We start from the raw sequence: 56,925 nt of genomic DNA on the forward strand, positions 1-56,925 counted from the left end.
TCCACACGATGTTCCAGGGCCCGAAGTCGTTGTGGCAGACGACTTCGCCCGGGCCGCCGGTGCCGGTGCGGCCACCGGACCACACGGGCGGCTGCGCGGGCGACCAACCGGCCACCGCCTGGTGGTAGTCGCGTAGCAGGTGCGCGGCGGCGCGCAGGCCCTTCTCTTCCACCACCTTCGCCCAGCCGGCCGGCCCCGACTCACCCGCGATGTAGCTGACCACCTCCGTCGCCGGTGCGGTGCCGGTGGCAGGGAGGATGCCGACCACTCGCGGGGAGTACGGGAAGTCCACGGCGGCGAGGTGGTCGAGCAGTGCGTGGATCGCGGGAGTCCAGGGCTGGACGGGACGGTGAACGGTGCCGCCCACCCGGACAACCGGCCGGTCGGCACGGTCCTGCAGAACCTCGGTGTCGAGGTCCTGCTCGTGGGGATCCGGCACCGCGTTCGACCTCCCGGCGTCAACCTGCGCTTGCGCCCCAGTCGACCGGCCACGAGCTCGTTCCGCAAGACAATATTCACCTGCCGTTCGCTCGCCGCTCGCTCGCCGCTCGCTCGCCGCCGGATCGCACCTGTTCGGTTCGTTCGAATCGGATTCCGCGTTCAGCCCGCGGCGGAACGACGGGACTCCCGGCGTACGGCCCGAATAGGGTCGACGACATGCAGACGATCGAACTGGTGCCGGGCCTGCACATGTTTCCCTTCGAGGTGGGCCAGGCCTATCTGTGGGTGGACGACGACGGACTCACCCTGGTGGACACCGGCGTGGCAGGCTCGGCGCCGACGATCCAGGACGGCGTACACCGCCTCGGCTACGACCGCCGCGACATCAAGAACATCGTCCTCACCCACTTCCACGAGGACCACGTGGGTTCGGCGGCCGAGATCGTGGGCTGGAACGGCGCGACCGTGATGGCACACCAGTTGGACGCACCGGTCGTCCGTGGCGAGCAGGCGGCGCCGGCGCCGGTCGTCACCGACGAGGAACGCCCTTACTACGAACGCGTCGTGCCCTACGTGCCGGCGGCTCTTCCGGTGCGAGTCGACCGCGAGCTCGTCGACGGTGATCGCATCGACCTCGGCGGAGGTGCGGCGGTGATCGGGATGCCAGGCCATACCGACGGCAGCATCGCGCTGCACCTGCCGCGCCACCGGGTGCTGTTCACCGGCGACGCGATCGCGAGCATCCAGGACATGCCGATTCTGGGCGTGTTCAACGTCGACCGGGCAAGGGCCGTCGAATCGTTCCGGCGAGTCGTCCAGCTGGACGTCGACGTGGCGTGTTTCGGCCACGGTGCTCCGTTGGTGGGAGACGCCGCCCCGGCCCTGCGCGCGGCGGCGGAGGGGGTGACGGCCTGACGCCCCACCGGGGCAGTCCCACCGTGTGTTCGCCGGGCGGCGCGGGGCACGGTCACCAGGTAGCGTTTCCGACGGTGGGCTTGGTGAGAACGTTCTCCGGCGGTGCGGCGAAAGGGCGAACACATGGTGCGTAAGGCGGTCATCCCGGTCGCGGGGCTGGGAACCCGGCTGTTGCCGTTGACGAAGGCGCTGCCGAAGGAGATGCTGCCGATCCTCGACAAACCCGTTCTGCAGCACACGATCGAGGAGCTCGTCGCCTCGGGCATCGACGACATCATCATCGTCACCTCCGTCCGCAAGGCGTTGATCCAGCAGCATTTCGCGCCCGACGAGGACCTCGACATGCGGCTGCGCGCCGACGGCAAGGACGATCTCGCCGAGGCGCTGGAGGAACTCGCGTCGCTGGCCCGGATCACGTTCCTCTACCAGCACGGTCCCTATGGCAACGGAACGCCGGTGCTGAACGCCGCCCGCATCGTCGGCGACGAACCCTTCATGGTGTTGTGGGCCGACGACGTGTTCACCTCGGCCGTGCCGCGCGCCCAGCAGTTGGTGGCGGCGTACGAACGCACCCGCGCACCCGTTCTCGGGCTGATGCCGATGGAGCCCAGCGAGTCCCAGCGCTACGGCGTACCGGTGGTGGAGGACGACCTCGGCGCCGGTCTGCTGCGCATCTCCGGCATCATCGAGAAGCCCTCCCCGGACGCGGCGCCGTCGGCGTTCGCCTCGATCGGCGGGTACGTCGTGACGCCGGGCATCGTGGCCGAACTCGAACGCCAGCTCAACCGGCATCGGCACAACCCCGAGGGGGAGGTCTACCTCTCCCACGCCATCCACGAGCACGCCCGCGAGTACCCAGTTTTCGGGCAGGTCATCGACGGCACCTGGTGGGACACCGGCAACCCGCTCGGCTACCTTCGGGCGCAGTTCGCGGCAGCACTCGCCCACCCCGAATACGGCCCGGAGCTTCGCAAGCTGGCCGGCGGTTCCCAGTAGAAGCTCGGCGGGCACGCGAAACGCCTTTGACAGGTTGGGCGGGGTGGACCAGCCTGGCCGCGTGAACGAGCCCAACGCGCCCGACAAGGTGGACGAGCCGAGCCGGCCGAGCGTCGACGACCTTCCCGAGCACGTACGCCGGAACCGGCAGGTGTGGGACGCCCGGCACAGCGAGTGGTTCGGCGCCCTGGCACGCGAACAGTGGGCGGCAGAGCCGCACTGGGGCGTGTGGCGGATTCCGCAGACGGACCTGCCGGTTTTACCGGACGATCTGGCCGGCAAGGACCTGATCGAGCTCGGGTGCGGGACCGGCTACGTCAGTGCGTGGGCGGCCCGGGCCGGCGCCCGTCCGGTCGGGGTGGACAACTCCGAGCGCCAGTTGGCGACCGCCAGGGCGATGCAGCGGGAGTTCGGGCTGGAGTTCCCGCTGATTCACGGAAACGCAGAGGACGTCGACCTCCCCGGCGCGAGCTTCGACGTGGCCATCAGTGAGCACGGTGCGATCGGCTGGTGCGACCCGTACCGTTGGATCCCCGAGGCGGCCCGGCTCCTGCGTCCTGGCGGCGAGCTGATCTTCGTCCGCAACTCGACCCTGCTCACCCTCTGCGTACCCGACGAGGGTCCGGCCGGGCGCACCCTGCTGCGCCCGCAGTTCGGCCTGTGCCGGTTGGAGGACGGGTCCGGCGATGCGGAGGGTGCCGATGGCGCCGACGGCGGTGGTGTCAACTTCCACTTGCCACACGGCCCGATGGTGCGGCTGCTCCGGGAATCGGGGTTCGTCCTGGAGGACCTGATCGAGGTTCAGGCGCCCGAGAACGCCACCACCGAGTACGACTACGTCGACCACGAGTGGGCGCGCCAGTGGCCGAGTGCAGAGGTGTGGAAGGCCCGCCGGGTCTGAGCCCGAACCGGTCGGCGATCAGTCGGGGAGATCGAGGGTGAGCTGGCAGCCGCGAACGCCCGCGAGCGTTCGCGGCCGGCAGCTACCACCAAACTCGCCTGCCGCCGACCGGCTTGCCGATCCGGCCGAGGATCAAGAAGATGACCCCGATTACCAGCAGGATGATCCCGATGGTCCACAAGATCGAAATCTTGAGGATCGCGCCGAGGATCAACAGGATGACGCCGAGAACGATCACGGCATCCCCCTTCCCTCACAGGCCGGGCATCCAGCCAGCTCCCTGACCGGGTGCCGCGATTAGATACGACCATTGTCCTCAGTTCCTGCCCACCGTGCGAGCATCACGCGAGTTCTGCCGGACATTGCGTCCAGACCGATACCTGGCCTTCCGGGCACAGGCACTCAACTGAGTGCAGATCGCCTCGTCAGGGGACGCGTGCGCGGAAACCGGAGCCCTCGTCGCGGCGGGCTTCGGCCGGACCGCAGGTCGTACGCGGACTCCGCCCAACGACCGATGGCCGGCCGGGGCGCCGGGCTGCCAGGCTCTGGGGCAGGCGGGCCCGGGCCGGTCCCGCGGTCGCCACGAACGACTTGCCACGAACGACGACGGAGGTCCGCATGGACGTCGCGAGCGCGCTCGCCCGGATCGAAAGCAGCCTGGTCGACGTTCCGGCAGGGAAGGTGGTCATCGGGTCCGACCTCGACACCGTGCGGGCCGAACTCGCCGCACCCGACCTGGCCGGCGTGGAACCGGCCTGGCTGCTGAAGGAGGTGCCGCGCCGGACGGTGGAGGTGCCGGCGTTCCGCATCATGCGGCACCTGCTGACGGTCGCGCAGGTACGCGCACTTGAACCGGAGACGTCGATCCCGCCCGTCCTCGAGGGCGGGCCGGACCATCCGGCGACCGTCGGAGCCGAGCAGACGTTCGCGTTGTGCGAGGCGCTGTCGATACTCCTGGGCACACCGGTGCGGCTGCCGACCGAGGAGGAGTGGGTACGCGCCGCCCGCGGCGACGACCTGCGGACCTATCCGTGGGGCGACGAATGGTCGCCCGACCGCGCCAACCTGGTGTACGCGGGCAGGGGGACCACCAGCCCGGTCGGGGAGTTCCCGCTCGGGGCGAGCGCGTTCGGGTTGCTGGACATGGTGGGGAACGCTGACGAGCTGACGAGTACGCGGTACGCGGCGTTCCCGGGCGCGCCCGCGGAGGTGCCGGAGCGGGAGGACTGGGCCTTCTCGCCGTACATCACCAAGGGCGGGAGCTACCTGCACGCGCGTGACCTGGCTCGCTGCGACCGCCGGCACGGCATCTACAGCCCGGGCGAGCCGCTGGGCATCAGGCTGGTGGTGCGCTGAACCGCCAGTGTCCTCGATGCCCGGGCCGAGATCAGGTTGCCGGTGCCCCGTCGGCGAGGGCGGCGAAGCGGTCCAGGATGTTCGGCCACTCGGTGAACTTCGAGCGTTCGGCGGCGTTGTCGGCGTTCCACCCACCGTGCTGGAAGCGCATCCGGCAGCCACCGTCGTGCGGGGTGAACTCCACGGTGATCTCGCTGGGGTGACCTGACGGCTGCGCGAGAGTCGAGGTGTACGCGAGCCTGTGGCCCGGCTCCCACACCGTCACCCGGCCCCAGTCGTACTCCTCGCCGTCACGGTGCGACTCGAACACCCGGCCGCCCACCTGAGGTTCCATCGTGACGCCGGTCAGCGTCTCGGCGTTCATCGTGTAGCTCGGATGCCACCACGCGGCCAGGTCGCCGGTGTAGACCTCGAAGGCGCGTTCGGGCCCGCACCGCAGGACGTACTCGTGCACGATCGGATCGAGTTCCATTTGCGAAGTATTGCCGAGAGGTCAGGAAGGTGCGCCGACCCGCACCGGCGCCGTCCCCACCGCACGACTGACGGGCGGACTTTCGCCGGCCGGTCACTCGATGTCAAGCCGGCCTTGATTGCCGTCGTCCTCCCTGGTGTGCAGCAGATGAAGCGCCAGCCACCCGATCCAGCCCATCCCCACCACCAGCGTGAGCCGCTGGAACAGTCCGCCGACGGGCGCCAGCGCGGTCTGCTGGGAGAAGCCCGCACTGGTGAGGAAGAACAGGGCCAGGAACAGCACGGCCGTCGCCACCGAGTACGCCGCCTCACCCCGGTGGCCTGTGCGCGCGAACCGGTAGCCGACCACGCAGCAGGCCACCGGCAGACCGAGGAAGACCAGCGCCGAGAACGTGTCGTGCAGGGTTCCGGTGGTCGTCTGCGGGGCGGGCACCGCAGTGCCGGGTGGGTAGTCGCCCACCGGGTCCGTGGCGAAGATCCCGGCGCCGAGCAGCCCCACCGCGACCGCGCCGAGCAGGCCGGGGCCCCAGCGACCGGCACCATATGCCTGCCGCAGCGCCGGCCGGGATCCGACCGCGAAGGCGAGCAGGAGGCAGCCGGTGACGAGGAAGTTCGCACGTTGGGTCCAGCCGTACTCCCCGAGCGCCAGCGAACTCACCGGGTGCCGCAGCGCGCTGTAACCGGCGCGGGTCGCGCCCTCGACGAGGAACGCCACGACGAACACGATCGGCCCGGCGACCCCACATGTCAGCAGTGCGCGCCTGCGACCGGACGCGGACGGCTTTGCGGCTGGGTGAGGCCGGAGGTTTGCCTCGGACATGGGTCCATTGTGGCGGGGACCCCGGTCGTCACGGGGATTTCGGGTTGGCGGGGGAGCCCGGTTCTCGAAGAGAGCTCTGGCTCTGGGAGGGGCCTCGGTTCTCGGGAGGCGCCTCTGCTCTGGGAAGATCTCAGTCGGGTAGCCACGGCCGATGCGCGTGCAAGCCGAGACGGTCCGGTGCGGAGAGCTTCCACAACCAGCCGATCGGGCGCAGCGCGAGGCGGCTCGCCACCCGCTGGGAGGAGAGGTTGTCCGACGAGGTGCTGTAGAACGGCAGCCGTCCCGCGTCCCTGACCAGCCTCGCCCAGTGCGCGGTGACCGTGGCGGCGAGCCCGCGGCCCCGCGCGTCCGGGTGGGTCCACACCCCGGCCTCGGCGCCCCTGGCGTCGGCCACCGGGGTGTGCGCGACGGCGAGGACCCGGGAGGCGCGGGTCGCGATCGCCCACGGGCCGAGCCGCCCGGCGATCAGGTCGGCCCACTCGTCGCCGGACCAGGTGTCGGGGTTCGCCGCGCGCAGGCCGTCTCTGGTCTCTGCCTCGTCGTCGGACCGCACGATCCGTACGCTCGCCGCGTCGTTGTCGCCACCCTTGTTGTCGTTGTCGCCCTCGTCGCCGGCGAACTGAGCGTCGTACGTACGCCCGTCGGTGTTCGGCAGCCCTTCGCGCGGGACCAGGTAGCTCGGCCCGCCCGAGGTCAGGACCGGCCCGAGCGCGCTGACGATGCGTTCCCGGCAGTACGCGAGAACCTCCGGTGGCCGGTCGGGCTCGGCGTACCTGTGCCGGCGTTCGGCGGCGGCCTCGAGCGCATCGGCCATGGCGTCGGCCACGTCGTCGGGCACGTCCTCCCCGACCGCCAGCAGCTGGCCGTCCTCGGCGACGCCGAGGACCACGTGGTGTGCCTGCCTCAGCCGTCCGCGGGCATCACGGTCCCAGAGAACGCCCACTTCCGTGGCGAGCAGGTCGACGGATCGGGTTGCCGGCATGGAGGCAGACCCTACCGACGTCGGTGAGGGCTCCGACAGTGCTTTCCGTCCGGCCCGCTCGGCTCGGAGAAGGTGGGGCGTCAAAGGGAAGTTGACAACGCCGGCCGGCCACGGCGCGTGTTCCGTTGTGCAGCGGCCGGCCGCGTCGTCCCGCCGGGTACGGACCCCGGCGCGCAGTCGCCCGGTGCTGCCTGCAGGACGGTGGTGGGCACAACGAGTTCACGGCGCGGGCGGCGGGAAACCTGTTGTGGACCGTCGATCCCGGTGGCACCTTCGGCGCATGTCGGATACCAAGGACCTGGGCACCGAGGAACAACTGCGACGGGTACTCACGGTGGAGCGCTATCCGCGTTCGTCCACCTACGACCAGCTCTGGGTCGTCGACAACCTGATGGGGCCGCACCCGCTGTGGGCCGCGGAGGCGTTGACACAGGTGATGCTGCTTCGGCCGGGCATGCGGGTGCTGGACCTGGGCTGCGGCACAGCGCTCACCTCGATCTTCCTGGCACGTGAGTACGACGTGCAGGTGTGGGCGGTGGACCTGTGGGTCGAGCCCACGGAGAACTGGGAACGCATCCAGCAGGCAGGCGTGGCCGGCCGCGTGCATCCGGTCCACGCCGACGCGCGCACTCTGCCGTTCGCGGACGGCTTCTTCGACGCGATCGTCAGCCTTGACGCATACCACTACTTCGGGACCGACGCGCTCTACCTTCCGTACTGCGTGGAGTTCCTCCGGCCGGGCGGCTCGCTCGGCATCGTCGCGCCGGGCCTTCGCCGCGACCCGGGGCCGGACCTCCCGGCGTACCTCGCCGAGCGCTGGGGACCCGACATGTGCACCTGGCTGGGCCCGGACTGGTGGCGCCGGCACTGGGAGCGGACCGGTCTGGTCGAGGTCGACGTCGCCGACATGGTGCCCGGCGGCTGGGAGGACTGGCTGCGCTGGCTGGATGCCTGTGAGCTGGTTGGACGAGGACACGAGCCGGACGCTCGGATGCTGCGAGCCGACGGAGGTGACCTGCTCGGCTTCACCCGCGTACTGGCCCACCGCGTGCGGTAGGAGCTCGAGGGCCCAGCGGGTGTCGGCGACCGCTCGGTCAGCTGTCATGTGCGGAGCACTCTTCGCTTCGGATCCGACCACTCGGGCGGTACGTATTCGGGGTGGCCGTGGGTGCCCATGCGGACTTGCCAGCCTTTGTGGTGGATGGTGGTGTGGTGGTGGCGGCACAGGAGTACGCCGTTGGCGAGGTCTGTCGGGCCGCCGTGGTCCCAGGCGGTCATGTGGTGGGTGACGCAGCGTGGTTCGGGGATCTGGCAGCCGGGGAAGTTGCAGTGGTGTCCGTCGCGGATGGCCAGTGCGCGGCGTTGGTGTTCTTTGAAGAAGCGGTCGGAGCGGCCGAGGTCGAGCACCTGCCCGTCGCCGCCGAGGACGACTGGGATGAGGTCGGCCTCGCAGGCGAGCCGGCGCACGGTCGCGACCGAGATCGGTTTGCCGTCGACGCCGAGGTAGCGGGCTGACCCGCCACCTCCACACGTCGGGCACCCGTCATGCGGGTCGACGGCAGCCTCCGGCTCCGCCGCACCCTCGGGGGCGGCGTCAGCTTCCGGCCCGGCTGCCGGGTCGGCGGTACCTTCCGGATCCGGTCCGGTAGCCGGCTCCGGTCCGCTTGCCGGAACCCTTCCCGTAGTGGCCCCCGATTCGGGATCGGTGTGTGGTTGTGGGTGGTGGCCGGGTTCTCGCGGTGGTGGTATCCCGTCCGCGAGCGCGCCGGTGCCGGACGATGGTCGTTTCTCCTTACCTACTTGGCCTTCCTCCTGACCTCCGGCTTCCGTTGATGTCGGCTCTTCGGTGTTGGCGGGCTTCTTGGTGCTCTGTTTGGCGTGCTTGGGGTCGGTGCAGGGGCAGGTGCACGGCCTGGGACGGACGACAGTTGCGGTGTCGTCGACCGTCCCCGCACCCGTGCCCTTCAGGAGGGTGTCGAGTGGGATGGTGACCGCGACCTGTGGTGGTCTGCCGCCACGGACGGGCGCCTGCGCCGCAGCGGCCAGCATGCCGATGAGTTCGGCGAACGCGTCGCCTCGGCGCTGGTCGATCGGCCGCCTGTCTGGGTCTGCCCCCTTGACGGGTTCGGCGAGGGGTTCGATCAGTTTGCGGAGCAGTTCCATCTCCCACGCCGGGAGGCTGATGTGTACCGACTCCGACTGCGGAACCCCGTTCGGGGAGTAGCGCAGGGAGCGTTTCTGTTCTGCTGTGCGGTCCTTCCTGGCAAGTTCCTCGCCCAGTTGCCGGTAGTACTCCTCCGGCGCGATCCGTTCCAGAAGCTTCGTACCCAGCACCCGCAGCTCGTCGGGGTTGTGGAACCGGGCCTTGCCGATCAGGAACCCCTCCGCCTCGACCCGTTCCTCCGGACCCACGTAGTCGGGGAGCTTCTTGACCGCATCGGCGATGACCTGCGCCTGCCGCACCGACACGTTCCCGGCGGCGAGCGCGTCCCCGGTCGACGGGACCGCTTTGTCCAGGTCGCGCGCGAGGCCGACGGTGGCAGAGGACTCGTGCTTGCTCATCCGCAGAGCCGTCCGAAGATAGACGGTGGCGTTCGGCGCCCCGGTGAGCTTGCCGACGTCACAGGCCTCGGCCTGGCGGACGACCTTCAGCTGGGCCGCCTGCAGCCGGGCGATCTCCCGGCCCAGTACCTCCAGCGCCTGCCCGGCCTGCTCGGCCGTCAACGACACCACAGACGTCGACAACACCACGTCGTTGCCGGCGGTGACCATGCCCAAGGCATCCAGCAACGGATGCGGCGGCCTACCGCCACCCCCAACACCGGAAGACACCTGGAAGCTCGAAGACATGTTCGAACCCTACCGGCAACCACCGACAAGGAATCCGTTGTCCACAAGGGAAATCGAGTCGACCCTAGGTGGGCCCAGGCTCATGAACCCGCCCTGGTCACCCGCGGTACAGAGGAGTGCTGAACGCCAGCTATGCCAGCTCGACGGTGACCGTGCGTAGTCGCCACGCGGGGACCGTTGACACCCGGTGAGCCTGGGCAACGACTGCGCGGGCTCCCGACGTACGCACCAGTAGAGTGCGGGGCGCCGCGGCACCCGGTCGCGGCGCAGACGAGGGGACGCATGCATGTCGCGGTACGGACGCATCCTGATCAAACTCAGCGGCCAGGCCGTGGCGGGCGCGCACAACTCCGGGTTCAGTGCGGACGCGCTCGACCACCTCGCACGGGAGGTCCTGCGCGCGCGTGACCTCGGCCTCCAGGTCGCCATCGTCGTCGGCGGCGGCAACGTCTTCCGCGGGAGCTCCGCCGACGAGTGGGGCATCGACCGGGTGGAGGCCGACAGCATCGGCATGCTGAGCACGCTGATCAACGCGATTCTCCTGCGGGGCAAGATCACCGCTCTGAGCGACTACGACGTACGCGTGATGACCGCCATCCCGATCAACTCCGTCGCCGAGCCGTACATCCGGCTTCGTGCACTCAACCACCTGGCCAAGGGAAAGATCGTCGTACTTGCCTGTGGCATCGGCCAGCCCTACGTCACCACCGACTACCCGTCCGTCCAGCGTGCCGCCGAGATCGACGCGGACGCGATCCTGGTGGCCAAGCACGGTGCCGACGGGGTGTACGAGAGCGACCCGAACGTCAACAGGGACGCCCGTCGCTACCGTTCGATCAGCTACGACCGGGTGCTGGCGCAGGGCCTGCGGGTGATGGACCAGGCCGCCTTCATCCTCGCCCGTGACCAGAAGCTTCCCCTGCACGTGTTCGACATCGACCGGGCCGGTGTGATGGCCGGGATCTGCAAGGGCGAGGAGCACGGCACGTACATCTCCGGTGACGTCGAAACCGAGTGGGCGTAGGGCTGTCGGGATTCGACGCGGGCCTCGGGTGTGCGGGTCCCCAGCCGACGCCACGCCGCATTCCTCGTCGGGCAACACCCGGCGAGGAATGCGGCCGGCGCCACCCTGGCCCGTTCCGCTCTGATGTCGCCGCAGGGCGACCAGTCGAAGGAAGCCGCCCGGCGCGTCCTCCCGTACCTCCTCGATCTCGAACGCCGGAGAGTCGGCGAGCTCCTCCCGCAGCGACTCGGGCGTGGACCAGTGCACGTAACCGCGTTCACCGCAGAACGTGTCCAGCGGTTCGAGTGACCGGAACCTGGCCGCGGCCCGCTGGTGCTGTGGGTCGGAAGCCAGTGCGTCACGTGCTTCCTGTTCGTTCGGTACGACTAGCTCACCGGCAGCAGGGAGCACCGGGCCACAGGACACGTCCTACCTCGTCAAGGAACTCTTGACGACCGCCCCGTGAGGGAACGTAACAGTCAACCTTGCCGGCCACAGCCGCGTCGAATCCGGCGTTCGTGCCCCTCCATGCTGTTCCGCCTTTCGCTAGCGGGCGATGTGGGCTGCTGCCTGCCGGGCGGCGATCCAGGCACCGGCGGCAGCGACGAGCCGGACGGCGTTCAGGCGATACCAGGTCCGCAGCAACTCCTCGCGTTCTGCGGCCGGGACCTGCTCGGCGGTGAAGAACAACCTGAGGTTGAGGTGTACGAGAACAGCTGTCACCGCGGCGCCGGAGACTGAGCAGGAGGCTGCGACGACAAGCCACCGGCGCCCTTCGGGACAATCGTCCCAACCCGACCAGAGCGCGGCGAGCGCGACCGGGAACGTTGCTGGAAGGACGGGAACGTAGTAGCGCAGCGGGCTCCCGGGAGCAAGCGGCGAACGCGCATGGCCGCATCCGGCCTCGGCGGCCAGCCGGTCCGGAATCCTGACCACGGCTTCGTACACGTTCCCGAAGAACCAATGAGCATGCCCGAACTGGGCGAGCGTCATCAGTCGCGCCGTGAGCTGTTGCCTGCGCATCGCACCATCGTAGGGAACTCATAGAGTCTGGCCGTGGCCATCGAGATCAGGGAATCGACATCCGCCGACATCGCCGAGCTGGCGAAGCTGCGCTGGCGAGATCACTTCGAGCGCCGGCTGGAGCCTGACGAGGGCCTCGGCGATTACGTCCGTGGCTTCACGGCGTGGTGGGAACGGCGCGACGACTTCCTGGCGGCGGTCGCCGTCGACGGGCAGCGAGTCGTCGGGATGGGGTTCCTCGCGCTGGCCGGTCGGGTGCCCGTCCCGGGCGCGATGGACCGGCGTACCGGCGACATCCAGTCGGTGTACGTCCAGCCGGAGTTCCGCAACCAGGGCGTCGGTTCGATGGTCGTACGCACACTTGTCGACCTGGGCCGCGAGCGCGGCTGCAGCCGGGTCACCGTCCACTCCGGCAGTCGCGCGGTCCCGGTCTACGAACGCGCCGGCTTCCAGCACCACCCGCAGCTGATGGTGCACCCGCTCACCGACTGACCCGCCTGCCCGACGGGCGAACGAACCCGGCCGGCCCGCGAGGGCTGGTCACGTCGGCAACCTCCGGCGTATCGTCTGCTGCCCATGGAGCGTGCCATCCCGATCCTGCCGGCGGACGACCTGCACACTGCCCGTGACTTCTACGTCGACGGGCTGGGGTTCACCGTCACGTTCGAGGTGTCCGACGACGGTACGACCGGCCTGCTTGGGCTGGAACGCGGAACGCTCCGCCTCACGATCGACGCCCCGATGTCCGGCCACGGCCGGGAGGCCTGTGTCTCCCTGGAGGTCGACGACGCCGACGCCTACTACGAGGAGTGGGGCCGACGGGTCCGGATCGGCGGCCCGCCGCAGAACGAGTCCTGGGGTGCCCGAACGTTCAACGTGATCGACCCGGCCGGCAACACCCTTTTCGTGATGGGCCCGACGCGGCAAAGCGATTCGGGTTAGCCGTCGCCGCGGCCGGCGAAGAGCAACGCACCAGGCAGGCTCCCGTCGGGGTCGATCAGGAGTTCGGCCGAGACCGCGAACCCGGCGTCCCGCAGCCAACCCGCCACCTGCTCCGGTCGACGCCGGTGTACGTGGACCCTCATCGGGTGGCCGCCGTAGCCTTCCGTCTTCAACCTCGACCCGTCGCCGACGTGGAAGCCGAGCAGCAGCGGCCCGCCGGGTCGTAGCACACGCCGGAAGTGTCCGAGCACGGTCGGCACCGCCTCGTCGGGGACGTGGATCAACGACCAGAACGCCACCAGGCCGGCGACCGAGGAGTCGGCGAGGGGAAGGTCGGTCATCGAGCCCACCGCGAACCGCAGGCCGGGATGGTCGCGGCGGGCCACGTCGACCATCGCCGGCGACAGGTCGACACCGAACGCGTCGACGCCCAGCGTGTGCAGGTGGGCGGTCACGTGTCCCGGCCCGCAGCCCACGTCCGCGACCGGGCCGTCACCGGCGGCGGCACCACGCACGAGTTCGGCGAACACCCCCAGACCGGCCCTCAGGTACGGCTCGCCGGCCAGGGCGGTGCGTACCCGCTCGGCATAGCTGACCGCCACGGTGTCGTAGGAAGTACGGGTGTCGGCCAGCCAGTCCACGGTCACAACGGCCGCCCCGGCGGGGCGGCGTCCTGGTGCAGAGTCACGGGCCTGCCGCGCAGGACGGGGTGGCGTACGAGCCGGTCCACGAGGTCGGCGGGCCCGCCGACGCAGGTCCAGTCGTCGTCCCACATCGTCGACACCAGCCAGGAGTGGTCCGCGGGAAACATCAGGTTGGGCAACGAGCCCCGCCAGAACGACGCGGTTCTCTCGTGCCGCCAGGTCGCCGCCTGCTCCGGCCCGGCCTCCACCAGCACGTACGGCCAGCCCGTGTACAAGGTCACCTTGCGTACGTCGGGGAAAACGATGTCGTCGGCGCCGGTGTCGAGGTAACCCAGCCACCATGGCTGGTCCGGCGACTGCCGGCGCAACAGCGAGACCAGGGCGCGGTCGCGTACCTCCTGCTCCTCGGCGTCCTCCGGCAGCAGCACGGTGGCGTACGCCTCGAACACCGGCGGGATGGCGGCAGTGATGGTTCGGCTCACAAAGGTGCCGCGCGCGATCCACGCGACGTCGGCGCCGGTTCCGATCCGCCAGGTGCGTCCGTCCCGCTCTCTGGTGACCACCGCACCAGGCTAGTGCGCCGTCCGAGGTCCACGATGCGGCGATCCGCGGCACCAGGAACTACCTGACGGACCAGCACCAGCTCGGCGTGCACAGGCACCGTGCGCGCTCGCGCCCAGGTGAGGCTCCCGCTCCCCGCCGTGTTGCCGATCTGGGAGCCGGGGTAGAGGTCACGTCGGAACGGGGGATGACCAGTGCGACGTCAAGGAGCGGCGGCTCGCTGGGGGCTGCTGGCCGCGCTGATCGCCGTAGTGACCGCCGCGGTGACCGGTTGCCGGAACCTCCCGCGGGCCGACAGGGAGTGCTGGTGAGCTCAGGGGTCCCAGGTGGTCCCACGCTGCAAGGGCGTCTGTACGAACATCTGGCGTCCCCTGGTGGTCGGGTCGGCGTGCGTCAGGTCCAAGGTCCCCGGAGTGCCGGAAACCTTCGGCACCCTGCCGCTGCCCGGCGGGCTGCACCAGCTCACCACGAACGGACACCGCATCTGCACGTTCGTGGTCAACAGGCTGCCCGGCCAGACCGGCGGCCAGCACTTCCTGACCGGCAGCGCCAGCGGCGACGTCTACACCTGGTCGGTGGTCGTGGTCCCGCCGACCGCCCCGGCAACGATCCAGCTACTGCCCTGAGCAGGGAGTCGCAACGATGAACAGAGCGCGGTCCCTGCAAGGACGATCCGCACCGCGCCGGAGCCGGAGCGTCGTACGCCTCGCCACAGGCACGGTCATGGCCTCGGTGACCGCGGCGGCGCTGCTCACCGGCTGCCAGGGAGATCCGCCACCCAAGCGCGGCGAACCGGCCGGATGGGTCCCGAGCGCACTGCCCGCGTACACCGCCTCGGTCCAGCCCGCGGCGGTGAAGACTCGTGAGGTCAAGGGTTACAGCCGCATCCTGACCACCAGCGGCGGCCTCAGCATCTACGTCAACAACAGCCCGCCGAACCCGGCGAACCCCGTCTGCACCGGCTCGTGCACGTCCGTGTGGCATCCGGTACTCGTGAACCTCGGCGGCCTGGTCGATCCGGGCACGCTGGGCGTCCGGATCGCCACCATCGACCTTCCCGGCCTGGGGCACCAGCTCACTGTGAACGGACACCGTGCCTACACCTTCGTCGCCGACCGGCCTGGGGACTTGCGGGGCGACCGGTTCATCACCGGATCCTCCAGCGGGAGGACCTACACCTGGCGCGCCGTACGAGTCCCCCAGGGAGCACCCCGCGAGGTCGTCTTCAAGCCCCGGAAGTGAACGCCGGTCCTTCCGGGGCCAACCCGATCGACGCCCGCTCGTTCGATTCAGGCTGCCCGGTCGGTGGTCTCGTCGGGCGTCGGCTGGACGGCCTGCAGGGGACGAACGCTGGTGGCGATGAGGACAGCCAGGCCGAGGAGTACGGCAACGACCACCAGGGCACGCAGCACGGTGATCTGGTGGCCCAGGAAGCCGATGGCGGGTGGGCCGGCGAGGAACGCGCAGTAGCCGATCGAGGCGATGACGCTGACCCGGGCGGCGGCCCGGCGCGGGTCGTCCCCGCCGGCGCTCATGCCGACCGGGAAGCCGAGGGAGGCGCCGAGGCCCCACAGCAGGGCGCCGACGTAGGCCAGGCCGGGCACGGGCGCGAAGACGAACACGGCCACGCCGACGATGCCGACCAGGGCGATGGTGCGGACCACGCGGACGCGGCCGTACCGGTCCAGCAGCCCGGGCCCGAACCAGCGGCCGGCGGTCATGGCGGAGAGGAAGCCGGCGAAGGCAAGCGTCCCCAGCGCGGCCGACACGTGGTGGCCGTCGATCGCGGCGACGCTGATCCAGTCGTTGCCGACGCCCTCGGCGAAGGCGAAGGTGAGAACGAAGAGCCCGATGAGCAGGGTACGCGGCTCACGCCACGCGGTCAGCGCGCCGCCACGCTGCGACTGCTCGGTCCCGCCGTGACCGGTCCCGTCGTGCTCGGTCCCGTCGTCGTCGGGGACGAACCGCCGCGTGAACCACACCACGGGCATCACCACCAGCACCGCGACCGCGGCCAGGTGCACGGCCACCTCCACGTGCAGCGCCACCATGGCCGCACCGACCAGTGCGCCGGCGACGGTGCCGAGGCTGAACCCGGCGTGGAAGCGGGACATGATCGACTTGCCCAGGTGGCGTTCCACGACCGTGCCCTGGACGTTCATCGCCACGTCCCACGCGCCGTTGGCGAAGCCGAGCAGGAACAACCCGATCACCACCGGCACGACGCCGATGAACGACCCGAGTGCCGCCGTGGTCAGGCCGACGCCGAGCAGGATGGCCATCGCCATGACGGTGCGGGCCGAGCCGATCCGGGTGACGACCGGACCGGACAACGGCAGTGCCAGCAGCGAACCAGCGGCGATCGCGAGCAGCACCAGGCCGAGCGCGGCCGAGTCCAGCTCGAGGCGGTCGCGGACCTGTGGGATCCGGGAGGCCCAGCTGGCGAACGCGAAGCCCGAGCCGATGAACGCGGCATAGGTCGCCGCCGTGGCGGCGCGGACCCTTGACGGCGTCGGTGCGGCGATGGTCGATGTCATGGCGTCCTTCGGGCCGGCGGGAAGCAGGACGAAACGGGCGAGGAACGGCACCGGTCCGCGCGCGTACGAGCGAGCGTAGAACACCGCGCCGACGTCGCCACCGGCTGCGTTCACCGGAGGCCTCGTCCCCCGCAGCGCCTCCGACGGTCGGGTCCGGGCAAAGCGGGCGACAGGGGATGGCTCTGCTCGGTCCCCGGCCGGTCAGCACCTGCTCACCTCGGCGCAGCACGCCGACGAGATCCCGGCCGTACGCCAGCTTGGTGAGCATCGGAAGTCGTCAGGGCCCGGGTGTCGAGCATGGGGCACCGGCTCCGTCCCTGGTACACCGGTGGCCACGACGGGCCGCGCGAAGGAGAAGGAGAACCACCATGGCGATCCAGCGGATGGACCACGTGAGCGTCGTCGTCGACGATCTCGAGGCTGCCAAGGCGTTCTTCCTCGAACTCGGTATGGAAGTCGAGGGCGAGGCGCCGATCGAGGGACCTTCGGTGGACCGGCTCAACGGGCTCGACGGCGTACGAGTCGACATCGCGATGATGCGGACCCCGGACGGTCACGGCAAGCTCGAGTTGACGAAGTTCCACAGCCCGCCGGTGGTCACCCCCGAGCCGAAGAACGCGCTGGGAAACACGCTGGGTCTACGGAGCGTCATGTTCGCCGTCGACGATCTCGACGCCACGGTCGCCGGCCTGCGAGCCCACGGCGCCGAACTCGTCGGTGAGGTGGTGCAGTACGACGACAGCTACCGGCTCTGCTACGTCCGCGGCCCCGAGGGGATCATCGTCGCGTTGGCCGAGGAGCTCGGCTGACAGCGGCCACAGGCGTACGAAGAGATCCTCGAAAATCTCCGCGCGGGGGTGTCGGATCGATGTCGAGGCGTTCGTAGCAGGGGTGAAGCGGTCGACTCGGTGACCGCGCTCGACAGAGGAGACACCCGTGAAGCCCACCGCCCGCCAGATGCACCAACTCGTGGAACCGATCCATCTGGTCGCGTACTTCTGTCAGGAGCCGACCGACGCGCTCATGGCGCTCGGTCTTCGGAACTACTGGGACGGGTACTTTGCCGCGAGGTCCGCGCCGCTCGGCCGGGCCCCGGCCGAGGTGGTGCACGCGGTCTTCTACAACTTCGCCGACGGCGAGGTGGCCCGGCACATCCCCCGCGTCTGGAGCAAGACCACTCCCGAGGCGGCCCTCGCCGCTCGTGAGCAGGGCTGCGTCGCGGCGCTGAGGCGGATCCTCGGTGACCTCGCCGACGGCCCCGGCGTCGCGCGAGCTGCCGACCTCGCCACCAGGGCCGCGGCGAGTGCCCCGACGGTTGGCCGGCCTCTGTACGCCGGCCTCCGGGCGCTTCCCGTACCCGAGGAACCCGTCGCCCGCCTCTGGCACGCGGCCACCCTGCTCCGCGAGCACCGCGGGGACGGTCACAACGCCGCGCTGGTCGCGGCGGGCATCGGCGGTACGGAGGCTCACGTGCTCGGCGCGCTGTCCGAAGGCATGCCCGCGGAGAAGTTCGGCAGGGTCCACCACCTCCCCGCGGCCCAGCTCGCCGCGGTCGTGGACGGGATGCGTGCCCGCGGCCTCGTCGACGAGTCCGGCTGGCTGAGCGACGCGGGCCAGGCGACGAAGGAGCGGATCGAGGCGCTCACCGACGACCTCGCCGCACCGCCGTACGACATCCTCCAGCCGAGCGAACTCGACCAGCTCGTCGCGGACCTCGAACCCATCGCCACCGCCCTCGATGCCGCCGGCTCCCACTAGATCCCGCCACGTCCGGTGAACGGCGACGCGGCGCCAGGTGCCGTGACACAGGAGACTGGCGAGTTGCGGGGGCGACTGGTGACAGGTGAAGGTACGGACATGGCCGACCACGAGCAGGAGGTCCCCCTCTTCGGTGCCGGACTTCAGGACCGGAAGCTTGTCCGTGTCGGGGACACCGTGCGGCGTCCGGCGGGCGGATGGACCAACTCTGTGCACGATCTCTTGCGAGACCTCCGCGCGAGGGGGTACGACCTGGCACCAGAGCCGCTCGGCCTCGACTCCGCGGGCCGTGAAGTCCTCGGCTACGTCGAGGGCCGCGACCCGGGCTGGCCGTTCGTCCCCGAGATCCTGACGGAGGAAGGTGCCAGGCAACTAGGCCGGCTGACCTCCCGTCTGCGGTCTGTGCTGGCGACCTACTCGTGCCCTGTCGACGCGCGATGGCAGTTCGCGGAGGGCGCGCCGAGGTCCGGAGAGACGATGCAGCATGGCGACCTGGGCCCGTGGAACCTGCTGTGGGGGGATGGGCCCGAGGTCGTCGGAGTGCTGGACTGGGACTTCGCGGGCCCCGGCGACCCCTGGTACGACACCGGTCATCTGGCGTGGTTCACCGTGCCGTTCATGGACGACGATCGAGCCCGGGCCCGTGGATTTCCCGAGCCGCCCGATCGTCGGTCGCGCCTGGCCGCGTTCGCCGGCGGGGCCGGAATCTCCGCTGCAGAGCTGGTCGGGGTCACGGTTCGTGCGCAGGAGGAGTACGAGCGCCGTGTGCTCACGCGGGGATCCTACTCATGCGAAGGTCCGTGGAAGACCCTGCTGGAGATGGGCTTTCACAAGAACGCCCGCTCCGACCGGGCCTGGACGGTGCGCCACTTCGCGTGAGCAATCAGCGGTTGTCGCCGCTGCCGCCCAGCACGCCACGCTCCTGGCGGCTGGTCAGCTTGGCCAGGTTGCCCGTCGCGATGTCGTCCAGGGACAGGTCGAGGTAGTCGGCGAGCACCGCGACGTACCACAGCACGTCACCGAGTTCCTGGGCGATCTGGACCCGGTCGATCCGCGACTCGTCACTGTCGAGGTCGCGGACCCACTTCTTGAACTTCTCGGCGATCTCGCCCGACTCGCCGACCAACCCGAGCACCAGGTGGAGCAGTTCGTTCTTCTTGTCCCGCGGGGCAGCGGTGCGCAGGGCGCCGCGCTGGTACTCGTCCAGTTCCATGGCGGACCAGTATGGTCGAGCGCTCCCTGGCAGCAGCCCGGCGTCCGCCCTGGGTGATGTCTGAACGCGTCCGCGGCCTGCTCGAGCTCGCGAGCCAGGTCGTCGTTGCGCTGCGGAGAGGAGGAGCGTCATGAACGGACACGAGAAGCGCTCTTGTGGTCCGGGCGTCGACCGCAGGTGGAGAGTGTCAGGCGCGGAACGGTTCTACTCGGCAGTTCGGCGGACTTCAGGAACGCAAGAGGGTCTTTGCGGGTCTCGAACGGCCAGACCATCTCGGTCGAGATGGACTCGCGATTCTCCACCACTGGAACGGCGTTCCGACCCAACGAGATTCCGTTGACAACACAGAGCGGAGCCTTCTGGACATGGCCTTGGAAGCACGCATACTCCGCGGATGCGATTGATCGGCAGAGTGCGTGCCGGTAGCGAGTACCTAGCGGAGGCCGGCCAGCAGGTGGGCGTCGAGGAAGCCCCGCTCGGAGGCCGGGTCGTGAACGAGCCGGGCGACCGTGACGAGCCCTGCTCCGGCCAGCAGTTCGGCGAACCGATCCACGGGCCAGCTGTAGGCAGGTGTCACCTTGTGGTCGAACCGGACCGGCTTCGGACCGTCGGTCGCGAAGAACGAGACCAGGACCAGTCCCCCTGGCGCCAGGACGCGCACCTGCTCGGCGAGCAATGCGGGCAGTTCGTCGGGCGGTGTGTGGATCATCGAGTAGTAGGCCAGCACGCCGCCGAGTGCGCCGTCCTCGACCGGTAGGGCCTCCATGCGCGCCTCGTCGAACCGCAGGGCCGGATAGGTCCGCCGGGCGTGACCGACCATTCCCGGGGAGATGTCGAGCCCGAAGGCGTCAAGCCCCAGGTCCTGCAGCAGAGCCGTCAGATGCCCGGGACCGCATCCGACGTCTGCGACCCGCCGGTTCCCCGTCCCGCGCACCAACTCGGCGAAGCTGCCAATCATGGCCCGAGCGAACGGCCGCGTCTCCAGCCGGTCGGCGAACAACGACGCGTAGAGCTCGACGACCCCGTCGTAGGCCGCCCGGGTCTCGTCCTGGTGGTGCGCCACGGACGAGAAGCTAACACCAGTGCATCCTCGCGGCTTCTGGCCGGCCCGCGGTGGCCGATCTGCTTCGTCGTCACTGCCACGACGTGATGGCGGCTTCCACAAAACCTGTGGGCGGACCACGACGGCCGCTGCTACTTTCCCGGAGGCCGTGCGAGAGACCGAGGAGGTGGTACCCGTGAACGTATCGACATGGGTGCTCCCCTCTTGGGTCACGGTCGGGCGACAGGTCGTCCGGGAGCGCCGCTGACGAGCACTCCCGAAAGGCACGACCATGGAGTTCACTTCCGAACATCGCCTCGACGACGGCGTCCTCGAACGCGATTTCACCCTCGGCGAGATCCCCGGCGTCCTGTGGACCCCTGGATCCGCGCCGAACCCGGCCCCGTTGATCCTGACCGGCCACAACGGCAGCCTGCACAAGCGGGAGCCGCGGCTGGTGGCTCGGGCCCGGCACTAACGGGGCCCGGTTCTTCGACCGGCATCTGAAGTGAGCCCGGGTCGGAGGCTCACACACGCCGCCAGGACGGCTCGAACGCCCGTTGACTGTCCGAGATCATCCGGAGCCGGGCCGAGTAGCAGCAGCACCTGTTGCTCGGGGACTGGCGTGCGAGGAGGGTGGGGCGGTCGGCTGCGGCTCTGAACACATTGCCGTACTGGATCGCTGACCGGATCGCCGACTGGGTGGTTATCCTCTCCGAGGTGACGCCGATCCAATGGCCAGTACACACCGAGCGGCTGACGCTACGGGCCTACATGCCAAGCGATCTTGACGCCTTGTGGGCCTACGAACAGCTTCCGCAGGTCCAGCACTGGCTCGGCTGGGTACCACGCTCACGCGACGAGCTCCGTGATGCCATGGACTCCAAGCCGAGCAACAACACTCACGTCATGGTACTTCGCAACTCCACGATCATCGGCCACATCATGATCATGCCGCGCGACAGCTGGGCACAGATGGACGTTGCGGAGCGCGCCAAAGGTCTCGAGGCCGAACTCGGCTGGATGTTCAACCCAGCGCACGGCGGCAAGGGCTATGCGACTGAAGCGGTCAGCGCAGCGATCAGTATCTGCTTTGACGTGCTCAACGTGCGGCGCATCCACGCGGGATGCTTCGCTGACAACGCCGCATCCTGGCGTCTCATGGAACGCCTGGGGCTGCGCCGTGAAGAACACAGCCGCGCCGCGGCGCTGCACCGCGATGGCACCTGGCACGACGGCTTCACCTACGCGCTACTCCGCGAAGAATGGCCCACTCCCCCTGCTCTCAGGCTGGAATTGCGTTCTTCACGGCTTCCTCATGCACCTCGTCCTCATCGAGGACGGTGACGGAACCGTCTTCGCCCGCACAACATCCAGCGTGAGATCGACAAAGGAGACCCCGGTGGAAGCGACGACGGGCGGCATGGAGATGTTGACTCGCTCTGGCTCGATGTTCTGGACCGCTCAATCCAAACCGGGTTGACAGCGGACGGGCCCGACGGTTCGGATGGGCGCTCGTGAGTCCCCGCAAGATCCGCGCCGGCCAGGCCGACATCGACACGCCGCTCGTCCGTTCGCTGGTGGCCGCTCAGTTCCCGCGGTGGGCCGCGTTGCCGCTGGAGCCGGTCGACTCCAGTGGATTGGCGAACGCGATCTACCGCCTCGGTACCGACCTGTCCGTACGGTTGCCGCTCCGGCCCTCGATAACCGACGAAGTCCAACGGGAGCAGGAGAAACTCGCGACACTCGCGCCGTTCCTGCCTGTGGCCATCCCTTCTGTCGAGGCGATCGGCTCACCCACCGACGCGTTCCCGGGCAAGTGGTCCGTCCACCGCTGGCTCGCCGGTACGCACCCCTCCCCCGAGGCCCTGGTGGATCCGCGTGGGCTGGCGACGGACCTCGCGGCGTTCGTCGACGCGTTCCGGCGGATCGACCTGACGGACCGGCCGCCGGCGTATCCGGGTGAGCGCCGGACGCGCGCTCCGATGGTCTCGATGGACTCCTCGACACGGACGGCGATCGGCGAGCTGGATGGCCTGATCGACACTCGCGCAGCACTGGCGTCGTGGGAGGAGTCGCTCGCGGCGCCATACGACGGGCGCGAGGTGTGGGTGCACTCGGACCTGACACCGAGCAACCTGCTCGTGTCGGCGGAGGGCAGGCTGACCGCGGTGCTCGACTTCGAGACGTGCGGTGTCGGCGATCCGGCGTGCGATCTGTTCCCCGTATGGAACCTGCTGCCCGCGAACCTCCGCGACGAGTTCTGTGCGGCGCTGGACGTGGACGACGCGACGTGGCTCCGCGGACGCGGGCGCGCGCTGTCCCAGGCGCTGATCGTGTTGGCGGACCACAAGGACACCAACCCGGCGATATCGAACTACGCGCGGCGCGTCATCCGCGAGGTGCTCGCAGCGCCTCGATGATGTCTCCGCGCTGGCGCGCGGCGTCGGTGGGTCTGGAAACAACGTGCCAGACCTTCGTTCGGCAGTGATGCTGCAACGGGTCGCGTGACACGGGAGGAATCCTGCAGCAGGGAACCGATATGTTGCCCATTGGTGAGGCGGCGGTCGGGATGAAGCTGAGCGCGCGGCACTTGCGTCGGTTGGTTGCCGAGCGGCGCATCGCCTTCCACAAGCTGGGTCGCGCTGTCCGCCTGGATGCGCTGACGTGCAGGCGTACATCGAGGCTGGACGGGTCGGACCGATCGCCGAGTCCGACGTCTGGCGTGGTCTGGGCGGGGTGGCGTGATGACGACCAGGGCAGGGCGCCGCCGTTTCGGCAGGGTTCGGAAAGCGTGAGTCCGGCCGTTGGCAGGCTCGTTATCCGGGACCAGACGGGCTCCTCCGGTCTGCGCCGCAGACGTCCGCGCGGAAGTCGGACGCGGAACGCTTCTTGGCGCTGGTGGAGTCAAGCCCGGACGATGACGGCTCGGCTGAGGATGTCGAGCACGCGAGCTAATGGCCCCGCTGACGGCCCGTGACGCGATCATGGTGGCTGACGGCGAAGGCCCAGGCGTCCCGATCATGGGGTTGGCCTGGGCCTTTGTGGTGGAGCGGGTGACGGGAATCGAACCCGCACTATCAGCTTGGGAAGCTGATGTTCTGCCATTGAACTACACCCGCAGCGCGCCGCCGGTCAGACGACACCCGCCGCCACGAAGGCGACGAGCGCTCAGAATACTACCCATCCCCGGCGCGCCGCCGACGGCATGTCCTCTCGCCCGGCCGGGTTCGGTAGGTTGCCTGCGTGCTGCTCTCCGACCGTGACATCCGAGTCGAGCTCGACAAGGGCCGGGTGGTCCTCGACCCGTTCGAGCCCGAGTTCGTCCAGCCGTCCAGTGTGGACGTCCGGATGGACCGCTACTTCCGGGTGTTCGAGAACCACCGCTACCCGCACATCGACCCGGCCGAGGAGCAGCCCGACCTCACCCGCCTGGTCGAGTGCGAGAAGGGCGAGTCGTTCATCCTGCACCCGGGCGAGTTCGTACTGGCCTCGACGTACGAAGTGATCACGCTTCCCGACGACATCGCCGCCCGGCTGGAGGGCAAGTCCAGCCTCGGCCGGCTCGGCCTGCTCACCCACTCCACGGCGGGCTGGATCGACCCCGGCTTCTCCGGGCACGTGACCCTCGAGCTGTCCAACGTCGCCACCCTGCCGATCAAGCTCTGGCCCGGGATGAAGATCGGGCAGCTGTGCTTCTTCCGGCTCAGCTCGCCGGCGGAGCAGCCGTACGGCTCCGAACGCTACGGGTCCCGCTACCAGGACCAGCGCGGCCCGACTCCGTCCAGGTCGTACCGGAATTTCCACCGCGCCGACATCTGAGCCTGGCGGACGGCCCGTCAGCTAGGGCTTCAGTCCCCTACTCCGCCGGTCCTCGCGGCCACATTCTGCGAGAAAGGGACCGTACGCCGTCCTCCGGCCGGGTGCGCCCCGGGCCGCCGACGAGCCGTCCGGGAGGACCCGGGTCCGGGGCCGTCGAAGCCGGAGGTTGCGATGCCCGGCGCCACTCGCGCGAAGACGAAGCGCCCAACGCAGGCACAGCTGGCAACGGCACTGGACCGGATGCTGCCGGCGGCCCGCATGGTCGAGATCGACACGGTGGACCTCGGCCTGTCGCCTGAGGACGCCTGGGAAGTGATCCGGCACGGCGACCTCTTCGCCCACTCCCGGATGGTCCGCGCCCTGTCCACGCTGCGGCGGGTGCCCGACCGCCTGGGAACGCCCATGCGACCCGGCGTTCAGGTGCTCGTTGAGGACAGCCCGCACGAGATGGTGGTCGGCGCGGTCGGCAAGGTGTGGCGGGCACGGATCGCGTTGGTCGAGGTGCCGTCGGCGACGGCGTTCGTGGAATTCGACCGGCCGGGGTTCGTCAAGGCCGCGTGGGCGTTGCGGCTGGTCCCGCTGGGTGAGCGCGCGACCCGGGTGACGTTGGAGGTACGGGCGGACGCGACCGACGCGGCCACCTGGCGGCGGTTCCGGCGTCACCTGCGGGTCTTCGGCCCCGGGTCACGGCTGCTGCGCCGGCGGATGATGGCCGGGCTCGGCCGGGCACACGGGCCGAAGGAGGAGGCGCGTACGGACGGATTGGTCCCCGACGAACTGCGTGCCGACGAACTGCTTGCCGAGGGGACGCGTGCCGGCGAGGCGGGCATGCCGGACAGCCGTACGGCGGAGGGACGGACGGCGGGCGAAGTCGCTGAGGCCGGCCGTGGGCGGCGCCGCGCGAAGGCGGCGGTGGGCGCGGCAGGCACGGCCGCAGGCGGACTCGCCCGCCGGCTGGCCCGCACCCGGCCTCGACCCGCGAAACCCCGGCGGCCCCCCGATGCTGCCCGCGCGCTGCCCGGCGACGAACTCATCCCGGACGCCGACGGCCAGCTCACCCAGGAGGTGATCGTCGACGCCCGGCCGACGACGATCTGGCCGTGGCTGGTGCAGATGGGCACCGGCCGGGCCGGGTTCTACAGCCTTGACCTTCTCGGGAACGCCGGCCGGCGCAGCGCCCGCGAACTCCACCCGGAGTTCCAGGACCTGCGGGTCGGTGACCTGGTTCCGGCGACACCCGACGGCGGGGCGGGGTTCGAGGTACTCGTCCTGCATCCTGCCCGGGTCCTCGTCCTCGGCGGCCTCGTGGACCGGCTGAGCAACACGCAGTTGCCGTTCGCCGCCACCCGGCCGGCGCGGTTCTGGCAGGCGACGTGGTCGTTCGTCCTCGAACCCCTCGACGGCGATGCCACCCGGCTGACCGCGCGGCTGCGGATGGCGTTCGGTGCGCGTAGCAGGCTGCACAGCCGCTGGATCAGCCCGCTGCACCACCTGGCCCAGAGTCACCAGCTCCGCGGGCTCGCCGCCCGCGCGGAGGGACGCCTGCCCCGCGACGACTGGCGCGATGTCGCCGCCGGCCTGGGCGGAGCCGCCCGGATGGCGGCCGAGGCGGTGACGCCGTTCCTGCGCAGCCGGCGGCGTACCTGGGGCCTGCCCGCAGACGACCCGGCGGCCGGGCGCGACCGCACGTACCCCGGGGACCACCTGATCCCGAACCCACGGTGGGGCTTCACCCATGCGATCGAGATCAACGCGCCGGTGGAACGGGTGTGGCCGTGGGTGCAGCAGGTCGGGGCCGACCGGGCCGGCTTCTACAGCTACCAGTGGCTGGAGAACCTCGTCGGCTGCCGGATCCGCAACGCCGAGACGCTGCACCCGGAGTGGACCGCGGAGGAGGGCGGCGAGCTCCTCGTTCATCCCCAGGTGATGCCGCTGCGGGTGGTGACGGTCTCGCCGGGCCGGTCGTTCGTGGCGTACGTGGACGACGAGGCGGCCCGCGAGGAGGGCCGGCCATGGGCACGTGCCACCTGGCTGCTTGCCGTCGAACCGCTGAACGCCCGCCGGACGAGGTTCCTCAGCCGGTTCCGTGCGGATTCCTCCGACGACCTGGTCACCCGGTTGACGTTCGGGCCGAGTCTGCTGGAGCCGATCAGCGTGGTGATGGACCGGGCGATGCTACGAGGTGTGAAGGAGCGGGCAGAGCGGCAGCCCGGCCCGCTCGTGCCGCGCCCGCGCCCCGGCGACGGCTGACCGTTCGTACTGCCGGCGGTACGTACTGCTGTCGGTTCGTCACGGCTGACGCTTGGTACGGCTGACGCTTGGTACGGCTGACGGTTCGACTGCCCGATCCTGGCCGTGGTCGGGACCCCGAGGTGGCGGCCCCGGCCGATCTGGGCCACAGTGGCACCGTGTTGCAGCCGGAAACCGACACCGTGTCCCAGCCGCTGGTCGGCCCCGCCACGTCGCCCCATCTGCAGGTGATGTCGTTCAACCTGCGCAACGCGGTCGGCGACGGATCCGATCCGTGGTCCGAACGCCAAGCCGCCAACCGCGCCCTGCTCCGGAGCGAGCTGCCGACGGTGATCGGCACTCAGGAAGGCCTCTACCAGCAGCTACGCGACGTGGCCGAGGCCCTGCCCGCCGAGTACGAATGGATCGGTACCGGGCGGGAGGGCGGCAGCCGCGGCGAGTTCATGGCCGTGTTCTTCGACGCTGCCCGGCTCGAGCCCTGTGAGTTCGACCACTTCTGGCTCTCCGACCAGCCCAACGTGGTGGGCTCGGCGTCCTGGGGCAACGATGTGGTCCGGATGGCGACCTGGGTGCGCTTCCGCGACCGGGCGACGGGCGTGATGTTCGTGGTCCTCAACACCCACCTGGACCACGCCGTGGACGAGGCCCAGCGGCGCGGTGCCGAACTCGTCGCCGAACGGCTGGGCGAGTTCGACGCCGACCTGCCGGTGCTGGTCACCGGCGACTTCAACGTCGCGGCCGAGGCGTCCGAGCCGTACGAAACGCTGGTCGGGAAGGCCGGGCTGGTGGATACCTGGAACGCCGCGGACGAGCGGCTGTCCCCGGCGTACGCGACGTTCCACGGCTACCGGCCGCCGGAGGTGGGTGGCCACCGCATCGACTGGATCCTCGCGCGCCCTGGCGTGCGGGTCCCGGTCGCGGCGATCAACACCTTCACCCTCGACGGCCGGTGGGCCTCCGACCACTGGCCGGTCCAGGCCCTGGTCGAACTGCCGCGCGCTTGAGCCGACCGCGCGGTTGCCGGCTGAGCTAGCCGGACGGCCGGGCCAGGCGTTGCGCCGGCAGCCCCATCCGTCGTTGCGTACGGGAACTCGCCATCGGCTCCAACCGGTCGGCGAGCCCGCGTAGGACCCGGGCGAACCACGGGCGCATCGTGCGTCTGCCCGCCGCGCGGAAGGGCGTGGCGTGGTGCCCGGCTGCGAGGGAGCGGAGTTCGGCCTGGCGCTGCTGTGCGAGTTCGTACGTCGGGAACGTGGTCATGGTGGTCTCTCCGTTTCGGGGTTCGTGCCGGCGCGGGTGCCGACTGCGCCGGCCCGCGGTGATCAGGTGATGGGCAGCGCAGGGCGTCGTGCTGCGCCCGGATGGATGCGGTCGGCCAGCCGGTGCAGGAGGCCGGCCACCTCGCGCCGGGCCGGGCCGGGGGCGTGCCCCCCGGCCAGGCGCAGGCGCGTCGCGAGCTGGTCGGTACGGCGTTCGGCGAGGACAGCTTCCGTGCGCTGCCTGGCGGCGTCGTGGAGGTAGTGGTCGTTCATGGTCGCCTCACGCGATGAGTCGGCGGTGTCGGTGGAGTTGGCGGTGTCGGTGGTGTCGGTGGTGTCGGTGGGATCGGAGGTCAGGAGGCAGGGGCGTCGCCGACTCACCGGGCTCGGACGATCGAGACGTCCCCGCTGAGGGTGCGGGCGCGAAGCTCGACCGACTCGTCGCCCTCGCCGGGTTCGCCGGCGTCGTCGAGGTCGGAGTGCACGTCACCGGACAGCGAGGAGACGTCGAGCCAGGCGGCCACCCCGGCGGCGATGCCGACGGTCACGTCGCCCGACGCGGTTTCCACCGAGACCTGCCCGCTGCGGACGCTGGGCAGCGACACGTCACCGGACGCGGACCGAGCCTCGACCGAACCGCCCGCGACGGCGACCGTCGTGTCCCCGGAGGCGGTCTGGACGCGTACGTCGCCACCGACCGGGCCCAGGTCGAGGTCACCGGAGGCGCTGGCCACCTGCAGGTCACCGCCGACCTCGCCGAGGGTGATGTCACCGGACGCGCTCTGCACCTTCGCCGAACCGCCCACCAGCCGGCAGGTGACGTCGCCGCTCGCCGTCTGCACCTCCAGCTTGTCGACCTCCTGGAGTTCGACGTCGCCGGAGGCGGTGTTCAGGTCGACGTCGCCCAGCCGGCCGACGGCTCGCAGGTCCGCGGACGCCTTGGTGCCCCGCAGGTGGGAGCCGGTCGGCAGGGCGACGCGCACGTAGATGGATCCGGAGCGGCCGAACCGGCCGAACTCCTTGCCATCTGGCGCCTCGACCACGATCGAACCGTCCCGCTGCTCGACGAGCGTCTGCTGGGCGGCCTCGGTGTCGGCCTGCTTGTTCGAGTTGTACGGGCGAACCTCGACCTCCGTGTCGGCACGGTCGGAGGCCTCGACGAGGATGTCGCCGGACTGGACGCGCAGCCGCAGGGTGACGGGTTCAGGGGTCGCGAAAGTAGGCATGCTGGCTCCTCGGGGTGAGCTGGTGAGCTGGTGAGTGAGAGCTGTGCTGGTACGCCCGGCGTTCCGGGCGACGCGCGGCACGGAGCTGGGCTGAGTGGCCCTGAGCCGCGTCGGCTCGTCGGCCGAGCCGGGTTAGCGCACCCAGCCGGTGATGCGCTTGCCCACCCGCGGACCGGACGGGCCCCGCGAGCCGCGCGACCCGCTCGGCGAGCTGTCGGTGAGAGCGGCGCTCACCGCGCGTACCAACCAGGTGTTGACCGACACGCCCTCGCGGGCGGCGGCCTCCTCGGCCCGGGTCTTCAGCGACTCGGGAAGCCGCAGGGTGACCCGGGACGTGCCCTGCTCGGTGTCGCCGGGGTGGGGCGGAGGCGGCGGCGCCGGTGGCCCGGCCGGCTCCTCCGGAAGGTGTGCACTCGGGGGTGGGGTGACCACGAACTCCGGCTCGCGGCCGCGCAGGCGCACCTCGACCGAGCCCGGTGCGAGCTCGCGGGTGACCTCCTCGGCGGCGGTGGAGAGCGCGTCCATCAGAGCGAGCCGTACGGCAGCGTCCAGCGCGGCCGTCAGGCGCTCCGCGGCGATCCGGGCTTCCTGCCCGGCAACCTCCGCGGCGACCGAGAGGTCGCGGCGGATGCTGTCGACGTACGGTGCGAGTTCCATGACGTCATCATGGCGTCATAGGCGACGCCATGTCAACCATGAATATCGTCAGGATGACGTCATCTGGCGCTACCGCGACGTCACGCCCTCGCCGTCCGCGCCGCCATCGGCCTGGGAGGCCTGGTGGATGTTCTGGTCACCGGGCTGCTCGTGGGCGTCCTCGCCACCCCGGTCACCGTCGGCCGCGCGAGGCGCGAGGGTGCCGCGCCGCACCGACTCCAGCAGCAGCTGGGCGACGTCGATCACCTCGACCTCGTCCCTGGCGGCACCCTCGGACTGCTTCTGGGTCAGGCCGTCGGAGAGCATCGTCTTGCAGAACGGGCAGCCGGTGGCGATCTGGTCGGCGCCGGTGGCCACCGCCTCCTCGGTGCGGTTGAGGTTGACCCGGGAGCCGATCCGCTCCTCCATCCACATCCGGGCGCCGCCCGCCCCGCAGCAGAACGACTCCTTGCCGCTGCGGGGCATCTCCCGCACCTCGACCCCGGGCAGCGCGCCGAGCAGCTCCCGCGGCGGCTCGTAGACCTGGTTGTGCCGGCCGAGGTAACAGGGATCGTGGTAGGTGATGGCCCGCCCCGCCGAACCGTTGCCCGCCGAGCCGTTGCCGCCCGCGTCCGCCGCGACCGGGGTCAGCTTCTTCTCCCGGACCAGCCGGTTGAGCAGCTGGGTGTGGTGCACCACCTCGAGCTCCAGCCCGAGATGGCGGTATTCGTTCTTGATGGTGTTGAAGCAGTGGGCGCAGGTGACCACCGCCTTGGTGGCGCCGGCCTCCTTCAGCGTCTCGACGTTCTGCTGGGCGAGCATCTGGTAGACGAACTCGTTGCCCGCGCGTCGGGCGGGGTCGCCGCTGCAGGTCTCCGCCTCGCCGAGTACGGCGAACGACACACCGGCAATGTGCAGCAGCTCCGCGACCGCACGGGTGGTCCGCTTCGCGCGGTCGTCGTAGGCGCCGGCGCACCCGACCCAGAAGAGGTACTCCACCTCGCCCAGGCTCTCCACGTCACCACCGAGCACGGGCACCTCGAACGGCAGGTCCTTCGCCCAGTCGAGTCGGGCGGAGGGGTTCATGTTCCACGGGTTGCCCTTGTTTTCCAGGCCCCGGAACAACTGGTTGAGTTCGCTCGGGAACTCCGACTCCACCAGCACCTGGTGCCGGCGCATGTCCATCACGTGGTCGACGTGCTCGATGTCAACCGGGCATTGCTCCACGCAGGCGCCGCAGGTGGTGCACCCCCACAGCACGTCGGGGTCGATCAGCGCGGTGGCCGAGCCGTCGCCGGCCACGCCGTACCCCGTGATCCCGTGGCCGGAGGGGCCGTGGCCGGTGGCGGGGCCGCCGGTCGCGCCGTCGGCGCTCGCGGTGGTCGGGCCGACCAGTGGACGCTCGCCCTCGGCGCGCACGGCATCGGGCAGGGAGGCGCGCGCCTCCTCGTCGGCCTGGAGGTAAGGGGCCTTCGCGTAGGCGTGGTCGCGCAGCGTCGTCACCAGCAGCTTCGGCGACAGCGGCTTGCCGGTGTTCCAGGCCGGGCACTGCGACTGGCACCGACCGCACTCGGTGCAGGTCGTGAAGTCGAGCAGCCCCTTCCAGGTGAACTCCTCGACCGCGCCGACGCCGAAGATGTCGTCCTCGCCGGGGTCCTCGAAGTCGATCGGCTCACCACGCGAACGCATCGGGGGCAGCGGGCCGAGCGCCGTGCCGCCGTCCGCCTCCCTCTTGAACCAGACGTTGAAGAACGCCGAGAAGCGGTGCCAGGCCACTCCCATGGTGGCGTTGAGCGCGATCACCAGGAACCACGCCATCGACACCACGATCTTGACGGTGGCCACGGCCAGGATCGCGGTGCCGATCGCGCCCGCGCTCATGCCCGTGAATCCCGCGACCAGTGGAACGCTGAGCGGGTAGTGGATGCTCCAGCCGCGCTGGCCCGCCAGCGCACCCTCGAGGCCGCGCAGCACCAGGATGCACACCGCGATCGCGACGATCGTCCACTCCACGTAGTAGGCCTGCCAGAACTTCGATCCGGCGAACCTGCTGCCGCGCCCACGCCGTCGCGGGTGCGCCACCTGACGAATCACCATCAACGTGAGAATCGCCACGAGGGTGAGAAAGGCGATGACCTCCGACGCCGCTTCGTAGGGCCACCAGTGGCCGATCAGCGGCAGCGCCCATTCGGGGCCGGCGTAGATCTGGCCGTACGCGGTGACCAGGGTGAAGAAGAGCGCGCCGAAGCCGACGAACACGAACCAGTGCGCCACCCCCACCAGGCGCCACTTCGCCAGCCTGGAGTGGCCGATCGTCTCGCGCAGCAGGGTCAGCCAGCGCTGACCGGGCCGGTCGGTGCGGCCCACGGCGGGCTGGCCGAGCCGGATCACCCCGACCATCGCAGCCGCGGTGCGCGCGACCAACGCGATCGCTACCAGAGTGATCACGGTGGAGATGACGATCGCTGCGACACGCATTCGCGGCGCCCTTCTCGGAACGGCTTCTCGGAACGGCTGTGGTGGTTCGAGCGTAGGAGGTCGGACCGACATGGGTGGCGCCGGACCGGCCCGGGTAGTTTCATTGGCTGGCGCAACCCAGGGTGAGCTTCTCTGTGTTCAGCCACTGTCGGTACCCGCGGCTAGGGTGGGGTGGATTTTCAGCGCGCGGTCGTGACAGGCCGGAGTCAGTACGACACCAGGCGGCCAGACGTGCCCGTCGACCGAGGAGGGCCGACGTGATCGAGTTCGAATCCGTGACCAAGCGTTACCCCGATGGAACCGTCGCAGTCGACCAGGTGGACCTTCGGGCTCCGTCCGGGGAGATCACGGTGCTCGTCGGACCCTCCGGATGCGGGAAAACGACGTCCCTGCGGATGATCAACCGCATGGTGGAGCCGACGTCGGGTCGCATCCTGATCGACGGCAAGGACACCGGCACCACCAATCCCGCGCAGCTTCGCCGCGGCATCGGCTACGTCATCCAGCACGCGGGCCTGTTTCCCCACCGCACGGTGGTCGACAACGTGGCGACCGTCCCGTTGCTGTTGGGGTGGAGCAGAAAGAAGGCGCGTGCGCACGCTGCGGAGTTGATCCAACGCGTCGGCCTGGACGCCCATCTGGGCGACCGCTATCCCGCGCAGCTGTCCGGCGGCCAGCAGCAGCGGGTGGGCGTGGCGCGGGCGCTGGCCGCCGATCCTCCGGTGATGCTGATGGACGAGCCGTTCAGCGCCGTCGACCCGGTCGTACGTGAGAGCCTGCAGGAGGAGTTCCTGCGCCTGCAGGACGAGCTGGACAAGACGATCGTGTTCGTGACGCACGACATCGACGAGGCGATCAAGCTGGGAGACCGGGTGGCGGTTTTCCGTACCGGCGGGCGACTCGCGCAGTTCGCCGAGCCGAAGCAGCTGCTGGAGCACCCGGCGGACGAGTTCGTCGCGGGCTTCGTCGGCAAGGACCGGGGCTACCGCGCCCTTTCGTTCACCCCGGCCGACGGGATCTCCCTGAACGACGAACCGACAGTCCGGCTGGGCGCTCCGATCGCCGACGCCCGGGCGGTCGCCGTCGACGGCTGGGTCCTGGTTGTCGACGACGAGCGGCGTCCGCAAGGCTGGCTTGACGCACAGAACTCCCGTCAGGACGCCGTTACGAGCGACCACCTCAACCGCGCCGGCACGGTCGCGTCGGCCGACGGCTCCCTGCGCGGAGTGCTCGACGCCGCGCTCTCCTCACCCACCGGACGCGGTGTGGTCGCCGACCCGGCCGGGCGCCTGCTCGGCACCGTCACCGCGGGCCCGGTCCTCTCCCGGCTCGACCAGCCGACAGCCGGCCGCACCACCTCCGACGGGGCCGGTCCCGACCGGCCCGCCGAGCCGGAGGTCGCGAACCCGTGATCTCCTGGCTGGGCGACAACGCCGGAACGGTCACGTCGTACTTCCTGCAGCACGTCTGGCTGGCGACCCTGCCGCTCGTGATCGCCCTGGTACTGGCGATCCCGCTGGGCTGGGTGGCCAGGCGGTTCGGCTGGTTGCACACGCCGATGATCGGCCTCACCGGGCTGCTCTACACCATCCCGTCGCTGGCGCTGTTCGTCGTACTCCCGCTCATCCTGGGCACCCAGATCCTCGACCCGATCAACGTCGTGGTGGCGTTGACGATCTACTCGCTGGCGCTGCTGGTCCGCACCGTTGCCGACGGGCTGGGCTCTGTTCCCGGTGACGTCGAGCAGGCCGCGACCGCGATGGGCTACACAGGGTTCCGCAGGTTCTTCTCTGTCGACCTGCCGGTGGCGGTGCCGGTCATCGCAGCGGGCATGCGCGTCGCCGCGGTGTCCAACGTCAGCCTGGTCGCGGTGTCGGCGCTGCTCGGCGTACCCCAACTCGGCCTGCTGTTCACCGACGGGCTCAACCGGAACTACTTCCCGCCGCTGGTCGCCGGGATCGTTTTGTGTGTCGTCCTCGCTCTCGCGCTGGACGCGCTGATCCTGCTCCTGACCCGGCTGCTGGCCCCGTGGCAGCGCATCGCGAGGGGGACCTCATGATCTCGTCGGTGATCGGATGGTTCGCCGACCCGGACCACTGGAGCGGCGGGGACGGCATTCCCGCCCGCCTGCTCGAGCATCTGGAGTATTCCCTGGCGGCGCTGCTGATCGCGGCGCTGATCGGCATCCCGCTCGGTCTCTACATCGGGCACACCGGGCGCGGTGCGTTCCTCGTCGCCGGGCTGGCCAACTCCCTGCGCGCCCTGCCCTCACTGGGTCTGCTCGTGGTGATGGCGCTGCTGCTGGGCCCCCGGATCCACGGCGACCTGGTCTACGTCATCCCGAGCATCTTCGTCCTGGTCGTGCTCGCCGTCCCACCGATCCTGGCCAGTACGTACTCCGGAGTGCAGGGAGTCGACCCGGCCGCCCGCGACGCGGCGTACGGCATGGGCATGACCGGCATGAGCGTGCTCACGAAGGTCGAGGCGCCGTGCGCACTGCCGCTTATCCTGTCCGGCGTACGCAGCGCGATGCTGCAGATCATCGCCACCGCCACCATCGCCGCGATCACCTCCCTCGGCGGTCTGGGCCGGTTCATCGTCGACGGCCAGGCCGTCCGCGACTACGCCCAGATGGTCGGCGGCTCGATCCTGGTCGCCGCGCTGGCCATCGTGGTCGAGACGGTGCTGGCCCTGGTGCAGCGGCTGGTGGTCCCGGCCGGGCTGACGAGCAGGGGACAGCGACGTGCGTCGGCGGTCTCGGCCGCGCGCACGGAGATGGAGCCGGACGCCGAGGTGCCCGGCCAGGAACAACTCGCCGGAGCCCGCTGATCCAGGACCCGCACGCCTGACACACCCGACAATGTCGGCGCGACCAAGCCGCGCAGCCGTCAGCGACGAAGGAGATACCCGTCATGAAGTTCGCAAAGATCGCCGCCGCGGCGACGGTCGCGTTGCTCGCCCTCGCCGGGTGCGGGGGCGGCAACAACCCGATGGCCGAGAAGACCAAGGCTCCCGCCACCAAGGCGCCGGCCGACACGATCGTGGTCGGCTCAGCCGACTTCCCCGAGAGCACGCTGATCGGTGAGATCTACGCCGGTGCGCTGCGCGCCAAGGGCGTCAAGGTCACCACGAAGTTCGGCATCGGCGCCCGGGAGATCTACCTCAAGGCGCTCGAGGACGGGTCGATCGACCTCATCCCCGAGTACACCGGAAACCTCCTGCAGGCGTTCGACGAGAAGACGACCGCCTCCACCTCCGACGACGTCTACTCGGAGCTGAAGAAGGCCACCCCGAGCAAGCTCACCGTGCTCGAGCAGGCGAGCGCGGAGGACAAGGACGCGGTGGCGGTGACCAAGGAGACCGCCGCGAAGTACAAGCTGAAGAAGCTCAGCGACCTCAAGCCAGTCGCCGGCAAGCTGGTCCTCGGCGGGCCGCCGGAGTGGAAGACCCGCGAGCGTTCCGGCGTCCCCGCGCTCAAGAAGGTCTACGGCCTGCAGTTCAAGGGCGACTTCAAGTCGCTCAAGGGCACCCTGATCCCGCAGGCGCTGGCCAACGGGCAGGTCGACGCGGCCAACATGTTCACCACCGACCCGATGGTGCAGAAGAACGGCTTCGTTCTGCTGGACGACGACAAGGCCCTCTTCCCGGCGCAGAACGTCGTGCCGCTGATCAACAAGTCCAAGGCGTCGCCGAAGGTCGAGGAGGCGCTGAACGGCGTCTCGGCCAAGCTCGACACCAAGACTCTGCTGTCGCTGAACACCCAGGTCGTCGTGGACAAGAAGGACGCGTCCGCGGTGGCCAAGCAGTGGCTCGCCCAGAACGGCCTCGTCTGAGCCCCACCCAGGGCCGAACGCGGGGTACGTACGAGTGACGACCGGCGGGGCGCCGGCTTCGGGAGACCGGAGCGGGCGCCCCGCCGGTTGCGTCGTACGGCACGCGCACCGTGTCCACATTCCGGTCTGTGGGTCCAATTTGTGAGACGTCGGTTCGGAGTTCGCGACCAATGCGGCTTATGGTTGCCGCCATGCGTAGCCCGGCCTGCCAGCTCTGCCTGGCCCTGTTCGCTACCGAACTCTCCCTCGTCGACGACGAGCTCTGCCGCTGACGCCTCGCTCGCCCCGCGAGCGGCGCCGAAGTCCCTGACCTCCTCCCCAGCAGAGAGTGCGCCCATGTCCAGCGGCACCACGTCGTCCCCTGCCTCCACCGGCTCCACCGGCACCGGCGTCCTGTCCAGGACCGCGTCCACGCCGGCACGCTTCCTGACCTCCGCCACGTCCGCGCCCGCACCGCAGGCCGCGCCACTCGGACCCGTCTCGCGAGTGCCGCTGGTGGTCGCCACCCTCGGCACCATCGCGCTGGCCGCCTACACCTGGGCGTCGTACGGCGCCAAGCCCGGGGTGCTGCTCCTGCTCGGCGCCGGCCTCGGTGTCGCGCTGTTCCACTCAAGGTTCGGCTTCACCTCCGCGTGGCGGCAGCTGGTCGCCGTCGGCAACGGCGCGGGCCTGCGGGCCCACGCCCTGCTGCTCGGTACCACGGCCACGTTGTTCGCGCTGGTCATCGGCACCGGCACCGGCCTGTTCGGCAGCGTTCCCGAGCCCAGCGGCGGTCCGCTCGGCGTCGGACTCTTGGTCGGATCGTTCCTGTTCGGCGTCGGCATGCAGATCGGTGGCGCCTGCGCGTCCGGAACGCTGTTCGCCGTCGGCTCCGGCCAGTCCGCGATCGTGCTCACCCTGGGCGGCTTCATCGTGGGCTCGGTCGTCTACGCCTGGCTCTACCCGCTCGTGGACACGCTGCCCGCGCTCCAGCCGTACGTCCTCGCCGACCACGTCGGGTGGCTGGGTTCGTGGGCGATCACCATCCTCGCGCTGCTCGTCGTCGTGGCGGTGACGCGCGTCGTGCAGGCCCGCCGCGTGCCGCCGCCGGTGGCTCCGGTGCCGACCAGCCGCGGTGTCCTGCGGGTCGTTCGCGGCTCGTGGCCGCTGTGGGCCGGCGCGGTCGCTCTCGCGTTGCTGGGTGCCGGTGTCCTGGTGGTGTCCGGCGGTGCCTGGGGCGTGACCAGCGCGTTCACCCTGTGGGGCTCGAAGGCGCTGCAGGCGATCGGCCTGCACCCGGAGACCTGGGCGTACTGGCAGCAGCCGAAGCAGGCGGCGGCGCTCGCCGGCCCCGTCCTCACCGACAAGACGAGCTTGACGGACATCGGCATCATGCTGGGCGCCGCGGTGGCCGCGGCCGCCGGAGGAGTGTGGACGCTGCACCGCCGCATCCCCGCGCGTACGGCGATCGCGGCCGTGCTCGGCGGCATCCTGATGGGCGTCGGCGCCCGCCTGGCCGGCGGGTGCAACATCGGCGCCTACCTCGCCGGCATCGCGTCCGGCAGCCTGCACGGTTGGGTGTGGGGCCTGTGCGCGCTCGCCGGTACGTGGGTCGGCCTGCGTGGGCGCGCCGCGTTCGGGCTCGCCAACCCGCGCCGGGACGACAGCGTCTGCTGACGCGGGGCGGCTGACGTACGTCTGACGGGAGTACGCAGGGCCCACCCGCTGAGGCCCGCCGTCGGCGACGGTCTTCGGACCGGCACTGGCTGACGGCGGGCACTGACCGACGGTGGTGGATGGCTGCCGGTGGTGGATGGCTGCCGGTGGTGGATGGCTGCCGGTGGTGGATGGCTGCCGGTTGTCAGTGGTTCGCGGCGCCGGCCGACCTGACGGCGCCGTCGCCGTAGCCGTCGAATGTTCACCGCGCCGCCGCGCGCACGTGTTGTCACGCAGGGGATTCCCGTCATCGCTGGCATGGCGGCCTCGCGCGCAGTGGAATTGGTGCATGGTCGACTTCGCCCAGGCCGACACGGTCCAGGTCGGCACCGGACCGCTCACCGAGACCGACGTCGTCGCGGTGGCCCGGTACGCAGCACGGGTGATCCTCGCCCCCGAGGCGTTGACCGCCCTGGCCGCCGGGCGGGCGGCGGTGGAACGGCTCGGCTCGTCGACCTCACCGGCGTACGGCATATCCACCGGTTTCGGCGCGCTCGCGACCCGGCACATTCCGCGCGAGTCGCGGGCCCGGTTGCAGCGCAGCCTCATCCGCTCCCACGCCGCCGGTTCGGGTCCGGAGACGGAGACCGAGGTCGTCCGGGCGATGATGTTGCTGCGGCTTTCGACCCTCGCCACCGGCCGGACGGGCGTGCGGCCGGAGACGGCGGAGACGTTGCAGGCGCTGCTGAACGCCGGGATCACGCCGGTTGTCCCGGAGTACGGCAGTCTCGGATGCTCGGGTGATCTCGCTCCGCTGGCACACGTGGCGCTGGCCCTCACCGGCGAGGGCGAGGTCCGTACGGCAGTCGGCTCCGGGCTGGAGTCGGCCGGCATGGTGCAACCCGCCGCCCAGGCCCTCGCCTCCGCCGGCATCACGCCGGTCGTGCTCGCGGAGAAGGAGGGCCTCGCCCTCATCAACGGCACCGACGGCATGCTCGGGATGCTGGTTCTCGCCTGTCACGACCTGGACCGGCTGATCCAGACCGCGGACCTCACCGCCGCGATGAGTGTGGAGGCGCTGCTCGGCACCGACCGGGTGTTCGCCCCGGAGCTCCAGGCGCTGCGTCCGCATCCGGGCCCGATCGCCTCCGCCGCCCACATGCGGGCGCTGCTGGCAGGCTCCGCGATCGTGGCGAGTCACGCCGGCCCGGCCGACACCCGCGTCCAGGACGCGTACTCCCTGCGTTGTGCACCACAGGTCAACGGCGCCGCGCGGGACACGCTGGCGCACGCGCGGTCGGTGGCGGGGTACGAGCTCGCCGCGGCGATCGACAATCCGGTGGTGCTGCGGGACGGCCGGGTCGAGTCCAACGGCAACTTCCACGGCGCGCCGCTCGCCTATGTGCTCGACTTCCTCGCGATCGTCGCCGCCGACGTGGCGAGCATGTCCGAACGCCGTACCGACCGGTTCCTCGACGTGGCCCGCAACCACGGCCTGCCGGCGTTCCTCGCCGACGACCCGGGCCTGGACTCCGGCCACATGATCGCGCAGTACACCGCGGCGGCGATCGTCAGCGAACTGAAGCGGCTCGCCGTACCGTCCAGCGTGGACTCCATCCCCTCCTCGGCGATGCAGGAGGACCACGTTTCGATGGGCTGGTCGGCAGGCCGCAAGCTACGGCAGTCGGTCGACGGGCTCACCCGGGTGCTGGCGATCGAGTTGCTGACCGCGGCGCGGGCACTGGACCTGCGGGTCCCGCTGGCACCGGCACCGGCGACCGCCGCCGCGCTGCGCGAGCTCCGGTTGCGGGTCTTCGGGCCCGGACCGGACCGGCAGATGTCCAGGGAGATCGAGGCCGCGGTGGCCGTGGTCATCGACGGCCTCGCCCTCGCCGCCGCGGACACGGTGGTCGAGCGCGGCGCACTGGCGGAGCCGGGCAGTGCGGACGAGTCTGGTGGGGAGGAGTCAGGTGGGGGTGGCGGCCTCGAGCGGCCACGCCGGCCCCACCGAACACACCGACCACCGCCTGGAGGTGCCGGATGAGCCACTCGCCGGTCGACTCGCATTCCAGCCACCCGCGCACGGTGACCGCACCGCGCGGCACCACCCTGCACGCCCGCGGCTGGCCGCAGGAGGCGGCGCTGCGGATGCTGCAGAACAACCTCGACCCCGAGGTCGCCGAGCATCCGCAGGACCTCGTCGTGTACGGCGGAAGTGGCCGCGCCGCCCGTGACTGGTCGAGCTTCGACGCCCTCGTGCGTACGCTCACCACGCTCGCCGGCGACGAGACGATGCTGGTGCAGTCCGGCCGGCCGGTCGGGGTGCTGCGTACCGACGAGTGGGCGCCCAGGGTGCTGATCGCCAACTCCCACCTGGTGCCCGACTGGGCGACGTGGGAGGAGTTCCGCCGGCTGGAAGCGCTCGGACTGACGATGTACGGCCAGATGACGGCCGGCTCGTGGATCTACATCGGCACGCAGGGCATTCTGCAGGGCACGTACGAGACGTTCGCCGCGGTCGCCGCCCGGCTCGCCGAGCGCGGCGTGACCCCTCCGGAGTCCTCGGGCTCGCTGGCCGGGACGCTCACCGTCACCGCCGGGCTGGGCGGGATGGGCGGTGCCCAGCCGCTCGCGGTGACCATGAACGGCGGAGTGGTGATCTGCGTGGAGTGCGACGAGAGCCGGATCCGCCGTCGCCTCGACCACCGTTACCTCGACGTCCGCGCGGACTCGGTGGACCACGCCCTCCGGCTGGCCGAGGAGGCGGTGCGGGCGCGCAGGCCGCTGTCGGTGGGCGTGCTCGGCAACGCCGCCGAGGTGGTGCCGGCGCTGCTCGCCCGGAGCGTCCCGGTCGACGTGGTGACCGACCAGACCTCCGCGCACGACCCGCTGATGTACCTCCCGCTCGGGGTGGCGTTCGACGACTGGGCCGCCGAGAGGGCACGTGATCCCGAAGGGCTGGTGGAGCGTGCGCGGGAGTCGATGGCCCGCCACGTCGAGGCGATGGTGGGCTTCCTTGACGCGGGCGCGGAGGTGTTCGACTACGGCAACTCCATTCGCGACGAGGCCCGCAAGGGTGGGTTGACGAGGGCCTTCGCCTTCCCCGGCTTCGTTCCGGCGTACATCCGGCCGCTGTTCTGCGAGGGCAAGGGGCCGTTCCGCTGGGTGGCACTGTCCGGCGACCCGGCTGACATCGCGCGCACCGACAAGGCCGTGCTCGAGCTCTTCCCCGACAACGAGCCGCTGGTCCGGTGGATCCGGCTGGCGGGCGAGCGGGTCCACTTCCAGGGGCTGCCGGCGCGGATCTGCTGGCTCGGCTACGGCGAACGCGACCGGGCGGGCCTGCGGTTCAACGAACTGGTCGCCTCCGGAGAGGTCACCGCGCCGATCGTGATCGGCCGGGACCACCTCGACGCCGGCTCCGTCGCCTCCCCCTACCGCGAGACCGAGGCGATGGCCGACGGCTCGGACGCGATCGCCGACTGGCCGCTGCTGAACGCGATGGTGAACGTCGCCTCCGGCGCCGCGTGGGTCTCCCTGCACCACGGCGGCGGCGTCGGCATCGGCCGGTCGATCCACGCCGGCCAGGTCACCGTCGCCGACGGAACACCCCTCGCGGCCCGTAAGCTCGCCCGGGTGCTGGGCAACGACCCGGCCACCGGGGTCATCCGGCACGTCGACGCGGGGTACGAACGAGCCGAGGAGACCGCGCGCCGGCTCGGCGTACGCACACCCATGCGGGAAGGACCGGTGGAAGGATCGGTGCAGCCATGAATGCCGGCGAGGGCGGAGCGTCGGGCGGGCCGTCGGACGCAGCGTCGGGCGGAGCGTTGGCCGGCGGCTTCGAGCAGCTGTGGAAGGCACTGGCGCCGATCGGCCGGGACGACCGCACCGGCGGATACCACCGCTACTCGTGGACACCGGCGCACCGTGAGTGCGAGCGGTGGTTCCGGGACGAGGCCGAACGCCGCGACCTGACCGTGGAGGCCGACGGCAACGGCAACCTGGTCGCGTGGTGGCGGCCGGATCCCACGCGGGTGACCGGGGGTGTGGTCACCGGGAGCCACCTGGACTCCGTACCCGACGGCGGCGGCTACGACGGGCCGCTCGGTGTGGTCTCGGCGTTCGCCGCGCTGGACGCGATCCGGGCCGCCGGGAGTGGCGGCGGGACGGCCGGTGGGACTGCCGGCGGGGCCGGGCGGACCCGGCCGCTGGGGATCGCGGTGTTCGCGGAGGAGGAGGGCGCGCGGTTCGGGGTGCCCTGCCTGGGCTCGCGGCTGCTCACCGGAGCGCTGGAGCCGAACCGGGCGCGTGAGCTGCGCGACGCCGACGGCGTGCCGCTCACCGACGCGATGGAGCGGGCCGGCGTACCCGCCGACCTCGGCCCCGCACCCGACCTGCTGCAGGCGCCGTCGGCGTTCGTCGAACTCCACGTCGAACAGGGCAGGGCGCTGGCCGACCTGGGCGAGCCCGTCGGTCTCGCGCGAGACATCTGGCCGCACGGACGCTGGCGGTTCGAGTTCGGCGGGCGGGCGGACCACGCCGGGACGGCCGCGATGGCCGACCGGCACGACCCGATGCTGACGTACGCCATGACCGCGCTCGCCGCCAACAAACGCGCCCGGCTCACCCAGGCCCGGACGACGTTCGGCCGGGTGCAGGTGGAGCCGAACGCCACGAACGCCGTACCCTCCCTCGTCCGCGCCTGGCTGGACGCCCGCGCCGCCGACGAGGCCGGCCTGGACGCCCTGGTGGAGGAGATCCGCCGCCAGGCCGGTGACCGCGCCCAGCGCGACGGCACCCGGCTTGAGGTGCACCCGGAGTCGTGGACGCCGCGCGTGGAGTTCGACGTACGCCTGCGTGACCGGTTGGCCGCCCGGCTCGGGGCGCCGCCGGTGCTGTCCACCCAGGCCGGGCACGACGCGGGCATCCTCGCCGCCGCCGGGATCCCCGCCGCGATGCTGTTCGTCCGCAACCCCACGGGTGTGTCGCACGCGCCGGAGGAGCACGCCGAACCCGCCGACTGTCTCGCCGGTGTGGACGCCCTGGCTGCCGTCCTCACCGACCTGCTGGCCGGGTGACCGGGCAGGCACGGATGAGTAACGGATGAACCCGGAGCCGACCGCGTACTGGTGCGCGCTCGCCTGGCTGCCGCCCGGCCAGGCCGAGCCCGGCGTGGTGGTGGAGGTGGCAGGGACGCGGATCACGGCGGTCCGCACGAACGTGCCTCGGCCGCCCGCCTCGGCCGTCCAGCTACCCGGGCTGACCATCCCCGGCCTGGCCGACGTGCACTCGCACGCCTTCCACCGGGCGCTGCGCGGGCGCACCCAGGACCCGCTCGAAGGTACCGACGACGGTGGCGGCAGCGGCCGCACCGGGACCAGCGGCGGGACCGGCACGTTCTGGACCTGGCGGGACCGGATGTACGAGGTCGCCGAGCGGCTGGATCCCGACAGCTACTACGACCTCGCCGTCGCGGTGTACGCCGAACTCGCCCTGGCCGGAGTCACCTGTGTCGGGGAGTTCCACTACCTCCACCACGGGCCGGGCGGCCGCCGCTACGACGACCCGAACGCGATGGCCGACATGCTGATCGCCGCCGCCCGTACCGCAGGCGTCCGCATCTGCCTGCTCGACGCGTGCTACCTCACCGGCGGGATCGGTGCACCGCTGGCCGGAGTGCAGGAACGCTTCGGCGACGGGGACGCCGAGCGGTGGGCGAGCCGCGTGGACGCGCTGTACGAGAGATACGCCGGCGCCGACGACGTGACGATCGGGGCCGCGGTGCACTCGGTGCGTGCCGTACCCGCCGAGCAGCTTCCGAGCGTGGCCGCGTGGGCGCACGCCCGGGCCGCACCGCTGCACGTCCACGTCGCCGAGCAGCCTCGCGAGAACGCCGACTGCGTCGCGGCGTACGGCATGGATCCCGTACGCCTGCTGTTCGACCGCGGTGTCCTCGGCCCCCGCGCCACGGCGGTGCACGCCACGCACCTGGACGACGGCGGCGTCGGCCTGCTCGCCCAGACCGGCACGACCGTGTGCCTGTGTCCCACGACCGAACGCGACCTCGCCGACGGACTCGGTCCGGCGGGCGCGCTGGCCCGGGCCGGCGCCACCCTCGTCCTGGGCAGCGACAGCCACGCGGTCGCCGACCTCTTCGCCGAGGCCCGCGCCCTGGAATGGGGTGAGCGCCTCGCCACCGGACGCCGCGGCCACTGGTCCGCGTCCGCCCTGCTCACCGTGTGTACCGAGGCGGGCCATCGTGCGCTCGGCTTCCCCGACACCGGGGTGATCGAGGTCGGCGCCCGCGCCGACCTGGTGAGCGTCCGGCTGGACTCGGTGCGTACCGCCGGAACCGACCCGGCACACGCCGCGCAGGCGGTGGTGTTCGCCGCCACCGCGGCCGACGTCGACTCGGTGGTCAGCGGTGGCGTGCAGGTCGTGGCCGGCAGTCGGCACCGACGGGTGGACGACGTCGCTGGCCGGCTGGACGCTGCGGTTCGTGCCGTGTGGTGAGTGAGCGGCCACCAAGGTTCTGAGGGCCCCGAAGCCCAGCGAGCTGCGCGCACAGTAACCACTTCGTCATGTCCGGTCTCAGTATCTCGGAGCCGGCTTGGATTTGTCCCACCTCGGGTATCCAAAACGTCCGATTTGCCACTAGGCTCCTCGGGCACCTGTATGCGCGTTCGGATCGCTCCGGTACGCGAGGTCACGTCACACTTCGGACTAATGGGGGTTCCTAGTGAAGTACCGACGCGCAGTCGGCGGTATCGCCGCCCTGGCGACGGTCGTCAGCGGGAGCGCTTTGGCGCTCGCCGCACCGTCATACGCCGGCACGATGTCCGGCCCGAGCTTCCTGCCCAAGAAGCCGGACAGCACCATCAAGGTCCTGGAGGGTTCGGACGGCGACGTCACCGGCATCGCGGCCAAGGGGTCCGCGATCAAGCTGCCGAACGGTTCGTCGGAGTCTCCGAAGACCGCGGCCAGGACGCACCTGCAGAACTTCGCCGGCAAGCTCGGCGTCGACCCGGCCCAGATGAGGACGGTCAAGGCGCAGAAGGTCGACGGCGGCAACACCGTCCGGATGCAGCAGTACATCAACGGCGTCCCGGTCGTCGCGGGCGAGCTGGTCGCGTCCCTCGACAAGCAGAACAACCTCGAGGCGCTGCTCGGCAAGACCGCCAAGGGTTCGGTGCAGGCGCCGAAGAAGACGAAGCTGTTCAGCGTCGGCGCCAGCCGCGCCGTGGCGCGCAGCTACGTCGCCAAGAAGGCGGAGGTGTCCGCCGCCAAGCTCGAGGTCAAGAGCGAGGGTCGCTGGATCTACAACCCCTCGCTGCTGGGTGCGCCCGGTGCGCCGGTCAACCGCGAGACGCAGAAGTTCCAGGTCAACACTCCCGACCACGCCGTCGACTACACCGTCTTCGTCGACAGCGGCTTCCACACCGTCGCGCTGGCCGTCAGCAACAACCACGCGGCGCTCAAGCGCGACATCTGCGACCTGAACAACAAGGACGCCGGTGACCTGGAAGGCGCCGTGTGCGACGGGTCCACCAACAAGTACACCCGCCGCGAGGGCCAGGCGAAGTCCGGCATCGCCGACGTCGACAAGGTGTACGACAACCTCGGCGTCGTCTCCAAGTGGTACGCCTCCTACGCCGGCCTGGACGTCTCGGCGTTCATCGGCGGCGACAGCAAGACGCTGAAGGCCTCCACCCGGACCTGCCTGTCGCAGCTGCAGCCGGGCTGCCCCCTGGCCAACGCCTTCTGGAGCGACGGCATCCAGCAGATGGTCTACGGCGACGGTGTGACCGGCCTCGACGTGACCGGCCACGAGCTGACCCACGGCGTGACGTCCCACACCTCCGCGCTCTACTACGCCTACCAGTCGGGTGCGATCAACGAGTCGATCTCCGACACCATGGGCGAGCTGATCGACCTGGCCGCCAACCCCGGCAAGGCCACCAGCGACCAGGGCTGGCTGATCGGTGAGGACGAGAAGCCGGCGTCGCCGGACCTGCCCGCGCCGCTGCGCAGCATGAAGGACCCGACCAAGTTCGACCAGCCTGACCGGCTGACGTCCTCGATGTGGGCTGCCGACGCGCAGTTCCGCGACAGCGGTGGCGTGCACACCAACAGCGGTCCGGGCAACAAGACCGCCTACCTGCTGACCCAGGGCGACACCTTCAACGGCTACACCATCCGTGGTGTCGGGCTGGCGAAGGCGTTCAAGATCTACTGGACCGCCGAAAACCTGATGACCTCGGGTACGGACTACAAGGATCTGTTCAACGTCCTGCCGCTCTCGTGCCGCAAGAACATCGGCAAGACGGGCACCTACATCACCGAGGACGACTGCGCCCAGGTCGACAAGGCCGTCCGCGCGACCGAGCTCTACAAGGACCCGGCCAACGCCGCCCCGGTTGCCACGCCCTACTGCACCGCCGGCAACGTGAAGACGTCCTACGTGCAGACCTTCGACACCACTCCGTCGGACTGGTCGATGGCCGGTGGGGCCGGCCTGACGAAGGCGGACCTCGGGTTCGACTACGTCAACACCGGCAAGGATGCGCTCGGGCTGTTCACCCAGCCGGCGTACTCCCCCTACCCGGCAGTCACGAGCAGCACGGCGACGTCTAACCAGAAGACCATCCCGGCCGGTAGCTGGCTGCGGATCGACTACGCCACCCTGTTCAGCCTGTACCAGCCCTCTTCGGGTACGACCGCCAAGCTGGAGTACGACGACGGCAGCGGGATCTGGAGGAACGCCAACACCCTGCCCGGGTCGGTCAACCCGGGTTCGTGGACCAAGCACGACTCCCACGGCTGGGCCTCGGCGAAGTACAACCTGCTGACTCTCGCCGGGAAGAAGGTCAAGTTCCGGATCTCGGCCAGCGGTCTGTCGAGCGACGGCCAGGCGTCGGTGATGGATGTGGACAACTTCAAGATCTACACCTGCTCATGACCGACGCTCGGGTGGTCGGCCAGGTGAGCCACCGCGTCAGCGGCGCCGCCGACCGGAACACCCACCCGTAGTCACCGCGCGACGAGTCGAGAGGGCCCCGAGATCGCCACTGGTGATCTCGGGGCCCTCTCGCATGCCCGTCTTCCGCTGTGAGGCGGGCCCCGGATGGAACTTTCGTGCTGGCTCGCCTGCCCGCCGGCCGCCCCGACGGCCGAGCCCGACGGCCACCCCGACCTGCGACGTCTTCGCACGGGAACCCGGAGGTGACCCTGACCCGACCCTGAACTTGAGCCAAGCTGACTCACCTCTGTTGACTGCAGCGGGCTAGGTCGGCAAGATTGAGCCGGTTGCACTCAAGGCTCACAGGTCGGACTCCGGCCACCGCCGGTGGGGGCGACCCCAGCACGATCGCGCAAGCGCATCGCACACACAACACCAGATCCATCCGCACGGCACCCGCCGGGCGGCTCTCAACTCGGAGGCTTGTGGTTATGTCTCGTTCGGTCGGTATCGATCTTGGTACGACGAATTCTGTGGTGGCGGTTCTTGAGGGTGGGGAGCCGACGGTTGTGACGAATGCGGAGGGTGCGCGGACGACTCCGTCGGTGGTGGCGTTTGCGAAGAATGGTGAGGTGTTGGTGGGGGAGGTGGCGAAGCGGCAGGCGGTGACGAATGTTGATCGGACGATTCGTTCGGTGAAGCGTCATATGGGGTCGGGTTGGTCGGCGTCTGTGGATGGGAAGCCGTTTACGGCGCAGCAGATTTCTGCGTTTGTGTTGCAGAAGTTGAAGCGTGATGCGGAGGCGTATCTGGGGGAGTCGGTGACGGATGCGGTGATTACCGTGCCGGCGTATTTTTCGGATGCGCAGCGTCAGGCGACGAAGGAGGCTGGTGAGATCGCTGGGTTGAATGTTCAGCGGATCATCAATGAGCCGACTGCGGCTGCGTTGGCGTATGGGTTGGACAAGGGGTCGGATCAGACGATTCTGGTGTTCGATCTGGGTGGTGGGACCTTCGATGTCTCGTTGTTGGAGATTGGTGAGGGTGTGTTCGAGGTGAAGGCGACCTCGGGTGACAATCATCTGGGTGGGGATGACTGGGATGCCAAGATCGTGGACTGGTTGGTGACTCAGTTCAGGAACAAGCATGGTGTGGATCTTGGGGCGGACAAGATTGCGAAGCAGCGGCTGACGGAGGCTGCGGAGAAGGCGAAGATCGAGTTGTCGTCGGCGTCGGAGACGTCGATCAATCTGCCGTATGTGACGTTGGGTGAGTCGGGTCCGTTGCATTTGGACGAGAAGTTGACCCGGGCTGAGTTCCAGCGGATGACGGGGGATTTGTTGGAGCGGTGTCGTCGGCCGTTCCAGCAGGTGTTGAAGGATGGCGGGGTCGAGGTGGGCAGGATCGATCACGTGATTCTTGTGGGTGGGTCGACGCGGATGCCTGCGGTGGCGGATCTGGTGCGGGAGCTTACGGGTGGTAAGGAGCCGCACAAGGGTGTGAACCCTGATGAGGTGGTGGCGATTGGTGCGTCGTTGCAGTCGGGTGTGTTGCGGGGTGAGGTGAAGGATGTCTTGTTGTTGGATGTCACTCCCCTGTCCCTCGGCATCGCCACCAAGGGTGGTGTGTTCACCAAGATCATCGAGCGCAACACCACCATTCCCACGAAGCGTTCCGAAGTGTTCACCACGGCCGAGGACAACCAGCCCTCGGTGATGATCGAGGTTTTCCAGGGCGAACGCGAGATGGCCCGCGACAACAAGTCGCTGGGCAACTTCGAGCTCACCGGACTTCCGCCCGCACCCCGAAACGTCCCGCAGATCGAGGTCGCGTTCGACATTGATGCGAACGGGATTGTGCATGTGTCTGCGAAGGATCTGGGGACGGGTCGTGAGCAGAAGATGACGGTGACCGGTGGGTCTGCCCTCCCGAAGGAGGACATCGACCGGATGGTCCGGGACGCGGAGCAGTATGCGGAGGAGGACCGTCGCCGTCGTGAGGCCGCGGAGTTGCGTAACCAGGCGGATTCGCTGGTGTATCAGACGGAGAAGTTCGTGGCGGACAACCCTGACAGTGTTCCGGCGGAGGTGAAGTCGGAGGTCGAGCAGGATGTCGCGGCGTTGAAGAAGGCGTTGGAGGGTGAGGACAACGATGCCTTGAAGTCGGCGTTCGACAAGTTGTCGGAGTCGCGGACGAAGATGGGTTCGGCGATCTATGCCAATGCCCAGCAGGCCCAGGGCACCCCGGCCGGCGACACCGGCGCGGGCGCTGGTGACGCCTCCACCGGCGGCGGGGACGACGACGTGGTCGACGCCGAGATCGTCGACGAAGACAAGCCCGCGGGCGGCAACGAGGGACAGGGCGGTCAGAAGTGAGCCAGGCCGAGGAACACGAAGGACCCGTGGTCCGCGACCGACGGCGCATCGACCCTCGTACCGGTGAGATCCGGGAGGAGGCGCGGGCGACCGCGCCTTCGCCCGACGCCGGCGAGGCGGCCGACACCGCCGCGACCGGTGAGCCGGGTGGCGGCGCCGAGGAGGCCCCGGCGGTGTCCGCCGCGGAGGTGGAGGCGCTCAAGGCGGCCGTGGTCGAACGCACCAACGACCTCAAGCGGCTCCAGGCGGAGTACGTCAACTACAAGCGGCGGGTCGACCGCGACCGGCAGGCCAACCAGGAACAGGCCGTCGGCAGCGTGCTGACCGAACTCCTGCCCGTCCTCGACGACATCGGCCGGGCCCGGGAGCACGACGAGCTGTCCGGCGGTTTCAAGGCGGTGGCCGAGGCGCTGGAGACCTCGTTGTCCAAGCTGGGGCTGGTGAAGTTCGGCGAGGTCGGCGAGGAGTTCGACCCGCGGATCCACGACGCGCTCATGCACGCGTACTCCGACGACGTGTCGGGGCCGACGTGCTCGGCCATCCTGCAGCCGGGCTACCGGCTGGGCGAGCGGGTGCTCCGGCCAGCGCGGGTCGCCGTCACCGAACCCACCGTCGGACTGCCGCCGGAGCAGGCGGCGCCCAGCGTCGACGCCGACGCGGCCTCCGGGGCGGAGTCCGGGTCGGCCGACGACGAAGGCGCCACGGCGGGCGCCGACGACCAACCGCCGACCGGCAACGGCTGAGCAAGGGGGAGGTGGGGAGCACCATGGGCACGAAGGAATGGCTCGAGAAGGACTTCTACAAGGTGCTCGGCGTCTCCAAGGATGCATCGGCCGAGGAGATCAAGAAGTCCTACCGCAAGCTCGCCCGGCAGAACCACCCCGACGCCAACCGGGGTGATGCCAAGGCGGAGGAGCGGTTCAAGGAGGTTTCCGAGGCCTACTCCGTCCTCTCCGACCCGGCCAAGCGCAAGGAGTACGACGAGGCACGGTCGCTGTTCGGCGGAGGCGGGTTCCGCTTCCCCGGCGGCGGTGGAGGGGCCGGCGGCCAGACCGGCGGTTTCCCGTTCGACCTCGGCGACATCTTCACCCAGCAGGGCGGCAACCGTGGCGGTGGTCTGGGCGACATCCTCGGTGGCATCTTCACCGGTGGACGCACCCGGACCCCGCCGGGCACTCGCCCGCGCCGGGGTGCCGACGTGGAGACCGAGGTCACCATCGGCTTCCGCGACGCGGTCGACGGCGTGACGGTGCCGCTCCGGATGACCAGTGACGCGCCGTGCCCGGCGTGTTCGGGCACCGGGGCGAAGGCCGGCACGATGCCGCGGGTGTGCCCGGACTGCGAGGGCGTCGGCATGCGGGCGACCTCCCAGGGCGGTCGGCTGGCGATGACCGAGCCGTGCCGCTCCTGCCGGGGCCGTGGCCTGGTGGTCGACAACCCGTGCCCGACCTGCCATGGGTCGGGCCGGGCGGAGTCGGCGCGCACGATGCAGGTCCGCATCCCTGCCGGGGTGTACGACAACCAGCGCATCCGGCTGCGCGGCAAGGGCGCCGCGGGTGAGCGGGGCGGACCGGCCGGCGACCTGTACGTCACCGTGCACGTGCAGGCGGATGAGCGGTTCGGCCGCAAGGGCGAGCACCTCACCGTCACCGTGCCGATCTCGTTTCCCGAGGCTGCGCTCGGTGGTGAGGTGAAGGTGCCCACGCTCGCCGGCCCGCTGGTCACCCTGAAGATTCCGCCGGGCACACCCAACGGCCGTACGTTCCGCGTACGCGGCAAGGGCGCGGCCCGCCGGGACGGCACCAAGGGCGACCTGCTGGTCACCGTGGAAGTGGTCGTCCCCGACCACCTCGACGACAAGGCCCGGGAAGCCCTCGACGCCTACCGCCGGGCGACCGGTACCGACGCGGCGCACGGTGGGTACGGCGGGAAGGAAGGCGTCCGATGACGAGTACCCGTGCCGGCTCGCCGGACGGTTCGCGCCGTTCCCGGCCGGCCTTCGACGTGTCGATGGACGCCGAGACACCGGTGTACGTCATCAGCGTCGCGGCCGAACTCACCGGCCTGCACCCGCAGACGCTTCGCACCTACGACCGGCTCGGCCTGGTACGGCCGGGCCGGTCGGGGGGCGGCGGCCGGCGTTACTCGCTCCGCGACATCGAGACCCTGCGGCACGTCACCGAACTCACCGCAGCGGGCATCGGCCTGGAGGGCGTGCGGCGGATCCTCGAGCTGGAGTCCGTGGTCGAGACACTCGGCGCACGGGTGCAGGAGTTGGAAGGCGCTCTCGAGGACGCCCGGCTGATGTTCGAACGAGCCGCCGAGCAGGCGGCCTATCTCCCCGAGCTCCTGCCCCGCCCGAGCCAGGCCGTCGTGGTCTGGAAGGGCCGGGCGCGGCGTCGGCGACAGCCCTGATCTCACGGGTCCCGCCATGACCACCCACGACCCAGGGCCCCGAACGATCACAAAGTTGAGTGGAATGGACTCAACTTCCGGATGGTTCAACCAGCAGAAGACCCGATGACCACGACGGGGACACCGAAACCGGGGACACGGAAACCATGGATGCACAGAAACTGACGACCAAGAGCCAGGACGCGCTCTCGGCCGCGATCCGCCGGGCGGCCAACGGCGGCAACCCGGCCGTGGAGCCCGTCCACCTGCTCATCGCGCTCGTCGCCGAGCCGGAAGGCACCGCGGCGAGCCTCCTCGAGGCGGTCGGTGCCGACCGCCGGACGGTGGAGAAGTCCGCCGTCGACGCCGCCGAGCGGCTGCCCGCGGCGAGCGGGTCGACCGTGCAGGCGCCCGGACTGTCCCGTCCGCTCTACCAGGTGATGCAGGTCGCCCAGGACCAGGCGACCGAGCTCGGCGACGAGTACGTCTCCACCGAGCACCTCCTGGTCGGGCTCGCGACCGTGGCCGGCCCTGCCAAGGACGTCCTGACCCGGGCCGGCGCCAACGCCGAGGCCCTGCTGGCGGCGTTCGCCCAGGTCCGCGGCTCCGCGCGGGTGACGACCCCCGACCCCGAGGGCACCTACAAGGCACTTTCGAAGTACTCCGTCGACCTCACCGAACGCGCCCGCGAGGGCAAGCTCGACCCGGTGATCGGGCGGGACTCCGAGGTGCGCCGGGTGATCCAGGTGCTGTCCCGGCGTACCAAGAACAACCCCGTGCTGATCGGCGAGCCCGGCGTCGGCAAGACCGCCGTCGTGGAGGGACTCGCCCAGCGGATCGTCGCCGGTGACGTTCCCGAGTCGCTGAAGGGACGCCGGCTGGTGGCGCTCGACCTGGGTTCGATGGTCGCCGGCGCGAAGTACCGCGGTGAGTTCGAGGAACGCCTGAAGGCCGTACTCAACGAGATCAAGGAGAGCAACGGCCAGGTCATCACGTTCATCGACGAACTCCACACCGTCGTCGGCGCAGGGGCATCCGGCGACAGCTCGATGGACGCCGGCAACATGCTCAAGCCGATGCTGGCCCGCGGCGAGCTGCGGATGATCGGCGCCACCACGCTGGACGAGTACCGCCAGCGGATCGAGAAGGACCCCGCCCTCGAACGCCGGTTCCAGCAGGTCTTCGTCGGTGAGCCGTCCGTCGAGGACACCATCGCGATCCTGCGCGGCCTGCGCGAGCGCTACGAGGCGCACCACAAGGTGCAGATCGCCGACGCGGCCCTGGTTGCCGCCGCGACCCTGTCCAACCGCTACATCACCGGGCGCAAGCTGCCCGACAAGGCGATCGACCTGGTGGACGAGTCGGCGAGCCGGCTCCGGATGGAGATCGACTCCAGCCCGGTGGAGATCGACGAGCTGCGCCGGCAGGTCGACCGGATGCGGATGGAGGAGCTGGCCCTCTCCAAGGAGGACGACGCCGCCAGCCAGGAACGCCTGGCCACGCTGCGCGCCGAGCTCGCCGACCGCGAGGAGACGCTGCGCGGGCTGGAGGCCCGGTGGGAGAAGGAGAAGTCCGGCCTCAACCACGTGGGCGAGGTCAAGCAGCGACTGGACGACCTGCGGGTGCAGTCCGAGCGCGCCCAACGTGAGGGCGACCTGGAGACGGCGGCCCGCATCCTCTACGGCGAGATCCCGCAGCTGGAGAAGGAGCTGCGGGAGGCCAGTGAGGCGCCGGTCGAGGTCTCCGACACGGTGTCGATGGTGCGCGACGAGGTCGGGCCCGACGAGGTCGCCGAGGTGGTGTCCGCCTGGACGGGCATCCCCACCGGCCGGCTGCTCGAAGGCGAGACCGGCAAGCTGCTGCGGATGGAGGACGAGCTCGAGCACCGACTCATCGGGCAGCGCCGTGCCGTGACCGCGGTGTCGGACGCCGTACGCCGTGCCCGCGCCGGCGTGTCCGACCCGGACCGGCCGACCGGATCGTTCCTGTTCCTCGGCCCGACCGGTGTCGGGAAGACCGAGCTGGCCAAGGCGCTCGCCGAGTTCCTCTTCGACGACGAGCGCGCGATGGTCCGGATCGACATGAGCGAGTACGCCGAGAAGCACTCGGTGGCCCGCCTGGTCGGTGCGCCGCCCGGTTACGTCGGCTACGAGGAGGGCGGTCAGCTGACCGAGGCGGTTCGCCGCCGCCCGTACTCCGTCATCCTGCTGGACGAGGTGGAGAAGGCGCACCCGGAGGTCTTCGACGTACTCCTGCAGGTGCTCGACGACGGCCGGCTCACCGACGGGCAGGGGCGCACGGTCGACTTCCGCAACGTCATCCTCATCCTCACCAGCAACATGGGTTCGCAGTACCTCGCCGACCCGGCGCTGGCGGAGGAGAAGAAGCGCGAGCTGGTGATGAACGTCGTCCGCACGTCGTTCAAGCCGGAGTTCCTGAACCGCCTGGACGAGGTGGTGCTGTTCGATCCGCTGGGTACGGAGGAACTCACCCGCATCGTCGAGCTCCAGGTCTCCGCCCTCGCCCGGAGGCTGGCCGACCGGCGGATCAGGCTCGAGGTCACCGACGGCGCGAAGGAGTGGCTGGCGCTGACCGGCTACGACCCGGTGTACGGCGCCCGTCCGCTGCGCCGGTTGGTGCAGTCGGCGATCGGCGACGGCCTGGCCCGCAAGTTGCTCGCCGGCGAGGTCCGCGACGGCAACCGTGTCCTCGTCGACGTCAACGACGCCAACGACTCGCTGGAGATCGAGCTCGCCCCGTCCGAACCCGCCCGGGTCGCCTGACCCGGGCCTCGCAACTCAGGCACCTGACAACCCTGTCCGTTCGATCCGGCCGACCGGTCGGCTCCCCTCTTCATCGGTAGACAACACCCGGTGCGGCGCCCTCGCGGGCGTCGCACCCCCAATCTGGCTCGGAGGCTTGTGGTTATGTCTCGTTCGGTCGGTATCGATCTTGGTACGACGAATTCTGTGGTGGCGGTTCTTGAGGGTGGGGAGCCGACGGTTGTGACGAATGCGGAGGGTGCGCGGACGACTCCGTCGGTGGTGGCGTTTGCGAAGAATGGTGAGGTGTTGGTGGGGGAGGTGGCGAAGCGGCAGGCGGTGACGAATGTTGATCGGACGATTCGTTCGGTGAAGCGTCATATGGGGTCGGGTTGGTCGGCGTCTGTGGATGGGAAGCCGTTTACGGCGCAGCAGATTTCTGCGTTTGTGTTGCAGAAGTTGAAGCGTGATGCGGAGGCGTATCTGGGGGAGTCGGTGACGGATGCGGTGATTACCGTGCCGGCGTATTTTTCGGATGCGCAGCGTCAGGCGACGAAGGAGGCTGGTGAGATCGCTGGGTTGAATGTTCAGCGGATCATCAATGAGCCGACTGCGGCTGCGTTGGCGTATGGGTTGGACAAGGGGTCGGATCAGACGATTCTGGTGTTCGATCTGGGTGGTGGGACCTTCGATGTCTCGTTGTTGGAGATTGGTGAGGGTGTGTTCGAGGTGAAGGCGACCTCGGGTGACAATCATCTGGGTGGGGATGACTGGGATGCCAAGATCGTGGACTGGTTGGTGACTCAGTTCAGGAACAAGCATGGTGTGGATCTTGGGGCGGACAAGATTGCGAAGCAGCGGCTGACGGAGGCTGCGGAGAAGGCGAAGATCGAGTTGTCGTCGGCGTCGGAGACGTCGATCAATCTGCCGTATGTGACGTTGGGTGAGTCGGGTCCGTTGCATTTGGACGAGAAGTTGACCCGGGCTGAGTTCCAGCGGATGACGGGGGATTTGTTGGAGCGGTGTCGTCGGCCGTTCCAGCAGGTGTTGAAGGATGGCGGGGTCGAGGTGGGCAGGATCGATCACGTGATTCTTGTGGGTGGGTCGACGCGGATGCCTGCGGTGGCGGATCTGGTGCGGGAGCTTACGGGTGGTAAGGAGCCGCACAAGGGTGTGAACCCTGATGAGGTGGTGGCGATTGGTGCGTCGTTGCAGTCGGGTGTGTTGCGGGGTGAGGTGAAGGATGTCTTGTTGTTGGATGTCACTCCCCTGTCCCTCGGCATCGCGTCGGGCCGACTGTCCGGCCAGGGCGGCATCTTCACCAAGATCATCGAGCGGAACACGACGATCCCGACCACCAAGTCGGAGATCTTCTCCACCGCGGCCGACGGACAGTCGTCCGTCCTGATCGAGGTGTTCCAGGGCGAGCGGGCCATGGCGGCCGACAACAAGTCCCTCGGGAACTTCGAGCTCACCGGCATCGCGCCGGCGCCGCGCGGCGTACCCAAGATCGAGGTGTCCTTCGACATTGATGCGAACGGGATTGTGCATGTGTCTGCGAAGGATCTGGGGACGGGTCGTGAGCAGAAGATGACGGTGACGGGTGGGTCTGCCCTCCCGAAGGAGGACATCGACCGGATGGTCCGGGACGCGGAGCAGTATGCGGAGGAGGACCGTCGCCGTCGTGAGGCCGCGGAGTTGCGTAACCAGGCGGATTCGCTGGTGTATCAGACGGAGAAGTTCGTGGCGGACAACCCTGACAGTGTTCCGGCGGAGGTGAAGTCGGAGGTCGAGCAGGATGTCGCGGCGTTGAAGAAGGCGTTGGAGGGTGAGGACAACGATGCCTTGAAGTCGGCGTTCGACAAGTTGTCGGAGTCGCGGACGAAGATGGGTTCGGCGATCTATGCCAATGCCCAGCAGGCCCAGGGCACCCCGGCCGGCGACACCGGCGCGGGCGCTGGTGACGCCTCCACCGGCGGCGGGGACGACCTCGTGGAGGGCGAGGTCGTGGACGAGGACAAGCCCGGCGATCAGAAGTAAGTAGTCGATCACCCGCCGAGGAACCCGCCCCGGTCGGCGGCGCACAGGTGAAGTACGCCTGTTCCCCGTCGGCCGGGGCGGACGCGTTCGGCGTCCCGCCAGGCGTCCTCAGGGGCCTCCGTAGGTGCCTCCGAGCGGACTTCGCGATGGTCGACCCCCGGGTTGACCATCGCGAGACGACCATGTAACTTCTACGAGTCGCCGGAGAGCGGGACGCCGAAAGGCGGCCGGAACGGCGGCCAGAGCGCAGGGACACATCGCTCATCACGCAGCTGCGTGACGGACGTGGGATCCAGGCGAGCCGGTCACGAGGGGCCCGATTTGCCGGGCAGCGGAGAGATCGGTAAGGTTTACCGGGTCGCTGAGAGCGCAGGACACCGAAGAGGTGGCCGGACCAGCGATCACCCCCCATGAGATCAGCGCAGGAGCGCTTCGGCGTTCTGAGCGGATCTTGAGGGTGCCCCGAACAGCCGAGTTGACACGGATGGTCGGAGCAAGTAACGTAGAAGAGTTGCCCCGGAGCCGGGCTGGGAGGTCTGGTTCTGGTGTGTGTCTGATCCTTGAGAACTCAACAGCGTGCCGAAAGTCGATGCAGTGTTTTTTGCCCCGTTGGCAAGTGCTGCGCGTGCCTGATGGCCTTTTGGTTTTTGGGTGTTGTGTGGTGTCTTGTCACGGATTCCTTTGGTGACAGGCGGCCCTGTTTTTTTTGGGGTTGTTTGTTTGCTGGGGTGGCTTTTTGTTGGTTTTCAACGGAGAGTTTGATCCTGGCTCAGGACGAACGCTGGCGGCGTGCTTAAC

General features: G+C 69.9%; 52 protein-coding genes, 1 tRNA gene, 1 rRNA gene and 1 pseudogene (2 of these 55 running past the window's edge). 37 read left to right on the forward strand and 18 right to left on the reverse strand.

From position 1 onward, the window contains the following. Positions 1-439, reverse strand: partial view of an aminoglycoside phosphotransferase family protein gene (locus BLU27_RS06445; RefSeq protein ID WP_092651537.1) — the 5' portion only. The gene continues 371 nt to the left of window position 1, outside the view; only the first 439 of its 810 coding nucleotides appear in the window; the start codon lies at positions 437-439; the stop codon falls past the left edge of the window. 218 nt (positions 440-657) lie between these two features. On the opposite strand from BLU27_RS06445, the gene BLU27_RS06450 reads away from it, so the two are divergent. The 3 genes from BLU27_RS06450 to BLU27_RS06460 all read left to right on the forward strand — a co-directional run bounded on the left by BLU27_RS06450 (position 658) and on the right by BLU27_RS06460 (position 3,253). Then, a complete protein-coding gene (locus BLU27_RS06450) occupies positions 658-1,356 on the forward strand; it encodes an MBL fold metallo-hydrolase (protein ID WP_092651539.1) in 699 nt (232 codons plus the stop codon). Positions 1,357-1,479: 123 nt separating this feature from the next. Further along, the gene (locus BLU27_RS06455) at positions 1,480-2,352 is read left to right on the forward strand and encodes a UTP--glucose-1-phosphate uridylyltransferase (RefSeq protein WP_092651541.1); all 873 of its coding nucleotides are present in this window, start codon (positions 1,480-1,482) and stop codon (positions 2,350-2,352) included. Between the two features lie 61 nt (positions 2,353-2,413). Further along, positions 2,414-3,253 carry a class I SAM-dependent methyltransferase gene (locus BLU27_RS06460; protein WP_241827820.1) on the forward strand — a complete coding sequence of 280 codons (840 nt, stop codon included), beginning with the start codon at positions 2,414-2,416 and terminating at the stop codon, positions 3,251-3,253. 82 nt (positions 3,254-3,335) lie between these two features. On the opposite strand, the gene BLU27_RS29505 is transcribed toward BLU27_RS06460, so the two are convergent. After that, positions 3,336-3,491, reverse strand: a complete 156-nt coding sequence (locus BLU27_RS29505; protein WP_092651543.1) for a DUF6131 family protein — start codon at positions 3,489-3,491, stop codon at positions 3,336-3,338. Between the two features lie 380 nt (positions 3,492-3,871). Here BLU27_RS29505 and BLU27_RS06470 point away from each other — a divergent pair, with 380 nt between their 5' ends. Beyond that, the gene (locus tag BLU27_RS06470) at positions 3,872-4,609 is read left to right on the forward strand and encodes a formylglycine-generating enzyme family protein (protein WP_092651545.1); all 738 of its coding nucleotides are present in this window, start codon (positions 3,872-3,874) and stop codon (positions 4,607-4,609) included. A 31-nt stretch (positions 4,610-4,640) separates the two neighbouring features. Here the strand turns inward: BLU27_RS06470 and BLU27_RS06475 are convergent, their stop codons facing one another. The 3 genes from BLU27_RS06475 to BLU27_RS06485 all read right to left on the reverse strand — a co-directional run bounded on the left by BLU27_RS06475 (position 4,641) and on the right by BLU27_RS06485 (position 6,882). After that, entirely contained in the window at positions 4,641-5,081 is a 441-nt protein-coding gene (locus tag BLU27_RS06475) for an SRPBCC domain-containing protein (RefSeq protein WP_092651547.1), read from the reverse strand. 93 nt (positions 5,082-5,174) lie between these two features. After that, positions 5,175-5,900, reverse strand: a complete 726-nt coding sequence (locus tag BLU27_RS06480) for a DUF998 domain-containing protein (RefSeq protein ID WP_092651549.1) — start codon at positions 5,898-5,900, stop codon at positions 5,175-5,177. 130 nt (positions 5,901-6,030) lie between these two features. Next, positions 6,031-6,882, reverse strand: a complete 852-nt coding sequence (locus BLU27_RS06485; RefSeq protein ID WP_092651551.1) for a GNAT family N-acetyltransferase — start codon at positions 6,880-6,882, stop codon at positions 6,031-6,033. Positions 6,883-7,162: 280 nt separating this feature from the next. On the opposite strand from BLU27_RS06485, the gene BLU27_RS06490 reads away from it, so the two are divergent. Further along, complete coding sequence (locus BLU27_RS06490) at positions 7,163-7,939, forward strand: SAM-dependent methyltransferase (protein ID WP_092651553.1); 777 nt, start codon at positions 7,163-7,165, stop codon at positions 7,937-7,939. Between the two features lie 44 nt (positions 7,940-7,983). Here BLU27_RS06490 and BLU27_RS06495 read toward each other — a convergent pair whose 3' ends face one another. Continuing rightward, positions 7,984-9,732, reverse strand: coding sequence for a DUF222 domain-containing protein (locus tag BLU27_RS06495; RefSeq protein ID WP_092651555.1), 1,749 nt, complete (start codon positions 9,730-9,732; stop codon positions 7,984-7,986). 286 nt (positions 9,733-10,018) lie between these two features. Between BLU27_RS06495 and pyrH the strand changes: the two genes are divergently transcribed. Next, positions 10,019-10,756, forward strand: a complete 738-nt coding sequence (pyrH, locus tag BLU27_RS06500; protein ID WP_092651557.1) for a UMP kinase — start codon at positions 10,019-10,021, stop codon at positions 10,754-10,756. Between the two features lie 525 nt (positions 10,757-11,281). On the opposite strand, the gene BLU27_RS06505 is transcribed toward pyrH, so the two are convergent. Beyond that, the gene (locus BLU27_RS06505; protein ID WP_092651559.1) at positions 11,282-11,758 is read right to left on the reverse strand and encodes an anthrone oxygenase family protein; all 477 of its coding nucleotides are present in this window, start codon (positions 11,756-11,758) and stop codon (positions 11,282-11,284) included. A gap of 33 nt (positions 11,759-11,791) precedes the next feature. On the opposite strand from BLU27_RS06505, the gene BLU27_RS06510 reads away from it, so the two are divergent. Both BLU27_RS06510 and BLU27_RS06515 read left to right on the forward strand, forming a co-directional pair. Beyond that, positions 11,792-12,250: a GNAT family N-acetyltransferase gene (locus tag BLU27_RS06510; protein ID WP_157728272.1), complete on the forward strand. Its 459-nt coding sequence runs from the start codon at positions 11,792-11,794 to the stop codon at positions 12,248-12,250. Between the two features lie 84 nt (positions 12,251-12,334). After that, a complete protein-coding gene (locus BLU27_RS06515) occupies positions 12,335-12,700 on the forward strand; it encodes a glyoxalase superfamily protein (RefSeq protein ID WP_092651563.1) in 366 nt (121 codons plus the stop codon). Here the strand turns inward: BLU27_RS06515 and BLU27_RS06520 are convergent. Together BLU27_RS06520 and BLU27_RS29795 are read right to left on the reverse strand one after the other, a co-directional pair. Then, positions 12,697-13,347 carry a class I SAM-dependent methyltransferase gene (locus BLU27_RS06520; protein ID WP_092651565.1) on the reverse strand — a complete coding sequence of 217 codons (651 nt, stop codon included), beginning with the start codon at positions 13,345-13,347 and terminating at the stop codon, positions 12,697-12,699. The two genes, BLU27_RS06515 and BLU27_RS06520, sit on opposite strands and share 4 nt — an antisense overlap. Beyond that, positions 13,344-13,907, reverse strand: coding sequence for an SH3 domain-containing protein (locus tag BLU27_RS29795; RefSeq protein WP_197681706.1), 564 nt, complete (start codon positions 13,905-13,907; stop codon positions 13,344-13,346). Before BLU27_RS29795 ends, BLU27_RS06520 begins: the two co-directional genes overlap by 4 nt. A gap of 411 nt (positions 13,908-14,318) precedes the next feature. On the opposite strand from BLU27_RS29795, the gene BLU27_RS06530 reads away from it, so the two are divergent. Together BLU27_RS06530 and BLU27_RS06535 are read left to right on the forward strand one after the other, a co-directional pair. Then, positions 14,319-14,531, forward strand: a complete 213-nt coding sequence (locus tag BLU27_RS06530) for a hypothetical protein (RefSeq protein WP_092651567.1) — start codon at positions 14,319-14,321, stop codon at positions 14,529-14,531. A 16-nt stretch (positions 14,532-14,547) separates the two neighbouring features. Next, positions 14,548-15,147: a COG4315 family predicted lipoprotein gene (locus tag BLU27_RS06535; RefSeq protein WP_157728273.1), complete on the forward strand. Its 600-nt coding sequence runs from the start codon at positions 14,548-14,550 to the stop codon at positions 15,145-15,147. Between the two features lie 47 nt (positions 15,148-15,194). On the opposite strand, the gene BLU27_RS06540 is transcribed toward BLU27_RS06535, so the two are convergent. Continuing rightward, positions 15,195-16,556 (reverse strand): MFS transporter, encoded by a 1,362-nt coding sequence (locus BLU27_RS06540; protein ID WP_197681707.1) that lies wholly within the window; start codon positions 16,554-16,556, stop codon positions 15,195-15,197. A 254-nt stretch (positions 16,557-16,810) separates the two neighbouring features. Here BLU27_RS06540 and BLU27_RS06545 point away from each other — a divergent pair, with 254 nt between their 5' ends. From BLU27_RS06545 to BLU27_RS06555, 3 genes are all read left to right on the forward strand, one after another. Beyond that, positions 16,811-17,251 carry a VOC family protein gene (locus BLU27_RS06545; protein WP_092651571.1) on the forward strand — a complete coding sequence of 147 codons (441 nt, stop codon included), beginning with the start codon at positions 16,811-16,813 and terminating at the stop codon, positions 17,249-17,251. Positions 17,252-17,378: 127 nt separating this feature from the next. Then, on the forward strand, positions 17,379-18,200 hold the full coding sequence (locus tag BLU27_RS06550) for an SCO6745 family protein (protein ID WP_197681708.1): 822 nt from the start codon (positions 17,379-17,381) through the stop codon (positions 18,198-18,200). Positions 18,201-18,299: 99 nt separating this feature from the next. Then, a complete protein-coding gene (locus BLU27_RS06555) occupies positions 18,300-19,079 on the forward strand; it encodes a phosphotransferase family protein (RefSeq protein ID WP_092651573.1) in 780 nt (259 codons plus the stop codon). A gap of 4 nt (positions 19,080-19,083) precedes the next feature. Here BLU27_RS06555 and BLU27_RS06560 read toward each other — a convergent pair whose 3' ends face one another. Continuing rightward, positions 19,084-19,413 (reverse strand): nucleoside triphosphate pyrophosphohydrolase family protein, encoded by a 330-nt coding sequence (locus BLU27_RS06560; protein ID WP_092651575.1) that lies wholly within the window; start codon positions 19,411-19,413, stop codon positions 19,084-19,086. Positions 19,414-19,846: 433 nt separating this feature from the next. Further along, positions 19,847-20,476 carry a class I SAM-dependent methyltransferase gene (locus BLU27_RS06565; RefSeq protein WP_092651577.1) on the reverse strand — a complete coding sequence of 210 codons (630 nt, stop codon included), beginning with the start codon at positions 20,474-20,476 and terminating at the stop codon, positions 19,847-19,849. A 271-nt stretch (positions 20,477-20,747) separates the two neighbouring features. On the opposite strand from BLU27_RS06565, the gene BLU27_RS06575 reads away from it, so the two are divergent. The 4 genes and pseudogenes from BLU27_RS06575 to BLU27_RS31385 all read left to right on the forward strand — a co-directional run. After that, complete coding sequence (locus tag BLU27_RS06575; protein WP_197681709.1) at positions 20,748-20,933, forward strand: hypothetical protein; 186 nt, start codon at positions 20,748-20,750, stop codon at positions 20,931-20,933. A 242-nt stretch (positions 20,934-21,175) separates the two neighbouring features. Continuing rightward, complete coding sequence (locus BLU27_RS06580; RefSeq protein ID WP_197681710.1) at positions 21,176-21,802, forward strand: GNAT family N-acetyltransferase; 627 nt, start codon at positions 21,176-21,178, stop codon at positions 21,800-21,802. A 170-nt stretch (positions 21,803-21,972) separates the two neighbouring features. After that, a complete protein-coding gene (locus BLU27_RS06585; protein WP_092651581.1) occupies positions 21,973-22,878 on the forward strand; it encodes an aminoglycoside phosphotransferase family protein in 906 nt (301 codons plus the stop codon). A 379-nt stretch (positions 22,879-23,257) separates the two neighbouring features. Next, positions 23,258-23,413, forward strand: a pseudogene (locus tag BLU27_RS31385) (hypothetical protein); the annotation flags it as partial. A 90-nt stretch (positions 23,414-23,503) separates the two neighbouring features. On the opposite strand, the gene BLU27_RS06590 reads toward BLU27_RS31385, so the two are convergent. Next, positions 23,504-23,577, reverse strand: a tRNA-Gly gene (locus BLU27_RS06590). 124 nt (positions 23,578-23,701) lie between these two features. Here BLU27_RS06590 and dcd point away from each other — a divergent pair. The 3 genes from dcd to BLU27_RS06605 all read left to right on the forward strand — a co-directional run bounded on the left by dcd (position 23,702) and on the right by BLU27_RS06605 (position 27,531). Continuing rightward, positions 23,702-24,277 (forward strand): dCTP deaminase, encoded by a 576-nt coding sequence (gene dcd / locus BLU27_RS06595; RefSeq protein WP_092651583.1) that lies wholly within the window; start codon positions 23,702-23,704, stop codon positions 24,275-24,277. Between the two features lie 171 nt (positions 24,278-24,448). Next, the gene (locus tag BLU27_RS06600; RefSeq protein WP_092651585.1) at positions 24,449-26,527 is read left to right on the forward strand and encodes an SRPBCC family protein; all 2,079 of its coding nucleotides are present in this window, start codon (positions 24,449-24,451) and stop codon (positions 26,525-26,527) included. Between the two features lie 158 nt (positions 26,528-26,685). After that, positions 26,686-27,531 carry an endonuclease/exonuclease/phosphatase family protein gene (locus BLU27_RS06605; RefSeq protein WP_241827822.1) on the forward strand — a complete coding sequence of 282 codons (846 nt, stop codon included), beginning with the start codon at positions 26,686-26,688 and terminating at the stop codon, positions 27,529-27,531. A 25-nt stretch (positions 27,532-27,556) separates the two neighbouring features. Here the strand turns inward: BLU27_RS06605 and BLU27_RS06610 are convergent, their stop codons facing one another. From BLU27_RS06610 to BLU27_RS06630, 5 genes are all read right to left on the reverse strand, one after another. Then, positions 27,557-27,787, reverse strand: a complete 231-nt coding sequence (locus BLU27_RS06610; protein WP_092651587.1) for a hypothetical protein — start codon at positions 27,785-27,787, stop codon at positions 27,557-27,559. Positions 27,788-27,849: 62 nt separating this feature from the next. Further along, complete coding sequence (locus tag BLU27_RS06615) at positions 27,850-28,167, reverse strand: hypothetical protein (RefSeq protein ID WP_092651589.1); 318 nt, start codon at positions 28,165-28,167, stop codon at positions 27,850-27,852. Beyond that, positions 28,164-29,012 carry a DUF4097 family beta strand repeat-containing protein gene (locus tag BLU27_RS06620; protein ID WP_092651591.1) on the reverse strand — a complete coding sequence of 283 codons (849 nt, stop codon included), beginning with the start codon at positions 29,010-29,012 and terminating at the stop codon, positions 28,164-28,166. Before BLU27_RS06620 ends, BLU27_RS06615 begins: the two co-directional genes overlap by 4 nt. Before the next feature lie 132 nt (positions 29,013-29,144). Next, a complete protein-coding gene (locus BLU27_RS06625) occupies positions 29,145-29,669 on the reverse strand; it encodes a toxin-antitoxin system HicB family antitoxin (protein ID WP_092651593.1) in 525 nt (174 codons plus the stop codon). Between the two features lie 69 nt (positions 29,670-29,738). After that, positions 29,739-32,126, reverse strand: coding sequence for a (Fe-S)-binding protein (locus BLU27_RS06630; RefSeq protein ID WP_092651595.1), 2,388 nt, complete (start codon positions 32,124-32,126; stop codon positions 29,739-29,741). Between the two features lie 257 nt (positions 32,127-32,383). On the opposite strand from BLU27_RS06630, the gene BLU27_RS06635 reads away from it, so the two are divergent. The 17 genes from BLU27_RS06635 to BLU27_RS06715 form a co-directional block, all read left to right on the forward strand. After that, positions 32,384-33,538, forward strand: a complete 1,155-nt coding sequence (locus tag BLU27_RS06635; RefSeq protein WP_092651597.1) for an ABC transporter ATP-binding protein — start codon at positions 32,384-32,386, stop codon at positions 33,536-33,538. Continuing rightward, a complete protein-coding gene (locus tag BLU27_RS06640) occupies positions 33,535-34,185 on the forward strand; it encodes an ABC transporter permease (protein ID WP_092651599.1) in 651 nt (216 codons plus the stop codon). The genes BLU27_RS06635 and BLU27_RS06640 overlap by 4 nt, the downstream gene beginning before the upstream one ends. Continuing rightward, on the forward strand, positions 34,182-34,955 hold the full coding sequence (locus tag BLU27_RS06645; RefSeq protein ID WP_092651601.1) for an ABC transporter permease: 774 nt from the start codon (positions 34,182-34,184) through the stop codon (positions 34,953-34,955). The genes BLU27_RS06640 and BLU27_RS06645 overlap by 4 nt, the downstream gene beginning before the upstream one ends. Before the next feature lie 83 nt (positions 34,956-35,038). After that, positions 35,039-35,959, forward strand: coding sequence for an ABC transporter substrate-binding protein (locus BLU27_RS06650; protein ID WP_092651603.1), 921 nt, complete (start codon positions 35,039-35,041; stop codon positions 35,957-35,959). A gap of 336 nt (positions 35,960-36,295) precedes the next feature. After that, positions 36,296-37,615 carry a YeeE/YedE family protein gene (locus BLU27_RS06655; protein ID WP_092651605.1) on the forward strand — a complete coding sequence of 440 codons (1,320 nt, stop codon included), beginning with the start codon at positions 36,296-36,298 and terminating at the stop codon, positions 37,613-37,615. A gap of 328 nt (positions 37,616-37,943) precedes the next feature. Next, positions 37,944-39,638: a histidine ammonia-lyase gene (gene hutH / locus BLU27_RS06660; protein ID WP_092651607.1), complete on the forward strand. Its 1,695-nt coding sequence runs from the start codon at positions 37,944-37,946 to the stop codon at positions 39,636-39,638. Continuing rightward, a complete protein-coding gene (gene hutU / locus BLU27_RS06665) occupies positions 39,635-41,368 on the forward strand; it encodes a urocanate hydratase (protein WP_092651609.1) in 1,734 nt (577 codons plus the stop codon). Before hutH ends, hutU begins: the two co-directional genes overlap by 4 nt. After that, the gene (locus BLU27_RS06670; protein ID WP_092651611.1) at positions 41,365-42,675 is read left to right on the forward strand and encodes an allantoate amidohydrolase; all 1,311 of its coding nucleotides are present in this window, start codon (positions 41,365-41,367) and stop codon (positions 42,673-42,675) included. The genes hutU and BLU27_RS06670 overlap by 4 nt, the downstream gene beginning before the upstream one ends. 25 nt (positions 42,676-42,700) lie before the next feature. Beyond that, on the forward strand, positions 42,701-44,110 hold the full coding sequence (locus tag BLU27_RS06675; protein WP_092651613.1) for a formimidoylglutamate deiminase: 1,410 nt from the start codon (positions 42,701-42,703) through the stop codon (positions 44,108-44,110). A 226-nt stretch (positions 44,111-44,336) separates the two neighbouring features. Next, on the forward strand, positions 44,337-46,556 hold the full coding sequence (locus BLU27_RS06680) for a M4 family metallopeptidase (RefSeq protein WP_092651615.1): 2,220 nt from the start codon (positions 44,337-44,339) through the stop codon (positions 46,554-46,556). 491 nt (positions 46,557-47,047) lie between these two features. After that, positions 47,048-48,931 carry a molecular chaperone DnaK gene (gene dnaK / locus BLU27_RS06685; protein WP_092651617.1) on the forward strand — a complete coding sequence of 628 codons (1,884 nt, stop codon included), beginning with the start codon at positions 47,048-47,050 and terminating at the stop codon, positions 48,929-48,931. Next, on the forward strand, positions 48,928-49,674 hold the full coding sequence (gene grpE / locus BLU27_RS06690; RefSeq protein WP_092651619.1) for a nucleotide exchange factor GrpE: 747 nt from the start codon (positions 48,928-48,930) through the stop codon (positions 49,672-49,674). The genes dnaK (BLU27_RS06685) and grpE overlap by 4 nt, the downstream gene beginning before the upstream one ends. Positions 49,675-49,697: 23 nt before the next feature. Next, positions 49,698-50,879 carry a molecular chaperone DnaJ gene (gene dnaJ, locus BLU27_RS06695; protein ID WP_092651621.1) on the forward strand — a complete coding sequence of 394 codons (1,182 nt, stop codon included), beginning with the start codon at positions 49,698-49,700 and terminating at the stop codon, positions 50,877-50,879. After that, the gene (locus tag BLU27_RS06700; RefSeq protein WP_092651623.1) at positions 50,876-51,346 is read left to right on the forward strand and encodes a heat shock protein transcriptional repressor HspR; all 471 of its coding nucleotides are present in this window, start codon (positions 50,876-50,878) and stop codon (positions 51,344-51,346) included. The genes dnaJ and BLU27_RS06700 overlap by 4 nt, the downstream gene beginning before the upstream one ends. Before the next feature lie 146 nt (positions 51,347-51,492). Beyond that, the gene (gene clpB, locus BLU27_RS06705) at positions 51,493-54,108 is read left to right on the forward strand and encodes an ATP-dependent chaperone ClpB (protein WP_092651625.1); all 2,616 of its coding nucleotides are present in this window, start codon (positions 51,493-51,495) and stop codon (positions 54,106-54,108) included. Positions 54,109-54,252: 144 nt separating this feature from the next. Beyond that, complete coding sequence (gene dnaK / locus BLU27_RS06710; RefSeq protein WP_092651627.1) at positions 54,253-56,127, forward strand: molecular chaperone DnaK; 1,875 nt, start codon at positions 54,253-54,255, stop codon at positions 56,125-56,127. A 746-nt stretch (positions 56,128-56,873) separates the two neighbouring features. After that, a 16S ribosomal RNA gene (locus BLU27_RS06715) occupies positions 56,874-56,925 on the forward strand; it runs 1,465 nt beyond the window's last position.

Source organism: Actinopolymorpha singaporensis (genome assembly GCF_900104745.1).
Taxonomy (GTDB): Bacteria; Actinomycetota; Actinomycetes; order Propionibacteriales; family Actinopolymorphaceae; genus Actinopolymorpha; species Actinopolymorpha singaporensis.

Excerpts from the sequence above, each read along its gene's own strand:
- dnaK (WP_092651617.1), top strand. The coding sequence starts at position 47,048 with ATGTCTCGTTCGGTCGGTATCGATCTTGGTACGACGAATTCTGTGGTG.
- BLU27_RS06600 (WP_092651585.1), top strand. The coding sequence starts at position 24,449 with ATGCCCGGCGCCACTCGCGCGAAGACGAAGCGCCCAACGCAGGCACAG.
- BLU27_RS06645 (WP_092651601.1), top strand. The coding sequence starts at position 34,182 with ATGATCTCGTCGGTGATCGGATGGTTCGCCGACCCGGACCACTGGAGC.
- BLU27_RS06625 (WP_092651593.1), bottom strand. The coding sequence starts at position 29,669 with ATGGAACTCGCACCGTACGTCGACAGCATCCGCCGCGACCTCTCGGTC.
- pyrH (WP_092651557.1), top strand. The coding sequence starts at position 10,019 with ATGTCGCGGTACGGACGCATCCTGATCAAACTCAGCGGCCAGGCCGTG.
- BLU27_RS06470 (WP_092651545.1), top strand. The coding sequence starts at position 3,872 with ATGGACGTCGCGAGCGCGCTCGCCCGGATCGAAAGCAGCCTGGTCGAC.
- hutU (WP_092651609.1), top strand. The coding sequence starts at position 39,635 with ATGAGCCACTCGCCGGTCGACTCGCATTCCAGCCACCCGCGCACGGTG.
- BLU27_RS06610 (WP_092651587.1), bottom strand. The coding sequence starts at position 27,787 with ATGACCACGTTCCCGACGTACGAACTCGCACAGCAGCGCCAGGCCGAA.
- BLU27_RS06655 (WP_092651605.1), top strand. The coding sequence starts at position 36,296 with ATGTCCAGCGGCACCACGTCGTCCCCTGCCTCCACCGGCTCCACCGGC.
- BLU27_RS06505 (WP_092651559.1), bottom strand. The coding sequence starts at position 11,758 with ATGCGCAGGCAACAGCTCACGGCGCGACTGATGACGCTCGCCCAGTTC.
- BLU27_RS06700 (WP_092651623.1), top strand. The coding sequence starts at position 50,876 with ATGACGAGTACCCGTGCCGGCTCGCCGGACGGTTCGCGCCGTTCCCGG.
- BLU27_RS06480 (WP_092651549.1), bottom strand. The coding sequence starts at position 5,900 with ATGTCCGAGGCAAACCTCCGGCCTCACCCAGCCGCAAAGCCGTCCGCG.
- BLU27_RS06670 (WP_092651611.1), top strand. The coding sequence starts at position 41,365 with ATGAATGCCGGCGAGGGCGGAGCGTCGGGCGGGCCGTCGGACGCAGCG.
- BLU27_RS06450 (WP_092651539.1), top strand. The coding sequence starts at position 658 with ATGCAGACGATCGAACTGGTGCCGGGCCTGCACATGTTTCCCTTCGAG.
- BLU27_RS06650 (WP_092651603.1), top strand. The coding sequence starts at position 35,039 with ATGAAGTTCGCAAAGATCGCCGCCGCGGCGACGGTCGCGTTGCTCGCC.
- BLU27_RS06475 (WP_092651547.1), bottom strand. The coding sequence starts at position 5,081 with ATGGAACTCGATCCGATCGTGCACGAGTACGTCCTGCGGTGCGGGCCC.
- BLU27_RS06560 (WP_092651575.1), bottom strand. The coding sequence starts at position 19,413 with ATGGAACTGGACGAGTACCAGCGCGGCGCCCTGCGCACCGCTGCCCCG.
- dnaJ (WP_092651621.1), top strand. The coding sequence starts at position 49,698 with ATGGGCACGAAGGAATGGCTCGAGAAGGACTTCTACAAGGTGCTCGGC.
- dnaK (WP_092651627.1), top strand. The coding sequence starts at position 54,253 with ATGTCTCGTTCGGTCGGTATCGATCTTGGTACGACGAATTCTGTGGTG.
- clpB (WP_092651625.1), top strand. The coding sequence starts at position 51,493 with ATGGATGCACAGAAACTGACGACCAAGAGCCAGGACGCGCTCTCGGCC.
- BLU27_RS06515 (WP_092651563.1), top strand. The coding sequence starts at position 12,335 with ATGGAGCGTGCCATCCCGATCCTGCCGGCGGACGACCTGCACACTGCC.
- BLU27_RS06485 (WP_092651551.1), bottom strand. The coding sequence starts at position 6,882 with ATGCCGGCAACCCGATCCGTCGACCTGCTCGCCACGGAAGTGGGCGTT.
- BLU27_RS06535 (WP_157728273.1), top strand. The coding sequence starts at position 14,548 with ATGAACAGAGCGCGGTCCCTGCAAGGACGATCCGCACCGCGCCGGAGC.
- hutH (WP_092651607.1), top strand. The coding sequence starts at position 37,944 with ATGGTCGACTTCGCCCAGGCCGACACGGTCCAGGTCGGCACCGGACCG.
- BLU27_RS06555 (WP_092651573.1), top strand. The coding sequence starts at position 18,300 with ATGGCCGACCACGAGCAGGAGGTCCCCCTCTTCGGTGCCGGACTTCAG.
- BLU27_RS06490 (WP_092651553.1), top strand. The coding sequence starts at position 7,163 with ATGTCGGATACCAAGGACCTGGGCACCGAGGAACAACTGCGACGGGTA.
- BLU27_RS06455 (WP_092651541.1), top strand. The coding sequence starts at position 1,480 with ATGGTGCGTAAGGCGGTCATCCCGGTCGCGGGGCTGGGAACCCGGCTG.
- BLU27_RS06495 (WP_092651555.1), bottom strand. The coding sequence starts at position 9,732 with ATGTCTTCGAGCTTCCAGGTGTCTTCCGGTGTTGGGGGTGGCGGTAGG.
- BLU27_RS06545 (WP_092651571.1), top strand. The coding sequence starts at position 16,811 with ATGGCGATCCAGCGGATGGACCACGTGAGCGTCGTCGTCGACGATCTC.
- BLU27_RS06675 (WP_092651613.1), top strand. The coding sequence starts at position 42,701 with ATGAACCCGGAGCCGACCGCGTACTGGTGCGCGCTCGCCTGGCTGCCG.
- BLU27_RS06575 (WP_197681709.1), top strand. The coding sequence starts at position 20,748 with ATGGAGTTCACTTCCGAACATCGCCTCGACGACGGCGTCCTCGAACGC.
- BLU27_RS06620 (WP_092651591.1), bottom strand. The coding sequence starts at position 29,012 with ATGCCTACTTTCGCGACCCCTGAACCCGTCACCCTGCGGCTGCGCGTC.
- BLU27_RS06630 (WP_092651595.1), bottom strand. The coding sequence starts at position 32,126 with ATGCGTGTCGCAGCGATCGTCATCTCCACCGTGATCACTCTGGTAGCG.